Origin of the sequence: Nocardiopsis sp. TSRI0078 (genome assembly GCF_001905145.1) — a bacterium.
In the GTDB taxonomy this organism is placed as follows: domain Bacteria; phylum Actinomycetota; class Actinomycetes; order Streptosporangiales; family Streptosporangiaceae; genus Nocardiopsis.
The window spans coordinates 36622-94035 of the sequence record NZ_LWLB01000032.1 but is presented as its reverse complement, the minus strand read 5'-3'; the positions used below and the strand labels follow the sequence as shown (position 1 = coordinate 94035).

48 protein-coding genes, 3 tRNA genes and 1 pseudogene (1 of these 52 only partly in view) are annotated in these 57414 nt (G+C 69.7%); 24 read left to right on the top strand and 28 right to left on the bottom strand.

What is annotated here, in order from left to right:
* On the bottom strand, positions 1-190 hold the beginning of the coding sequence (locus tag A6A08_RS17480) for an AAA family ATPase (protein WP_073703687.1). It extends 2294 nt beyond the left edge of the window; the window shows 190 of its 2484 coding nt (coding positions 1-190); it begins with the start codon at positions 188-190; its stop codon lies off the left edge, out of view.
* A 258-nt stretch (positions 191-448) separates the two neighbouring features.
* Positions 449-1147, bottom strand: coding sequence for a ribonuclease HII (locus A6A08_RS17475; RefSeq protein WP_073703686.1), 699 nt, complete (start codon positions 1145-1147; stop codon positions 449-451).
* A 206-nt stretch (positions 1148-1353) separates the two neighbouring features.
* Between A6A08_RS17475 and A6A08_RS17470 the strand changes: the two genes are divergently transcribed.
* The 3 genes from A6A08_RS17470 to A6A08_RS17460 all read left to right on the top strand — a co-directional run bounded on the left by A6A08_RS17470 (position 1354) and on the right by A6A08_RS17460 (position 3115).
* Positions 1354-1926: a hypothetical protein gene (locus tag A6A08_RS17470; RefSeq protein ID WP_073703984.1), complete on the top strand. Its 573-nt coding sequence runs from the start codon at positions 1354-1356 to the stop codon at positions 1924-1926.
* Between the two features lie 77 nt (positions 1927-2003).
* On the top strand, positions 2004-2660 hold the full coding sequence (locus A6A08_RS17465; RefSeq protein WP_073703685.1) for a hypothetical protein: 657 nt from the start codon (positions 2004-2006) through the stop codon (positions 2658-2660).
* Between the two features lie 263 nt (positions 2661-2923).
* On the top strand, positions 2924-3115 hold the full coding sequence (locus A6A08_RS17460; protein WP_073703684.1) for a hypothetical protein: 192 nt from the start codon (positions 2924-2926) through the stop codon (positions 3113-3115).
* Positions 3116-3247: 132 nt separating this feature from the next.
* On the opposite strand, the gene A6A08_RS17455 is transcribed toward A6A08_RS17460, so the two are convergent.
* Both A6A08_RS17455 and A6A08_RS17450 read right to left on the bottom strand, forming a co-directional pair.
* Entirely contained in the window at positions 3248-4711 is a 1464-nt protein-coding gene (locus A6A08_RS17455) for an SPFH domain-containing protein (protein WP_073703683.1), read from the bottom strand.
* On the bottom strand, positions 4712-6532 hold the full coding sequence (locus A6A08_RS17450) for an SPFH domain-containing protein (RefSeq protein ID WP_073703682.1): 1821 nt from the start codon (positions 6530-6532) through the stop codon (positions 4712-4714). It abuts the gene before it with no gap.
* Positions 6533-6835: 303 nt separating this feature from the next.
* Here A6A08_RS17450 and A6A08_RS17445 point away from each other — a divergent pair, with 303 nt between their 5' ends.
* Positions 6836-7141 (top strand): hypothetical protein, encoded by a 306-nt coding sequence (locus tag A6A08_RS17445; protein ID WP_073703681.1) that lies wholly within the window; start codon positions 6836-6838, stop codon positions 7139-7141.
* A 119-nt stretch (positions 7142-7260) separates the two neighbouring features.
* On the opposite strand, the gene A6A08_RS17440 is transcribed toward A6A08_RS17445, so the two are convergent.
* Complete coding sequence (locus tag A6A08_RS17440; protein WP_073703680.1) at positions 7261-11181, bottom strand: vitamin B12-dependent ribonucleotide reductase; 3921 nt, start codon at positions 11179-11181, stop codon at positions 7261-7263.
* 147 nt (positions 11182-11328) lie between these two features.
* Entirely contained in the window at positions 11329-11811 is a 483-nt protein-coding gene (gene nrdR, locus A6A08_RS17435; RefSeq protein WP_073703679.1) for a transcriptional regulator NrdR, read from the bottom strand.
* A 653-nt stretch (positions 11812-12464) separates the two neighbouring features.
* Between nrdR and lexA the strand changes: the two genes are divergently transcribed.
* Both lexA and A6A08_RS17425 read left to right on the top strand, forming a co-directional pair.
* Entirely contained in the window at positions 12465-13184 is a 720-nt protein-coding gene (gene lexA, locus A6A08_RS17430) for a transcriptional repressor LexA (RefSeq protein WP_073703678.1), read from the top strand.
* Positions 13185-13340: 156 nt separating this feature from the next.
* Positions 13341-14435: a S9 family peptidase gene (locus A6A08_RS17425; protein ID WP_073703677.1), complete on the top strand. Its 1095-nt coding sequence runs from the start codon at positions 13341-13343 to the stop codon at positions 14433-14435.
* Positions 14436-14481: 46 nt separating this feature from the next.
* On the opposite strand, the gene A6A08_RS29395 is transcribed toward A6A08_RS17425, so the two are convergent.
* The 3 genes from A6A08_RS29395 to leuS form a co-directional block, all read right to left on the bottom strand.
* On the bottom strand, positions 14482-15507 hold the full coding sequence (locus A6A08_RS29395) for a hypothetical protein (RefSeq protein ID WP_378698626.1): 1026 nt from the start codon (positions 15505-15507) through the stop codon (positions 14482-14484).
* Complete coding sequence (locus tag A6A08_RS17415; protein WP_073703675.1) at positions 15504-16094, bottom strand: hypothetical protein; 591 nt, start codon at positions 16092-16094, stop codon at positions 15504-15506. The genes A6A08_RS29395 and A6A08_RS17415 overlap by 4 nt, the downstream gene beginning before the upstream one ends.
* 83 nt (positions 16095-16177) lie before the next feature.
* Positions 16178-18673, bottom strand: coding sequence for a leucine--tRNA ligase (gene leuS, locus A6A08_RS17410; protein ID WP_073703674.1), 2496 nt, complete (start codon positions 18671-18673; stop codon positions 16178-16180).
* Positions 18674-18979: 306 nt separating this feature from the next.
* On the opposite strand from leuS, the gene A6A08_RS17405 reads away from it, so the two are divergent.
* On the top strand, positions 18980-20539 hold the full coding sequence (locus A6A08_RS17405; RefSeq protein WP_073703673.1) for a long-chain fatty acid--CoA ligase: 1560 nt from the start codon (positions 18980-18982) through the stop codon (positions 20537-20539).
* Between the two features lie 73 nt (positions 20540-20612).
* On the opposite strand, the gene A6A08_RS17400 is transcribed toward A6A08_RS17405, so the two are convergent.
* Positions 20613-21512, bottom strand: coding sequence for a carbohydrate ABC transporter permease (locus A6A08_RS17400; protein WP_073703672.1), 900 nt, complete (start codon positions 21510-21512; stop codon positions 20613-20615).
* A 171-nt stretch (positions 21513-21683) separates the two neighbouring features.
* Between A6A08_RS17400 and A6A08_RS17395 the strand changes: the two genes are divergently transcribed.
* Positions 21684-21983, top strand: coding sequence for a hypothetical protein (locus tag A6A08_RS17395; protein WP_073703671.1), 300 nt, complete (start codon positions 21684-21686; stop codon positions 21981-21983).
* A gap of 26 nt (positions 21984-22009) precedes the next feature.
* On the opposite strand, the gene A6A08_RS17390 is transcribed toward A6A08_RS17395, so the two are convergent.
* The 5 genes from A6A08_RS17390 to A6A08_RS17370 all read right to left on the bottom strand — a co-directional run bounded on the left by A6A08_RS17390 (position 22010) and on the right by A6A08_RS17370 (position 28105).
* The gene (locus A6A08_RS17390) at positions 22010-22909 is read right to left on the bottom strand and encodes a carbohydrate ABC transporter permease (RefSeq protein ID WP_073703983.1); all 900 of its coding nucleotides are present in this window, start codon (positions 22907-22909) and stop codon (positions 22010-22012) included.
* A 118-nt stretch (positions 22910-23027) separates the two neighbouring features.
* The gene (locus A6A08_RS17385; protein WP_073703670.1) at positions 23028-24317 is read right to left on the bottom strand and encodes a sugar ABC transporter substrate-binding protein; all 1290 of its coding nucleotides are present in this window, start codon (positions 24315-24317) and stop codon (positions 23028-23030) included.
* Positions 24318-24561: 244 nt separating this feature from the next.
* Positions 24562-25047, bottom strand: a complete 486-nt coding sequence (locus A6A08_RS17380; RefSeq protein WP_073703669.1) for a hypothetical protein — start codon at positions 25045-25047, stop codon at positions 24562-24564.
* Positions 25048-25302: 255 nt separating this feature from the next.
* Complete coding sequence (locus tag A6A08_RS17375) at positions 25303-26589, bottom strand: cyclopropane-fatty-acyl-phospholipid synthase family protein (RefSeq protein WP_073703668.1); 1287 nt, start codon at positions 26587-26589, stop codon at positions 25303-25305.
* 64 nt (positions 26590-26653) lie between these two features.
* Entirely contained in the window at positions 26654-28105 is a 1452-nt protein-coding gene (locus tag A6A08_RS17370; protein ID WP_073703667.1) for an FAD-binding oxidoreductase, read from the bottom strand.
* Between the two features lie 251 nt (positions 28106-28356).
* Between A6A08_RS17370 and A6A08_RS17365 the strand changes: the two genes are divergently transcribed.
* Complete coding sequence (locus A6A08_RS17365; protein ID WP_242422706.1) at positions 28357-29148, top strand: glutamate racemase; 792 nt, start codon at positions 28357-28359, stop codon at positions 29146-29148.
* A 255-nt stretch (positions 29149-29403) separates the two neighbouring features.
* Here A6A08_RS17365 and A6A08_RS17360 read toward each other — a convergent pair whose 3' ends face one another.
* Entirely contained in the window at positions 29404-30939 is a 1536-nt protein-coding gene (locus A6A08_RS17360; protein ID WP_073703665.1) for a hypothetical protein, read from the bottom strand.
* Between the two features lie 238 nt (positions 30940-31177).
* Here A6A08_RS17360 and A6A08_RS17355 point away from each other — a divergent pair, with 238 nt between their 5' ends.
* Both A6A08_RS17355 and A6A08_RS17350 read left to right on the top strand, forming a co-directional pair.
* On the top strand, positions 31178-31525 hold the full coding sequence (locus tag A6A08_RS17355) for a hypothetical protein (protein WP_073703664.1): 348 nt from the start codon (positions 31178-31180) through the stop codon (positions 31523-31525).
* Positions 31526-31710: 185 nt separating this feature from the next.
* Positions 31711-32238 carry a DUF6315 family protein gene (locus A6A08_RS17350; RefSeq protein WP_073703663.1) on the top strand — a complete coding sequence of 176 codons (528 nt, stop codon included), beginning with the start codon at positions 31711-31713 and terminating at the stop codon, positions 32236-32238.
* 156 nt (positions 32239-32394) lie between these two features.
* On the opposite strand, the gene A6A08_RS17345 is transcribed toward A6A08_RS17350, so the two are convergent.
* From A6A08_RS17345 to A6A08_RS17335, 3 genes and pseudogenes are all read right to left on the bottom strand, one after another.
* A complete protein-coding gene (locus tag A6A08_RS17345) occupies positions 32395-34530 on the bottom strand; it encodes an ATP-dependent DNA helicase (RefSeq protein ID WP_073703662.1) in 2136 nt (711 codons plus the stop codon).
* Between the two features lie 97 nt (positions 34531-34627).
* Positions 34628-34819, bottom strand: a pseudogene (locus A6A08_RS17340) (ATPase); the annotation flags it as partial.
* Between the two features lie 81 nt (positions 34820-34900).
* A tRNA-Ala gene (locus A6A08_RS17335) sits at positions 34901-34973 on the bottom strand.
* 118 nt (positions 34974-35091) lie between these two features.
* Here A6A08_RS17335 and A6A08_RS17330 point away from each other — a divergent pair.
* Complete coding sequence (locus A6A08_RS17330) at positions 35092-35298, top strand: hypothetical protein (protein WP_073703661.1); 207 nt, start codon at positions 35092-35094, stop codon at positions 35296-35298.
* A gap of 17 nt (positions 35299-35315) precedes the next feature.
* Here the strand turns inward: A6A08_RS17330 and A6A08_RS17325 are convergent, their stop codons facing one another.
* The 3 genes from A6A08_RS17325 to A6A08_RS17310 all read right to left on the bottom strand — a co-directional run bounded on the left by A6A08_RS17325 (position 35316) and on the right by A6A08_RS17310 (position 38756).
* The gene (locus tag A6A08_RS17325) at positions 35316-35750 is read right to left on the bottom strand and encodes an ATPase (RefSeq protein WP_199866965.1); all 435 of its coding nucleotides are present in this window, start codon (positions 35748-35750) and stop codon (positions 35316-35318) included.
* A gap of 497 nt (positions 35751-36247) precedes the next feature.
* A complete protein-coding gene (locus A6A08_RS17315) occupies positions 36248-37732 on the bottom strand; it encodes a polysaccharide lyase family 1 protein (protein ID WP_242422722.1) in 1485 nt (494 codons plus the stop codon).
* 951 nt (positions 37733-38683) lie between these two features.
* A tRNA-Ala gene (locus tag A6A08_RS17310) sits at positions 38684-38756 on the bottom strand.
* Positions 38757-38909: 153 nt separating this feature from the next.
* Between A6A08_RS17310 and A6A08_RS17305 the strand changes: the two genes are divergently transcribed.
* Positions 38910-39209, top strand: coding sequence for a co-chaperone GroES (locus tag A6A08_RS17305; protein WP_073703657.1), 300 nt, complete (start codon positions 38910-38912; stop codon positions 39207-39209).
* A gap of 56 nt (positions 39210-39265) precedes the next feature.
* On the opposite strand, the gene A6A08_RS17300 is transcribed toward A6A08_RS17305, so the two are convergent.
* On the bottom strand, positions 39266-39865 hold the full coding sequence (locus tag A6A08_RS17300; protein WP_073703656.1) for a TetR/AcrR family transcriptional regulator: 600 nt from the start codon (positions 39863-39865) through the stop codon (positions 39266-39268).
* A gap of 138 nt (positions 39866-40003) precedes the next feature.
* Between A6A08_RS17300 and A6A08_RS17295 the strand changes: the two genes are divergently transcribed.
* On the top strand, positions 40004-41806 hold the full coding sequence (locus A6A08_RS17295; protein ID WP_073703655.1) for an ABC transporter ATP-binding protein: 1803 nt from the start codon (positions 40004-40006) through the stop codon (positions 41804-41806).
* A 165-nt stretch (positions 41807-41971) separates the two neighbouring features.
* The gene (locus A6A08_RS17290; RefSeq protein ID WP_073703654.1) at positions 41972-43141 is read left to right on the top strand and encodes an alpha-hydroxy-acid oxidizing protein; all 1170 of its coding nucleotides are present in this window, start codon (positions 41972-41974) and stop codon (positions 43139-43141) included.
* Between the two features lie 104 nt (positions 43142-43245).
* On the opposite strand, the gene A6A08_RS17285 is transcribed toward A6A08_RS17290, so the two are convergent.
* A complete protein-coding gene (locus tag A6A08_RS17285) occupies positions 43246-44286 on the bottom strand; it encodes an FAD-dependent monooxygenase (RefSeq protein ID WP_073703653.1) in 1041 nt (346 codons plus the stop codon).
* Between the two features lie 53 nt (positions 44287-44339).
* On the opposite strand from A6A08_RS17285, the gene A6A08_RS17280 reads away from it, so the two are divergent.
* The 3 genes from A6A08_RS17280 (at position 44340) to A6A08_RS17270 (ending at position 46782) form a co-directional block, all read left to right on the top strand.
* On the top strand, positions 44340-44888 hold the full coding sequence (locus tag A6A08_RS17280; RefSeq protein ID WP_073703652.1) for a TetR/AcrR family transcriptional regulator: 549 nt from the start codon (positions 44340-44342) through the stop codon (positions 44886-44888).
* A gap of 402 nt (positions 44889-45290) precedes the next feature.
* Positions 45291-46139: a hypothetical protein gene (locus A6A08_RS17275; RefSeq protein WP_073703651.1), complete on the top strand. Its 849-nt coding sequence runs from the start codon at positions 45291-45293 to the stop codon at positions 46137-46139.
* Positions 46132-46782: a metalloregulator ArsR/SmtB family transcription factor gene (locus A6A08_RS17270; protein WP_073703650.1), complete on the top strand. Its 651-nt coding sequence runs from the start codon at positions 46132-46134 to the stop codon at positions 46780-46782. Before A6A08_RS17275 ends, A6A08_RS17270 begins: the two co-directional genes overlap by 8 nt.
* Before the next feature lie 137 nt (positions 46783-46919).
* Here the strand turns inward: A6A08_RS17270 and A6A08_RS17265 are convergent.
* The 4 genes from A6A08_RS17265 to nadD form a co-directional block, all read right to left on the bottom strand.
* Positions 46920-46992, bottom strand: a tRNA-Ala gene (locus A6A08_RS17265).
* Between the two features lie 78 nt (positions 46993-47070).
* Positions 47071-47694 (bottom strand): histidine phosphatase family protein, encoded by a 624-nt coding sequence (locus tag A6A08_RS17260; protein ID WP_073703649.1) that lies wholly within the window; start codon positions 47692-47694, stop codon positions 47071-47073.
* A gap of 45 nt (positions 47695-47739) precedes the next feature.
* Complete coding sequence (gene rsfS / locus A6A08_RS17255) at positions 47740-48138, bottom strand: ribosome silencing factor (RefSeq protein WP_073703648.1); 399 nt, start codon at positions 48136-48138, stop codon at positions 47740-47742.
* A gap of 17 nt (positions 48139-48155) precedes the next feature.
* Positions 48156-48806 (bottom strand): nicotinate-nucleotide adenylyltransferase, encoded by a 651-nt coding sequence (gene nadD, locus A6A08_RS17250; protein ID WP_274534048.1) that lies wholly within the window; start codon positions 48804-48806, stop codon positions 48156-48158.
* Between the two features lie 309 nt (positions 48807-49115).
* Here nadD and A6A08_RS17245 point away from each other — a divergent pair, with 309 nt between their 5' ends.
* From A6A08_RS17245 to A6A08_RS17240, 6 genes are all read left to right on the top strand, one after another.
* Positions 49116-50027, top strand: coding sequence for a tyrosine-type recombinase/integrase (locus A6A08_RS17245; RefSeq protein WP_073703646.1), 912 nt, complete (start codon positions 49116-49118; stop codon positions 50025-50027).
* A gap of 2050 nt (positions 50028-52077) precedes the next feature.
* The gene (locus tag A6A08_RS27710; protein ID WP_143181803.1) at positions 52078-52371 is read left to right on the top strand and encodes a hypothetical protein; all 294 of its coding nucleotides are present in this window, start codon (positions 52078-52080) and stop codon (positions 52369-52371) included.
* Positions 52368-52781 (top strand): hypothetical protein, encoded by a 414-nt coding sequence (locus A6A08_RS27705; protein ID WP_143181802.1) that lies wholly within the window; start codon positions 52368-52370, stop codon positions 52779-52781. Before A6A08_RS27710 ends, A6A08_RS27705 begins: the two co-directional genes overlap by 4 nt.
* An 806-nt stretch (positions 52782-53587) precedes the next feature.
* Positions 53588-53824 (top strand): hypothetical protein, encoded by a 237-nt coding sequence (locus tag A6A08_RS27700; protein ID WP_143181801.1) that lies wholly within the window; start codon positions 53588-53590, stop codon positions 53822-53824.
* A gap of 247 nt (positions 53825-54071) precedes the next feature.
* Entirely contained in the window at positions 54072-54584 is a 513-nt protein-coding gene (locus A6A08_RS27690) for a hypothetical protein (protein WP_143181799.1), read from the top strand.
* Positions 54585-55225: 641 nt separating this feature from the next.
* Positions 55226-57382 carry a bifunctional DNA primase/polymerase gene (locus A6A08_RS17240; RefSeq protein ID WP_073703645.1) on the top strand — a complete coding sequence of 719 codons (2157 nt, stop codon included), beginning with the start codon at positions 55226-55228 and terminating at the stop codon, positions 57380-57382.
* Positions 57383-57414 lie beyond the last annotated feature (32 nt).

Sequence of the window (57414 nt, the reverse complement as noted above, 5' to 3'; positions counted from 1 at the left end):
GGGTCCCGGCGACCGCCCCCAGGAGGGAGAGGCCCGCGACGAGGGCGGTGACGGCGGCCACGGTGGTCAGGACCAGGGCGGACACGAGCCGTCTGCCGAGGGGGATCCGGTGGTAGCGGGCGCGCAGGCGGTCGAGTCCCGAGGCGCGTTCGGGCTCCGCTGCGGTGGTGGAGCGCGTCTCACGCGTCATCCGTGCCCCTTCCTGCGTGGGGGTCCGTGGGCGGTCGGTTCTCCTGACCGGCGGGGGTCGGGGTGGAGGGGCGCCGGGGGCCGACGTCCACAGCCAAAGCCTTGTCCCAAGTGGGGCCGATGTCCAGTGCGGGGCGGCGTGTCGTGCCCCGGTGGCCCGGACGGCGGGGGCGGGCCGGCGCCGCTCCGGGGATCTCCCGGGTCGCCCGCACGCGTACCGGCCGGACGGCGGGGACGCCCGGACGGCGGCTCCGGCGGGTCAGAGGAGGGGGATCTGTCCGCCGGGACCGGGGCGGACCTTGCGCAGGTGCTTCCATCGGGGGAGGTCGTCGAGGTAGGCCCAGCTCATGCGGTGGTGCGGGGTGGGGCCGGACTCGGCGAGGGCCGCCCGGTGCACGGGCGAGGGGTATCCGGCCGCCCGCTCGAAACCGTAGCCGGGGTGGTCGGCGGCCAGCTCGGCCATGTGGGCGTCGCGGTGGACCTTGGCCAGGATCGCGGCGGCGGCGACGCTGACGCACGCCAGGTCGCCCTTGACCTGGGTGCGCACACGCCAGGGGCGGCCGATGAAGTCGTGCCTGCCGTCGAGGATGACGGCGTCGGGGCACGGGGCGAGCGCGTCCAGGGCGCGGCGGGAGGCACGGTGCAGGGCCTCGGTCATGCCGACCTCGTCGATCTCCTCGGGCGGGGACCAGCCGAAGGCGTGGTCGGCGACCCAGGGACGGAGCTGGTCGGCGAGTTCGCGGCGGCGTCTGGGGGTCAGTCGCTTGGAGTCGGTCAGCCCGGTGGGCGGGTCGCCCTCTCCGGGGACGGCGGCGCAGACCAGCAGGGGTCCGGCCCAGGCACCGCGTCCCACCTCGTCCACCCCGGCGACCACCCGCGCTCCGGAGGCACGGAGTTCGTCCTCCAGCGCGTAGGTGGGGGCGGCGGGCTGCACTGCGGGTGTGGGAGTGGTCGGCACACCCCCAGCCTAGAACGGCCGGGTCACCGTCCGGGCCGGTTCCGCCGAGGGCCGGGGCGGCAGGTGGCGCCGGCCGCCCCGAGGGCCCCGCGCCGACCGGAGGATCCCGCGCGACTCACCGTACGCGGCAGTGGGTCACAGGCCGTTGCTTTGGGTAGTTTCCGCTTGTCAGAACCTTCACTCCGGGCCGCCCGGGAGGAATGGACATGCAGCGCGCCAGGCCGCGTCCCCGGCCACGGATCCGCCGGGGACACCTCTACGACGCCGTCGCCGCCCTCATCCGGGCGGGGACCGGATGGGTGTTCGCCGGACACGGCCTGGCACTGCGCGGCCGGGAGGCGCCGGTGGCCGAGCACCTCTCCGTCCTGGGACCGGGCACGGCGGCCCTCGTCGCGGCCGTGGTCCCCGTCCTGCTCGTGTGGTTCTCGCTCGCCTTCGCAGTGGGTCTGCTCACATGGCTGACCGGGCCCGTACTCGGTGCCGGTGCCGTGCTCGGCGCCCTCGCGACGGACGCGCCGGGCCTGGCGCCCTTCTCCTCATGGGCGACGACGATGCTGGTCACGGCGGTGTGCGTGCTGATGGCCGTGCACAGTGGCCGGTGGTCCTGGGACCATCTCGCGCTGTCCCCGAGGGGAAGGGGATGGCGCCGGAGACGGGGAGGCGGGCCCCTCGGGACGGAGGAGAAAGATCCCGCCGTTTCGCCCCGTCTCCCCGAACACGCCCCTCCACTGCTCTATCCTGTGGGTCAGGCCGCACTACGGCGGCCGTATCGACTGTGACGCGGCCCTGTGGCCCCTCTGCCACACCTGTATTCGGGCCGGCGTCCCCATGACACGGATTCGGTGGGGGGAACACCATGTCCGCCGCAGCTTCTGGCCCGAACCCTGACGGGTCCGTGGCCAAACTGATCGAGATCGCGGAGAAGCCGACGTTCGGCCAACGCCTGATCAGCTGGGCCTCGCGCCCGCCCGGGCGGCTCTACATCCCCGCGTGCGGCGTGGTGGGGCTGGTGCTGCTCTTCGAGGACAGCGTGCCCGGCGGGCACCTGCCCACGTTCGTCATCGGCCTGGCCGGCGGCCTGCTGCTGGCCGGAATGGGCGCCCTGCGCCTGGGGATCGCGCTGGCCGTGGCCCGGCCGATGATCCGCTACTACTGGCTGCGCTGGTTGTCCGCTCCGCTGATCGCCGCCGCGGCGCTCGGACTGGCCGTGGCCGACGTCCCCCTCCAGAGCCGGGTGCAGGCCTCCGCCGACGACCTGATGGCCCTGCGCGAGGACGCCGACGAGCTCACCACCATCCCGCTCAACGGCCAGCGGGCGGGGCTGTACTCGCTGCGCAGCATCTCCGTGTCGGGGGACGTCACGCACTACGCCGTCGAGGGCTCCGGGCTGTTCGCCCCGGCCGGGCTTGCCTACAGCACCGAGGAGATCCCCGAGGGCGTGTTCGTCCCCGGGCAGGGCTCGAAGATCTACGAGCGCGTGTCGGACGACTGGTACGTCTGGGTGGACCACTAGGGCCTCCGGCGTCCCCGGCGGACGGCCCGCGGCCACACCCCCACCCTGGTCCGCCACGCTCCGCGCGCAGCACCACCCTCCTCGTCACCCTCCACCACCCTCAACGGACGGCCTTCGGCCGCGGTCCTTACCCTCTCCTTGCCGGTGGCTGTCCCGTTCCAACGTTCCTCTCACCTTCGGGCTGTAGAGATGGACGCGCCCCCGGGAGAGGCCCCGCGGTCTCCCCCCTTCCGGCAGCGCCGCCAACCCTGAGGAGAGGCTCCATGCGCGAGTTCGTGCTCACCCTTCACCTGCGGCTCCACGACTCGATCACCGCGCTGCGCCGCGCCCACGCACTCGGTGACGACGACCTGGCCAGCGCCCAGGCCGGAGAGGTGGAGGACCTGGTGGAGATCGCGGCCCGACACGGGATCGACATCGAAGCGGGCTACACCGCCCTCTCCCCCGTCGGCTGACACCGCCCGGGGAGCCCTCCCCGCACGCCCCCCACGACGGCGGGAGGGGCCCGCGACCGTTTCCGGCCGCGGGCCCCTCGTCCTCTCGACGCCGGACGGTCCGGTCACGGACCCCGGCGGCGGGCAGCCGGGCTACCGGCGGCGTTCCTGCCCGCCGTAGCCCTCACCGCGCTCGAACTGCTGGCGCATCGCGCTGTCCTGCTGGCGCCGGTACTCCTCGGCCATCTGCTGCTGGCGCTCGGCCGCGGCGGCGACCGCGCCCTGCGCGGAGTCCATCATCTCCTGCGCACCGCTTCCCCCGGTACCCAGCGACGCCCGCGCGGAGCTGTCGTTCATCACCTGCGGCAGCAGCTGCGCGGTCAGCAGCGTCGACAGCGTCGAGCCGTCCCCGGAACCGGCCTCGGTCTGCACGACCACCGGGCGCGGGGCGCGCTCGGCCAGCACGGCGCCCACGTCCAGGCGGCGGCGGGCCAGCTCGTACTCCAGCACCGCACGGTTGTCCCGGTAGGCGGTGGCCAGGCGCCGCTGCGCCTTCGCCTCGTTCTCGGCGGCGACCAGGTCGGCCCGGCCGCGCGTCTCGATCTCGTAGCGCACCCGCTGCGCCTCGGTCTCCTGCTCCTCCAGCATCTGCGCCACGTCCTTGCGCGCCTTGTTGAGGGAGGCGTTGACCTCGACGATCTTCGCGTCACGGGTCTTCTTGGACCGCTCGATGTCCATCAGAAGAGTGTCGATGCGGCGCTTGCGCGTCAGCTCCCACTCCTGCTCGTAGGCCACCAGCTCCTTGGCGACCCGCTCCCGGGTGGACAGGTGCTGCTGGTACTGGTTGGGCAGCTGCACGTCGGGGATGTTGCAGCCGGTGATCCGGACCCCGTACTTCTCCAGCTGGCCGTTGAGCAGGCGGCGCATGTCCTCCACGTTGGAGCCGCGCAGGTCGTAGGCGGACTCGGTGTTGACCTGGCGGCTGCGCTGGCGGATGGCGTCCTGCACCGCGCTGGACAGCACCAGGTCGAAGTTGCTGGCACCGATGATCGTCACGAACCGGATGGGGTCGGTGATCTGGAACTTGAGGAAGAACTCGATCGACTTCAGCGGCACGTTCTCACGCGTGGGGCAGGCCAGGACCGGCGCCGTGTAGGGGATCTCCGTGCGGGTGTCCACCACGAAGTCCACCCGCGACCACGGGTGCCACAGGTAGTGGCGGCCCGGACCGATCGGCTTCACGATCGCGCCGTACTTGGTGAGGATGCCGTGCGTGCCCTCCTCGATCTCGATGATCGAGCCGCGCCACCACCACAGGCCCGCCGCGACGATGCTGAGCACACCGACGATCAGGGTCGGAACGGCCAGGGCGGTGTAGGCGAACCCCGCGAGGAACCCGCCCATCATGGCGTTGAGGGACATCATCAGCGCCGAGCACAGGGCGAACAGGCCGAACCAGACCAGGACCATCCACCGCAGGCCGCGGTTGTCGCGCGGGATGACCACGGGGACGATCGCGCCCTGGTCGCCGCCGCGCAGCAGACCGGCCAGGTCACCCCAGGAGGCGAGGGACTCCTTGATGCTGGAGCCGCCGCCGGCGTTCACGGGCTGACTCATCTACTGACCTCCCTGGTTCGGGCCGGGACCCTCGGGGCCGCGCTGTGACCACGGCGGCAGGGGCGGGTCCTCGGGTGACTGGTGGGGCGCGCCCGAGGGCGGCGGGGCGTCGGCCGGCGGCTGCGCGCCCGCGGGCGGCCCGTCCTCCCGCGGAGCCCCGTGCCTCCCGTAGGCCTCGGAGGACTCACCGGGCTCCTGGGAGGTGTCGGCCAGACGCTCGTCGATGGACTGTTCGGAGACGGACTGGCGAATCTCCTCCACCCGGTCCTCCCCCGGGTCCTCGCCGCTCTCCGGCGTGGCCTTCTTGGGGCTCTCGGCGTCCTGGATCAGCTCGTTGATCTCCTGCTCGCGCTCGGCGATACGGCCCTGGATGTCGCTCAGGCGGGAACGGATGGCGTCCATGTCCTCCTGGGAGAACAGGGCGGTGTCGGCCTGGCCGATGATCTCCTGGGCGATACGCAGGTAGTCGACGCTGGCGGAGTCGCCCGACCCGATCCGCAGGACCTGCGGCAGGCTGTCGGCGACCGACTCCAGCTTCTCCAGGAGGTTCTCGCGGAAGCGGTAGTTGAGGATCTCGGGCGCCTCGGCGGCACTGACCGCGCGGATGTCCAGGGCCTGGGCCTGCAGGAGGGCGGCGTTCGCGTTGGCCTCGGACTCGGCCTCGACGAAGCGCTGGTGGGCCAGGGAGCGGGCCCGGTTGGTCTCGCGCTCCAGCGCGGTGTCCATCTGCGCCTGGTACTGGGCGATGTCGGCCTGGATCGCGGACAGGGTCTCGTTGAGGGTCGCCAGCTCCTTGTTCAGGTCACCCTCGTTCTGCTCCTTGCGCAGCTGGAGCTCGTACTCGAAGGTGTAGGCGTCCTTGGCCACGCGCACCATCTCCGGCGCCGCCAGGTCCATCCGGTACTCCTGGTTGGAGGGCTCGGCGTGGGTGATGTTGGCGCTGGTCAGCTCCACGATCCCGCTGAACTGGCGGTTGAGCTGCTCCACCAGGCTCTGGGTGTTGTCGCCGACCATGTCGTAGATCGCCGAGGCCTCCTGCTCGTAGATGAGGCTCCGGGTGGTCTCGCTGATCGCGTTGTTGAGCTTCTCCTGGAAGCCGTTCACACCGCCCAGCGTGTAGACGAAGTCGGTGGAGTTGACGATCCGGAACTGCACGAACAGGTCTATGGAGGCCTGCACGCCGCTCTTGGTGGGCGCCGAGCGGATCGGGGCGTTGAACGGGTACTCGCGGGTGGTGTTGACGATGTAGGAGACGCGCTTCCAGGGGTTGAAGAGCGTGACCCGGCCGGGCTGGTAGATGTTCTCCATCTTGCCGAAGCGGGTGACGATCGCCTCGCAGCCCTCGGGCACCATCACCATGCCCTGGCGCCACCACATGAACACGGCGACCGCGAGGGTGATGAGCCAGTAGTGGATGCCGAAGAACGGGTTGAGCAGGACGCTTCCGCCCGTCACCGCCTGCGAGGCCATGACGGTGGAGGTACCGAACACACCGAGCACGACCAGCGCGATGGCCGGAAGCATCGTCACGAAGGTACGGCCGCGGGGGATCACCATGGGGCAGATGACGTGGAGCGGGCCGCTGCCGCCGCGCTCGTAGTAGCTGCGGTTGAGCGCCTCCCCCGCGTTGTTGAGGGAGGTGCTCTTCTGCTCGATGCGGGTTCCGACGGAGTCACCCTGCTCACGGGCGGCGACGAAGTCCCGTGGGTCGAGTCCACCGCCCTCGGTGGCTTGTTGCAGTGCGTCGGACGCCGCCTGGCGCGGGTCGCCGCCCTGGGCGACAGCACCAGCCGCGCCGCGCACGGTCTGCGCGAACGACATAGGCATGAACTCCTTGCTGGAGACGGGAACTACCTGCTTCGACGCCGCGTACCGCGGTCCGGTTCCGGACGGGGGCCGGTTGCGCGACCGGGCGAACCATAGTGGACAGCGCCAACCTTGGCACGGGAGACATCCGAAACCCAGGGTCTGTGTCCGGAGCGTGACGGAGCACAGTTCCGGGGCCGACCGCGGACCACGGCCGCACACGTCCGGAGGCCCGCGTGCGGTCGCTCACCGACCGGGATAACGTCGTTCCCGCACGTACCACACCGGTTTCGGCCATGACCAGAGGGGGAGCCGACCATGCCCGCAGTACCCAGTGCCGTCCTCACCAGCGCAGGCCTGCTCGGCGGCTACACGGTGGCCCGCACGACCGGCAACCGACCGCTGGGCGGGGCCGTGCTGGCGGCGTTCGGCGCCGCGGCCTTCGAGACGTGGCGGCGCCGTTCGGGGGTGGGCACCGCGGTCGCGCTCACCGGCGTGTACGCGGGCGCGTTCGGACTGGCCCACCCGCTGGCGAGGAAGGTCGGCTCCTGGCCCGCCGTGCTGGGGGTGACCGCGGCGACCGCCGCGGTCGCGGCCGCCTCGGGGGACCGCGGCCGCGACTGAGGCGTCCCCGCCCGGCTCCGCGCCGAGACGGCACGCAGCCCACCCGCGCGACACGGGAAGGGGGAGGGGCACGGCGCCGGGCGCCGTACCCCTCCCCCGAACGATCCGAGCCCGGCGGATCAGCTGCAGCCGCTGGTGGCGCCGCAGCCCTCACAGGCGTAGCAGCTGCCCGACGGGCGCATCTTGGTGCCGCAGGTGACGCACAGCGGCGCGTCCGCGACGAAGCCCTTGCCCTCCACCAGCTCCGCGGTGGAGTGCGCCGCGCCGGGCGCCTCCGCCGCCGCGGGCTCCTCCTCCCGGGAGGCGGCCGGGGCCTCGGCGGCCCCCGACCCGTGGGTGGCCGCGGACTGGGCGTAGGACTCCACCTGCGCGGCGACCTGGGCCGGGTCCTCACCCGCCAGCTGCGCCTGGCGCTCGGCGGCCGACAGCACCCCCAGGGCGGCGCGCTCGTCGTAGGGCAGGTGGTCCAGCGCCAGGCGGCGGAAGATGTAGTCCACCACCGACTGGGCCATGCGGATGTCCGGGTCGTCGGTCATGCCCGCCGGGTCGAACCGCATGTTCGTGAACTTCTCCACGTAGGTCTCCAGCGGGACCCCGTACTGCAGGGCGATGGAGATCGCGATGGAGAAGGCGTCCATCACCCCGGCCAGGGTCGACCCCTGCTTGCCGAGCTTCATGAACACCTCGCCCAGGCCGTCGTCGGGGTAGGAGCCCGCGGTGATGTAGCCCTCGGCCCCGCCCACGGAGAACGACGTGGTCTCGCTCGGGCGCTTCTTGGGCAGGCGGCGCCGGACCGGTCGGGCCGCCTCGACGGCCACCGTCTCGGGCTCGGCCCTCTCCTTCTCCTTCGACTGGCCGGTGGACAGCGGCTGGCCGACCTTGCAGTTGTCCCGGTAGACCGCGAGCGCCTTCAGGCCCATCTTCCAGCCCTGGAAGTAGATGTGCTCGAAGTCCTCGACCGCGGCCTCCTCCGGCACGTTCACCGTCTTGGAGATCGCACCGGACAGGAAGGGCTGCACCGCGCCCATCATCCGCACGTGCCCCATGGGCTGGATGTAGCGGCGGCCCATCGCGCAGTCGAACACCTCGTAGTGCTCGGGGCGCAGGCCGGGCGCGTCCACGACGTGGCCGTTCTCGGACACGTACTCGACGATCGCCTCGACCTGCTCGTCCTGGTAGCCCAGGTTCCGGAGCGCGCGCGGGATGGCCTGGTTGACGATCTGCATGGAGCCGCCGCCGACCAGCTTCTTGAACTTGACCAGCGAGAAGTCCGGCTCGATGCCCGTTGTGTCGCAATCGAGCATGAATCCGATGGTTCCGGTGGGCGCGAGCAGGCTCGCCTGGGCGTTGCGCCAACCGTTGCGCTCGCCGATCTTGAGGCACTCGGCCCACTCTCGGGTGGCCGCGGTGTGGATCGGCTCCTCCAGGGTGCCGATGGTGCGCAGGTCGTCGTTGGCGGCGGCGTGCTTGCGCATGACCCGCTTGTGGGCCTGCTCGTTGCGCTTGTAGCCGTCGTAGGGGCCGACCACCCCGGCCAGCTCGGCACTGCGCCGGTAGGCGGTACCGGTCATCAGCGAGGTGACGGCGGCGGCGACGGCGCGTCCGCCGTCGGAGTCATAGGCGTGGCCGGTCGCCATCAGCAGGGCGCCCAGGTTGGCGTAGCCGATGCCGAGCTGGCGGTAGGCGCGGGTGGTCTCGCCGATCTTCTCGGTCGGGAAGTCGGCGAAGGTGATGGAGATGTCCATCGCCGTGATGACCAGCTCGGTGAGTCTGGTGAAGTTCTCCACGTCGAAGGTGTCGTCCCCGCGCAGGAACTTCAGCAGGTTGATCGAGGCCAGGTTGCAGGACGAGTCGTCCAGATGGAGGTATTCCGAACACGGGTTACTTGCACTGATACGTCCGCTTTCGGGCGTGGTGTGCCAGTCCTGGATCGTGCCGTCGTACTGGAGGCCCGGGTCGGCGCACTCCCACGCGGCCCTGGCCATGCGGTGGAACAGGTCCTTGGCGTCGACGGTGGCGACGACCTCGCCGGTGGTCCGGGAGGTCAGGCCGAACTCGGAGCCGGTCTCCACGGCGCGCATGAACGCGTCGGAGACCCGGACGGAGTTGTTGGCGTTCTGGTACTGAACGCTGAACATGTCGTCGCCGCCCAGGTCGACGTCGAAGCCGGCGTCGCGCAGGGCACGGATCTTGTGCTCCTCGCGGGCCTTGGTCTCGACGAAGTCCTCGATGTCGGGGTGGTCGACGTCCAGAACGACCATCTTGGCCGCCCGGCGGGTGGCGCCGCCGGACTTGATGGTCCCGGCCGAGGCGTCGGCGCCGCGCATGAAGGAGACCGGCCCCGAGGCGGTGCCGCCGGAGGAGAGCAGCTCCTTGCTGGAGCGGATGCGCGACAGGTTCACACCCGCGCCGGACCCGCCCTTGAAGATGATCCCCTCCTCCTTGTACCAGTCCAGGATCGACTCCATGGTGTCGTCCACGGACAGGATGAAGCAGTTGTGCACACGGAGGTTCCCCGAGAGGTACTCGCCGCTCTCGGTCTGGATGTCATAGACCTCCATCGCACCGAGGTTCTCGATACGGGCGATCTCCAGGCGCTTGGTCTCCCTGGCCGCGAGTCCCGGCCTTTCCAGGCTCTGCTCCAGTTTGAGCGCCTTGCGTTCGTCCACGAAACCGATCCTGGCGTGGAACGCGTCCCGTTCTCCCAGAGCCTGGATCCCCAACGACCAGAGATCGTGGCGGTTCTCCCTGCGCTCCACCTTCCGGCGCACCCGGGAGAAGATCCCGAACCGGAGGAGCAACTGCTGGACTCCCCTGACCAGCTTCTCGGAGATCATGTCCAGGCCGAGGAAGGTCGAGCTCTCCCGGTCGGAGACATAGCCCTCCGTCTGGAAGAGGCTGCGCAGATATCCGCGCACAACCGGCAGCGGGGCGGTGAACAGGAAGTCAGGGACCTCCATGTCCGTGCCGCGCACACGCAGTCCCCAGCGCTCGACGAAGTCGCTGAGACGGTTCCCGTAGAGTCTGGTCCGTCGGCAGTCCAGGGTGTCGTCCTGGGTCCTGACGCGGGTCTCCTTGCGGTGCACTCCGGGAAGCACCTCGTCCAACGCGGAGGTGACCCACTCCAGTTCCGCTGGCGTAACGGTCATCGCCTCGATGGTCAAGGATTTGTTCGTGCCCTCGTACTGCCCGACGAATCCGTCGGCCTGGAGCCATCCCGCGAGTGCCGCCTCCGCGACGTCCCGTGAGCGGATCTCGGACTCACCGAATGCCTCACGCCGGTGCCACTGCACCGTGTCTCCAGGGCGGAGTTCCCCCGCAGGAAGGAATCGTCCATGGTGGAGTGCGTTCCCCGTCGCCCTCCACACCAGGTGGTCTGACGTGACGTCAAGGGTGTACCCGGCCTTGGTGTGGAGGCGCAGCACATCCTTGACGCCGTTCGCCTTGGTCGCCACGACACGGGTCAGGCCGTGCGCGTCATAGACCTTGGTGCCGACCGCGTCGTTCTCCACGAGTTCGCCGATGGGCACGAGACCGGCCGGGGTGCTGACCAGCGCGTCATAGGGCTGGCACGCGCTGACCTGTTGGGCGGAGGCGGTGCCGACGTTGAACCACACCGGGGAGTTGAAGCTGAACAGCTGGTTGACCAGGGCGTACTTGAGTTCGTGGTCGAAGACCTCGGCGTCCTCGTCGGAGGCGAAGTAGCCGTGCTCGCGGCCGGTGTCGGTGTAGACGCCGACGACGCGGTCGACGAGCTGTTTGAGGCTCCACTCGCGCTCGGGGGTGCCCACGGCGCCGCGGAAGTACTTGCTCGCCACGATCTGGGTGGCGTTCATCGACCAGGAGGCGGGGAACTCCACACCGCGCTGTTCGAAGTTGACCGTGCCGTCGCGCCAGTTGGTCATGACGACGTCGCGGCGCTCCCACTCCAGGGAGTCGTAGGGGTGCACGCCCGGGGAGGTGAAGACGCGCCTCATCTTCATCCCCTTGCGGCTCCCCTTGCCCTTGCGTCCTGTCGGACCGCTGGCGGTCTCCGTCATCGCGGAATCTCCCCTACCTCTTCGGCACGGCTGCCGGCCGTGCGCGGCGTCTTGTCGTGGGGCGGCGCGGGACCGGACGTGCTCCTCCTCCGTGCCCGCCCCGGGGCGGCGCCCCGCTCGCGGTCGCCTCCCGGCCGCGGGAGGGCGCTACCCGGTGGTGCTGGTCTGGGTGTCGGGCTCGGGCTCGCGGTCCCGGCGCAGGCTGGCGATCTCGGCCTCGAAGTCGGCGAGGCTCTCGAAGCCGCGGTAGACGCTGGCGAAGTGCAGGTAGGCGACCTCGTCGAGTTCGCGCATCGGGCCGAGGATGGCCAGGCCGATCTCGTGGGCCGGGACCTCGGCCAGACCGCGGCCGCGGATCTCCTCCTCGACCTGCTGGCCGAGTTTGGCGAGGGCGTCCTCGGAGACCGGGCGGCCCTGGCAGGCCCGGCGCACCCCGGCGATGATCTTGGCCCTGCTGAAGGGCTCGGTGACCCCGGAGCGCTTGGCGACCATCAGCAGGACGGTCTCCTGGGTGGTGAACCTGCGCTCGCAGGCGGGGCAGGACCGGCGTCGCCGGATGGCCGCGCCGTCGTCGGTGGACCTGCTGTCGATCACCCTGGTGTCCGGATGACGGCAGAACGGACAGTGCACCCTGGTTCACCTGCTTCTCTCACCGAACGACAACCCTTGGATACCACTAAACCACAACTTCTGGGCGATCGCCTCTTTTCGCAACACCAGATGTTGTGGTCGAACCTAGATGCCTGCGCCGCGCGACGCAACTCTGGCAGGGGCGTGTTCCGACACGGTGAACGGTCACGCGGTCCGCGGGGCGGATGGCGGCGAGGGGGCGGGGATACGGTGCCCGCCGCCTCGCTGGGGGCGCCCGGCACGGGGGTCCAGGATAACGCCGGCGACCGCGCCCGCAGCGAACCACGAGGGCCCGCCGCACCCGGGACCACCCCGCCACCGGGATTTCGGCCGGACCGGCAGGAGAGAAGGTGCCTTCCGCATCACACCGAAACAGGCCCCGCGGACACCTGTCCGCGCATTCGGGGGACAACGCGGCGTGAACACGTGTACACACATAAGCACGAGCCGGAAATTGGCCGCGAAAAGCGCGGGAGCAATTACCCCGGCCTCGAACGCTTGTTTGATATCACCGTGCGCAACGACTAAAGTTGACCGTGATTTCACGCTGGTTTCGCCATCACGCAGACCCCCAGGTCGGCGCGGTCGCGGGCCGGCGGTGGCCAGTCACACAAGCAGGCCCTGACCGAACCGAATGCCGAGGAGGCCCGGCCGTGCCGGAGGAGAATCCCGGGACCGCGGACACCGCCACCGTTCCTGCGCCAGTGGAGAACGCGGGCGGGTCCACGCCCGAAGCCCCCAAACTCACCGCGCGCCAGCAGAGCGTGCTGAACTGCATCCAGCGCTATGTGCGTGAGAGGGGCTTCCCCCCGTCCATAAGGGAAATCGGGGAGGTGGTCGGCCTGTCCAGCCCGTCCAGCGTGGCGCACCAGCTCAAGGTGCTCCAGCGCAAGGGCTACCTGTACCGCGACCAGAACCGGCCGCGCGCCGTGGAACTGCGCACTCCCGGCCGCGCCAACGGGCAGACCGTGGCCCCCGCGGACATCGACCCCTCGCGCGCCGCGGCCGTGCCGCTGGTCGGCCGGATCGCCGCCGGCGGGCCGATCCTGGCCGAGGAGTCGGTGGAGGACGTGCTCGCCCTGCCCCGCCAGCTGGTCGGCGAGGGGCGCCTGTTCATGCTCACCGTCGTCGGCGACTCGATGACCGACGCCGCGATCACCGACGGCGACATGGTGGTGGTCCGCCAGCAGCCGGACGCCGAGAGCGGCGACATCGTGGCGGCGCTGCTGGACGAGGAGGCGACCGTCAAGGTGCTGCGCCGCGAGGAGGACGGCCACGTGTGGCTGATGCCCCGCAACGAGGCCTACGAGCCCATCAACGGTGACGCCGCCACCATCCTCGGCAAGGTCGTCGCAGTCATGCGGCGCGTCTGACCCCTCGGTTCCCGCGTCCCCGGCCCGTCCCCCCTCGGACGGACCGGGGGCCTCCCGCCTTCGCCCGGTGCCCTTCCGGCCGTGGGCGGTGCGGTGGAGGGCCTCACGCCTGTGGACGGCAGCGGGGACGCCGATGCGGGCCGCTAGGCTGGGTGGGTGCTCACACCTGCCTCCTCCCCCGCCGCCCGCCGGCGCGCCGCGCTGGTCTGCGGGGCCGCCGCCGTCCTGTTGTCCGCCGCCTGCGCGCCCGCGCCGCAGGACCGGGCCGTCGAGGCGCCGGGGGTCGGCGGCACCGAGCGCGAGCTGGCCTTCGAGGGCGGCGGGCACGAGGTGTCCGCGAGCTTCCGTACGCCGGAGGGTGTCTCCGGTACCGTCCCGGGCGCGCTCATCATCTCCGGCAGCGGCCCCACCGACCGCGACGGCAACAGCGACATGCGCCCCGACGCCGACACCAACCTGAACCTGTCCCGGGTGCTCGCCGACGCCGGGGTCGCCTCGCTGCGCTATGACAAGTACGGCAGCGGCCCCGACTTCGAGCCCCCGGAGTCCTCGGGCGGGGTCGCACCGGTGGACCCGCTGATCTTCGACGAGCAGGTCGCCGCGGCCTACGACGAACTCGTCTCCCAGCCGGAGGTGGATCCCGAGCGGGTGGTCGTCGTCGGGCACAGCGAGGGCGCCCTCTACGCGCTGCGCGCCCACGAGCTCGTCGGCGGGGACCGGCCCTCCCCCGCCCTGGTGCTGGCCGCCCCTCCCGGCACCCGCTACCTGGACCTGATCGACCGGCAGCTCACCGAACAGGTGCGCGTGGCCGAGGCCCTGGGGCAGGTCGAGGAGGGGCGGGCCGTCGGGATGCTCTCCGACGCGCGCGCCGCACGGGCGGCGGTCAGGGCGGGCCGCCCCCTCAGGTCGGCGGACATCGGGGCGACGCCCCTCCAGAGCGTCTACTCGCCCGCGAACGAGGACTTCCTGGCCTACATGGACTCCTTCGACCCGGTCGAGCTGGGCGAGGACCTGCCCGAGGGCACACCCGTGCTGGTGCTGTGGGGCGAGGAGGACGCCCAGGTCTCCCGCGAGGACGTGGACCGGCTGATGACCGGCCTGGAGGACGCCGAGCGCGTCGACGTCCCCGGCGCCGACCACATCCTCCGCCGCTACGAGGACCAGCCCGGCGCCACCGTCCTGGACTCCCAGCGCCCCTTCGCCGAGGAGGTCTCCCCGGCGTTGGAGGAGTTCCTGGAGAGCGCCTGGTAGCCCGCGGCGGCGTCCGCCGCCGGGCACCGGGCTCCCGCCCCGCCGGTCACTCCGGTACGGACTCCGGCAGCGCCTCCACCACGGACACCGCGAGCTCCTCGGCGCCCGCGACGATCCGCTCCTCCTCGCCCGGCACCACCGCGTCGTATCCGGCCGCCACGCTGTAGCAGGTCTCCAGGTACAGGTTGGACACCCGGGCGCCCACGCAGGAGACCGTGTACGGCTCGCCCTGGATCCAGGTCACCGCCTCGTCGCCGACCCCCTCCAGCTTCCGGGTCTCGTGCTGGGAGGTGGTGGTGCGCAGGTTGTCGACGGCCGTCGTGACGCCACCCGGGTTCGGGGCGGCCACGATCACCAGCGTCGCGGTGCCCGGGACGACCTCGCCCGGTCCGCCCGGGGTCGCCCACCGGCACTGCCAGCCCGAACCGAAGGGGTCCTGCTCGCCGCCGATCGGCTCCTCGACCTCCAGTTCGTGGTCGGGTACCAGCTCGTCCAGGGTCTCCGTCTCGGCGACGGCGCACTCGGGCGCGGACGCGAAGTCGCCCGTCTCTGGGGCGTCGCGGGTCACCACGTACCAGACCGCTCCCGCCGCGAGCACGACCAGGACCAGCGCGGCGGCGACCACGGCGGCGGTGGCGCACCCCCGGCTCTGCGGTGGGGCGGACGGCACCGTCTCGACGGGTGGTCGCGGCCCCTGCGGTGGAAGGTTCTGCGGTTGCTGCTGTTGCGGGTACTGCCCTTGGGGCCAGGTCGCCTGCTGCGGGTACTGCGCCTGTGGTGGTTGCTGTGGGTACTGGGGTTGCGGGTACTGTCCCGGTGCCTGTCCGGGCCCCTGCTGCGGCTGCGGTGGCCGCTGCTGCCCCGTCGGCTGCGGCGGCTGGCCCTGGCCCTGGCCTTGTTCCTGCCCCTGCGGGGGCTGGGGCCGCTGCTCCCCCGGTGTCTGTGGGAATCCCTGCGGCTGCTGGGGCCGCGAGGGCTGCTGGAAGGGCTGGGCCTCCGAGGGCTGCTGCGGCGGCCCCTGGTCCCGGCCGTTGCCCTGCGGGTCCCGGGGGTCGGGCTGCTGGTCGCTCACAAGGCCTCTCCGAGCTGCTCGGCGAACTCCACGGTCAGGTCCCGGGCGTCATCGAAGCCGACCGGTTGGGCGCCGGAGGTCCCGGCGTAGGACACCCGCACGAGCAGGTTGTCGGTGGTGAAGGCCAGCTCCGCGGTTCCGGGTGCCTGGCCGTGCCATACCTGCCCCTCGCCGGAGGGCAGTTCCACCGCCTCGCCGCGTACGGGCACCAGGGCGGCGTAGGCCTCCTGTGTCCGCTGGTCGCCGCTGAGCGGCTCCTCCCCCGTGGCGTCGGTGAAACGGGCGGACATGTCCACGCGCAGCACCCCCCGCGGGCCGTCGGCCGCCCCCGCGGAGGACCACGCGCACACCGCGTTGTCACCGCCCGCCAGGGGACCGTGCTCGGAGGTCTCCGGGACGGCGCCGGGCACCAGCCCCGTGACGAGTCCGTCGGAGACCATGCCGCACCCGGGGGCGGCCGTGTGGACGTCACCGCTCTCGGGCACGTCCGGGTCGTCCCCGGCCAGCCACAGGCCACCGCCGATCGCGGCCGCGGACAGTACCACCGCGCCCGCGCCGACCACGAGCACCCGCACGAGGGGACCCACCCGGCCACCGCCTCCCTGTCGGCCGCCGCGCCGACCGCACGCGGACGGCGGCCGCCTCCAGCGGCCGCCGTCACCCGTACCGGTCAGCCGACGACGATGTTCACCAGCTTCGGCGCGCGCACGACCACCTTGCGGATCTGCTTGTCGCCGATGAAGCTCTGCGCCTTCTCCGACGCCAGGGCGAGCCGCTCCAGTTCCGCCGGGTCGATGTCGGGCGCGACGGACAGCTTGTCACGGACCTTGCTCTGCACCTGCACCACGCAGGTCACGGACTCCTGCACCAGCAGGGCCGGGTCGGCCTCGGGCCAGTGGCCGGCGGCGACGCTGTCGGTGTGGCCCAGCTTCTCCCAGCCCTCCTCGGCCACGTAGGGCGCGAACAGGGACAGGGAGACGGCCACGAACTCGGCGGCCTCGCGGACCGCCGGGTCGGCGGCGCCGGGGCCGGAGTCGATGGCCTTGCGGGCGGCCGAGACCAGCTCCATGACGCGGGCGATGGCCACGTTGAACCGCCGGGCCTCGATCAGGGCGGTGATCTGGTCGATGGAGCGGTGGGTGACCCGGCGCAGCTCGGTGTCGCCCTTGGCGGGGTCGGTGCCCGGCTCGCTGGCCGCGCCCGCCTCACCCATCACCCGGTAGGCGCGGTTGAGGAACTTCTGCGCGGCCACCACGGAGACGTCGGCCCAATCCACGTCCTCCTCGGGCGGGGAGGCGAACAGCATCGTCAGCCGGACCGCGTCCACGCCGTAGGCGTCGATCTCCCTGCCCAGGTCCACGCCGTTGCCCAGCGACTTGGACATGGCCCGGCCCTGGTTGATGACCTGGCCCTGGTTGGTCAGGCGGCGGAAGGGCTCGGTGAAGGACACCATGCCCATGTCGTGCAGGACCTTGGTGAAGAACCGCGCGTACATCAGGTGCAGGGTGGCGTGCTCCTTGCCCCCGATGTAGTGGTCGACCGGTCCCCACTTCTCGACCGCCTCGGTGTCGAAGGGGGCCGTGTCCAGCCGCGGGGAGCAGTAGCGCAGGAAGTACCAGGACGAGTCCACGAAGGTGTCCATGGTGTCGGTGTCGCGCTCGGCGGGACCGCCGCAGGAGGGGCAGTCCACGTTGACCCACTCCGCGGCCGCGGCCAGCGGGGAGATGCCCTTGGGGGCCAGCTCGGCGCCCTTGAGCTCGGGCAGGGTGACCGGCAGCTGCTCGTCGGGGACGGGCACCTCGCCGCAGGAGGGGCAGTGGATGATCGGGATGGGCGTGCCCCAGTAGCGCTGGCGGGACAGCAGCCAGTCGCGCAGCCGGTAGTTGACCGTGCCGCGGCCGGTGCCGCGCTCGGCCAGGACCTCGATGATGCGCTCGATGGCCTCGGTCTTGGACAGTCCGTCCAGCGGGCCGGAGTCGCGCAGGGTGCCCTCCCCCGTGGTGGCCACGCCGGTCTCGACCGGGTCGGGTTCACCGGTCTCCACCACGACCCTGACGGGCAGGTCGAAGGCCAGGGCGAAGTCCAGGTCGCGCTGGTCGTGCGCGGGCACGGCCATGATGGCGCCGTGGCCGTAGTCGGCCAGGACGTAGTCGGCCGCCCACACGGGCATGCGCTCGCCGTTGACGGGGTTGACGGCGTAGCGGCCCAGGAACACGCCGGTCTTGGGGCGCTCGGTGGCCTGGCGCTCGATGTCGGAGAGCTTGGCGACGTCGGCGCGGTAGGCGTCGAAGGCCTCGCGCTGCTCGGGCGCGCACAGCTCGTCGGCCAGGTCGGCGTCGGCGGCCACGACGAAGAACGTGGCGCCGTACAGGGTGTCGGGCCGGGTGGTGAAGACGGTGACGGGCTCGTCACGGCCCTCGACGGCGAAGTGGACGTCGGCGCCGGTGGAGCGGCCGATCCAGTTGCGCTGCATGGCCAGGATCTCGTCCGGCCAGCGGCCGCCGTCGAGCTGGTCCATGTCGTCCAGCAGGCGCTGGGCGTAGTCGGTGATCTTGAAGTACCACTGGTTCAGGCTGCGCCGGACCACGTCGGAGCCGCAGCGCTCGCACCTGCCCTGCACGACCTGCTCGTTGGCCAGGACGGTCTGGTCCTGGGGGCACCAGTTGACCTGGCCGTCCTTGCGGTAGGCCAGCCCGCGCTCGAAGAAGCGCGTGAACAGCCACTGGTTCCACTTGTAGTACTCGGGGTCGCTGGTGTGCAGGCGGCGCGACCAGTCCACGCTGATGCCGTAGCGCCGGAACGAGGCCGCCTGGGTCTCGATGTTGGCGTAGGTCCACTCGGCGGGGTGGGAGTTGTTCTTGATGGCCGCGTTCTCGGCGGGAAGGCCGAAGGAGTCCCAGCCCACCGGGTGCAGGACGTTGTCGCCGCGCTGGAGGCGGTAGCGGCTGATGACGTCGCCGATGGCGTAGGCCTCGGCGTGGCCCATGTGCAGGTCGCCGGAGGGGTAGGCGAACATGTCGACGATGTAGGAGCGCGGGCGCGTGTCCGAGGGGTCCTCGTCGGCCTGGAACGGAAGCTCCGCGGCCCAGCGCGCCTGCCACTTGTCCTGGAGGGCGCGGGCGTCGTAGGTGTCGCCCGTCTTCTGGTCGCCGTCTACCGCTGTCATCGCCACATGTTCCTTAGCCGGTTCGGGGTGTACACGACTCAGGTTAGCGGCTGGCGGATCCGGTCGCGGACGGGTTCCGCGCACGCGGACGCGTGCGCCGGCCCGGAGGTGCCGGAGCCGGTCCCGCCCGGCGGGCGGTCGGCGGGGCGGGGCGCAGATCGACGGGATTAACACCCCTGGACCCTCCACACCGACCAGCCGGTTTGTTACTCTGCCGTAAAAGTGGCGCAGAACACGCGACCCGGGTCACACCGGGCTCCGCTTCCCTGTTCCGTCTCGGATCCATCTGCCTTGCGGGAGGCCCCCATGCTCAACCTGTCCGTGCTTCTGGAGGACGGCGCCCGATCGGTACCGGAGAAGGAGTGCCTGGTCTTCGGCGACCTGCGCCTCAACTACGCGGTCACGAACATGATCGCCGACCAGGTGGCGAACCTCCTGGTCTCGCGCGGGGTCAGGCCCGGGGACCGGATCGCGCTGGCCAGCCCGAACCTGCCCTACTTCCCCTTCGTGTACTTCGGCGCGCTCAAGGCGGGCGCGGTGGTCGTACCGCTGAACGTCCTGCTGACCCCGCGTGAGATCGCCTACCACCTGGAGGACTCCGGCGCCAAGGCGATCTTCGCCTTCACCGGCTCCCCGGAGCTGCCGCTGGGCGAGCGCGCCTTCGAGGCGTTCAACCAGGTGGACAGCTGCGAGTTCTACGTGGACCTGCCCGCCGCCCCGGGTGCCACCGAGTCCACCATCGAGGGGGCCGAGACCTTCTGGAAGGCCCTGGAGGGCCAGCCCGGCGAGTTCGAGACGGTGCAGGCCAACGCCGACGACACCGCGGTCATCATCTACACCAGCGGCACCACCGGCAAGCCCAAAGGCGCGGAGCTGAGCCACAACAACCTGCTGATGAACGCGGTCGTCTCCGCCGGCATGGTCGAGCGCCACCCCGACGGCCGCGACGTCGCCCTGGTGGTCCTGCCGCTGTTCCACATCTTCGGCCAGACGGTCATGCTCAACGCGGCCCTGTACCGCCACGGGACGATGGTCCTCATGCCGCGCTTCGACGGCGCCGAGGCCCTCAGGATCATGGAGAAGGAGGGCGTCACCGCCTTCGCGGGCGTGCCGACCATGTACTGGGGGCTGCTGGGGGCCGTGCAGGCCGCCGAGCCGGGGACCTACGACCTGGAGAAGATCGCGAGCGACGTGGTGGACGCGGTCTCGGGTGGCTCGGCCCTGCCCGGCCAGCTCGCCGAGGACTTCACCAAGACCTTCGGCGTGGGCATCAAGGAGGGCTACGGCCTGTCCGAGACCTCCCCGGTCGTGTCGTTCAACAATCCCCAGGTCAAGGCCAAGACCGGCTCGATCGGCCTGCCGGCGTGGGGTGTGGAGATGAAGCTCATCGACAACGACTGGAACGACCAGGAGGAGGAGGGCGAGATCGCGGTGCGCGGGCACTGCGTGATGAAGGGGTACCACAACCGCCCCGAGGCCAACGCCGAGGTGATCCGGGACGGCTGGTTCCGCACCGGCGACATCGCCCGCCGCGACGAGGAGGGCTTCTACTTCATCGTCGACCGCTCCAAGGACATGATCATCCGCGGCGGCTACAACGTGTACCCCCGCGAGGTCGAGGAGGTCCTGATGACCCACGAGGCGATCAGCCTGGCCGCGGTCGTGGGCGTCCCCCACGACACCCACGGCGAGGAGATCAAGGCGTTCGTGATCCTCAAGGAGGGCGCCGAGACCACCGCCGAGGAGATCGTCGCGTGGTCCAAGGAGCGCCTGGCCGGCTACAAGTACCCGCGCGAGGTGGAGCTGCGCACCGAACTGCCGATGACCTCCACCGGCAAGATCCTCAAGCGCGAACTGCGCGCCTGACACGCGCCCCCGCGGGGCGCGGCGGGGTCGGTCCCCTCCCTCCGGGACCGGCCCCGGTCCCCCGCCGCGGGGCCTATCCCTTGACGGCCCCCTGGACGAGCCCGGAGACCAGGAAGCGCTGCACGAGGACGAAGAAGACCATGACCGGGATGGTGATGAGCGTGGAGGCGGCCATCACGTGTCCCCAGTCGTTGGCGTACTGGCCGAAGAACTGGCGCAGTCCGACCGCCACCGTGTACTTCTCGCTCTGGGTCATGAAGGTCAGCGCCAGCACGAACTCGTTCCACGCCACGATGAACGAGAAGATGGCCGTGGCGACCAGCCCGGGCGCGACCAGCGGGAAGAGCACCCTCCAGAACATCTGCCCCCACGACGCGCCGTCGATGTAGGCGGCCTCCTCCACCTCCACCGGCACGGCGGCGACGAACCCGCGCATCATCCACACCGCCAGCGGCAGGGACAGCGCCACGTAGACCACGCCCAGGCCCAGCAGGGTGTTGAGCAGCCTCAGGTCGCGCACCTGGAGGAAGAGCGGGATGACCAGTGCCTCCAGCGGCACCATCTGCACGACGAGGACCATCACCAGCACGGCGGTGCGCAGCCGGAAGCGGAAGCGGGCCACCGCCACGGCGGCCAGCAGCGACAGCACGCAGGCGCCCGCCACGGTGATGCAGGCGACCGTGAGCGAGTTGCGCATGTAGGTGCCGAAGTCGGCCTCGGTGAGCACGTAGACGAAGTTGTCGAGGGACACGCCGGTGGGCAGCAGCGCCCCGGCGCCCGAGGTGGCCCGGTCCGAGAACGCGCTGATGAGCATGAAGTAGACGGGGAAGAGGGTGAACACCAGCAGGACGGCCACCCCGACCCCCTTGGCCAGGAGCCGGCCCGTACGCCGGGCGTCCCCCCTGCGCCGGGCTCCGCGGACCCGCGCCTCCCAGGCGGGGTCGGTGGCGGGTGTGTCTGTACGCGTGACCACGGGTACTCCTCCTCAGCGGCGCCCGGAAGATCGAATCCGGTTCCGGTTTCTCCGGGCACGGGCGGGGCGGTTAGACTCCTCCTCTGTCCGGGGGTGGACGTCCTCGCCCCGGTGGCGCAGGAGGAGGTAGGGCCGTGACGACAGGGTCGCCGGAGGCGGTGGCGTAGCGCCGTGTACGATTCCGCCGGTCCCTCCCCCACCGAGGTCGTCATCAGCTGGATCCCGTATGACGCGCGCTTCCGGGAACGCGCGGTCCGGCACGCCCTGGAGGACGCCGGCGGGCGGCTGCTGTACGCCTACGTCGACAACCTGGTCAACCGGGACAACGACGACGGGCGCCCGCTGGACGAGTACGACCTGCGCACCATGGCCGCGGTGCGCGAGGACCTCAACCACCACTCCCTGGCCTCGGTGGACTGGCGCCAGGTGCGCGACAGGCTGGTCGCCGGGGTCCACCGCCCCGTCTCCTGAGCGGGTCCCTCCCCGCGTCGCCGCGCTCATCCGATCTCGTCCTCCCGGAACAGCGCACGCAGGTAGAACACCGTGATGACCAGCAGGAGCAGGGTGAGCAGGACGGCGATGGCCGAGCCGAGGCCGTAGTCGTTGTGGCCGAAGGAGCGCACGTAGGACCACACGCCCAGGTTGAGCATGCGCGACCCTCCCACGTCGCCGCCGGGCATGAGGTAGATCTGCGCGAACACCTTGAAGTCCCAGATGGTGGAGAGCACGGTGACCACGGCGAACACCGGGCGCAGCACCGGGAACGTGACGTGCCAGAAGCGCTTCCAGGCTCCCGCGCCGTCTATGCGCGCCGCCTCGTGCAGCTCCCTGGGGACGGTGAGCAACCCGGCCAGGATGGTGACGGCCACGAACGGGAAGCCGCCGTGCACGATGTTGAGGGTGACGATGGCGTAGAAGAACAACCGGTCGGCGAACCAGTTGTGCCCGGAGGGGTCGACCAGGCCCAGGGAGCCCAGCGCCTGGGCGACGACCCCGTTGTCGACGTCGAAGATCCAGATCCACACGTAGGTGCCGCTGACCGCGGGCATGGCCCAGGCGACCATGATGCAGGAGACCACGATCACCCGTGGCACCGGTCGCAGCGTGGCCAGCAGCAGGGCCACCAGCGTGCCCACGACGATGGTGGTGAGCACCGCGACCGCGGCGAAGACCACCGTGTTGACCATGGCGATCCGCCACAGGTAGGGATCGGTCAGCAGGGCGGTGTAGTTGGCGAACCCGATGAACTCGGACTCGCCCGAGACCAGGTTGCGCAGCCGGTACTCGCGGAAGGACAGCCACACGATCCGGCCGAGCGGGAACAGCAGCAGCAGTCCGATGACCGTCAGCGCGGGGGCGAGCAGCACCCACGGCAGGAGCGCCCTGCGTCCGCGCATGCCCAGGAGCGGTGCCCGCCGCCGCGGCCCGGACCGCCCCGCGGGCGGCTCGGACGGGCGGCGGATGTCCTGCTCCGGTCCGCTGCTGGAGCCCAGCCCGACCGGTGTTCGCACGTGTCTACCCCCCGTTGAGGATGCGTTCGATCTCGTTGGCCGCCTCCTCGGTGGCCTCGTCCACCGTGGCCTCGCCGTTGAGGATGGACTGCTGCATGCCGACCAGGACCTTCTCGGCCTCCACCTGGGTCCAGGCGGGGGTGACGGGCACGCCCCGGCTGGCCTCCTGGAGTTGGACGGCGAAGGGCTCCAGGACGGGGTCGGCGGAGGCGGAGAACTCGTCGACCCCGCTGGCCACGCCCGGGAAGAACCCGGTCTCCTCGGCCCAGCGCATGGCGAACTCGTCGCCGGTCAGGTGCTGGACGTACTGCCAGGCCGCCTCCTCGTCGCCCGTGCCCTCGAAGACCGACAGCAGCGAGCCGCCCGCGAAGGAGGGCATGTACCCGCCCTCCCGCCCGGGCAGGGTGAAGGAGCCGAGCCTGCCCTCCAGGTCGGGGTTGGCCTCCAGGATGGCCTTGGGGTTGGCGCTGCCGAGGATGGCCATGGCGGCCTCCTCCTCGGCGACGGCCTCCATGACGGCGATCTCGTTCCAGTTGACGGCGCCGGTGGTGGAGGTGCCGTCCTCCAGGGCGAGGTCGGTGAAGAACCCGATCCCGGCACGGGACCCCTCGCTGTCGACCTGCGAGGTCCAGGTCCCGTCGGGGCCCTCGACGGCGATCTCGCCCCCGCCGCCCCAGATCCAGGGCATGACCGAGTACTGGGCGTCGCCGGGGACGGGGAAGGCGATCATGTCCTCCTCCGCCTCGGACAGGGCCAGGGCGGTCTCGCGCAGCCCGTCCCAGTCCTCGGGGACCTCCAGACCGTGTTCCTCGAACAGGTCGCTGCGGTAGACGACGGAGCGGATGGAGGCGTACCAGGGGACGCCGTAGACGCCCTCGCCGATCTGGCCCATCTCCATCAGGCCGGGGATGTACTGGGAGGTGTCGACGCCGTAGCCGGACAGGTCGTGCAGGGCCCCGGCGTCGGCGAAGCCGGGGGTGAAGGTGTTGCCGAGCTCGGCGACGTCGGGCGTGGTGCCGCCCGCGATGGCGGTGGAGATCTTGTTCTGGGCGTCCTGCCAGGGCACGAACTCGACCTCGACCTCGACGCCGGTCTCGTCGGTGAACGCCGTGTTGGCGGCCTCGAAGAAGCCCGTCTCGTCGGGGTTGGTGCCCTGCATGATCCAGACGAGGAGGCTGTCGGTGTCGGAGGTGTCGCCCCCTCCGGTACCGCACGCCGTCGCGGTCAGGACCAGTGCCGCGGCCGCGGCCGCGGCGGGGAGCGGAACGTACTCGTGTGTTCGTCTGCGGGCCATGGCTCGCCTCCCGTTCCTTTCGAGGGTCCCCTCGGGGTTGGTAGGAAACCTACGTAAGGAACCGCCTGGAGTGAAGTAAACCACTCTTTTTCGTGTCTGACCCGTTAGGCGAAGGGGAGCCGCCCGGAGTGTCGCGGCCACCGCCGGGCCCCGGCCGGCGAGGCAGGGGCCGGCGGACGCTGTGAGGCGCTGCGCGCACAGCCGCGAGGCTGGGGGAGTCCCCGGGGCTCAGCCCGGGGAGGACTCAGTCGGACAGTCCGGTGACCTGGCGCAGGATGGAGAGGAGCTCGGCACGCTTGTACACCGCCAGGCCGATGGCGGCGCCGAAGGCGGCGAGCATGTGCACGTAGACCATGGGATCGCCCTGGGTGAAGCGCTCGGCGGCCTCCTCCTCACCCACCGAGTGGGCCTCCCATGCGGTGGAGACGGCGAACTCCAGCTCGGGCGGGAGCATCTCGGCGACCATGCGGGCCACGGCCTCGCGCGAGTCGGCGGGCTTCCACACCACGCCGGTCTGCTGTACGCGGCGGCTGAGGAAGGCGGCGATGACCTTCAGCTCGGACATGACGGCGTCCGCGTCGTCGGAGGCGCGCGGGACGACCCCGTCGAGCTCCTCCCGGTCGCGGTCGGCGTAGGCGGCGATCAGGTCGATGGCGGTGCGCTTGACGTGGTCGGGCACGTCGGAGGCGGGTGTGTGCCCGTCGGTGCTGCCGTCGAAGGACTCGGACACGGTGTGGTCCCTTCCGGTGGGTGTGCGGCCGGGGCGTCGCGGCGAAGGCGTGCTGCCCGCCGCGCCCCGGGTCCATGATGCCGCCAAACCGTCCCGCGGGGTCCGTGGACAGGCCGCGCTCCCCCGTCGGCGAACAGGCGGGCGCCGCCCCGCCGGGACGGCGCCGCCCGCGCGGGGGCGGGCCCGGCGGGGCACCGCCCGGCCGGGTGTGTCCGGCGGCCCGGGCGGACCGCGGAGGGTCCGCCCGGAGTGCGCTCAGAACCAGGGGCGCAGCGGCACGTGGGCCTCGGTGCCGTCCAGCTTCACGCCGAGGATCTGGTGCAGCTGCACCACGTCGCGCTCGAAGCCGAGCACGCACCCGGCCATGTAGAGGCGCCAGACGCGCGCGGTGCCCTCGCCGACCTCGGCGACGGCCTCGTCCCAGTGGCGGTCCAGGTTGGCGCCCCAGTGCCGGAGGGTGAGGGCGTAGTGCTCACGCAGGTTCTCCTGGTGGCGGATCTCGAACCCGGCGTCGTTCATCTCGGTCTGGATCCTGCCGGGGCCCTCCAGCTCGCCGTCGGGGAACACGTACCGGTTGATGACGCCCTTCGGGTTCATGGGCGGCAGGTCGTTGCGCGGCCGGGTGATGCAGTGGTTGAGCAGCCGCCCCCCGGGCACGAGCTTGTCGTTGAGCGAGGCGAAGTAGGAGGCCAGGTTCCTGGCTCCCACGTGCTCGGTCAGGCCGATGGAGCTGATCCGGTCGTAGCTGCCGTCGGGCACGTCCCGGTAGTCCATGTGGCGGACCTCGGCCAGCTCCGACAGCCCCTCCTGGGCGATCCTCTTGGCCGCCCACTCGGCCTGCTCCTTGGACAGGGTGACGCCGAGCGCGCGGACCCCGTGCTCCCGGGCGGCGTGCATGACCATGCCTCCCCAGCCGCAGCCCACGTCGAGCAGGCGCATGCCCGGCTCCAGTCCGAGCTTGCGCGAGACCAGCTCGTACTTGCGGAACTGGGCGCTCTCCAGGGCGCCGTCGAAGCGCCGCACCCGGTCGGGGGAACCGTCCTCATCGTCGAAGACGGCGCAGGTGTAGGTCATGGACGGGCCCAGGACCATCTCGTAGAAGGCGTTGGAGACGTCGTAGTGGTGGTGGATGACCTCGGCGTCGCGCTGCTTGGAGTGGCGCCAACCCAGGCCGGTGAGGCGGCCCCTGGACACCTCCTGCGGCGGCGGGGCGACGCGGTTGACGAGCTTGACCCAGCCCACGGACCGCAGGATCGCGGCGGCGTCGCGCACGGAGACGTTGACCCCGTCGGTGAGCACGAAGTCCGCGATGCGTCTGAGGGCGGTGTACATGTCCCCCTCCAGCTCCAGGTGGCCGGAGACGTAGGCGCGGGCCAGGCCGACGGTGTTCGGGGACTGGACCAGGTAGTTGACGGCGACCGGTGTGCGCACGTGCAGCGCCACGTCGCTGTTGGGATCCCCGGCCCTGCTGCCGTCGTAGGCGGTGAATCGGATGGGCGCGTCGGGTCCCACGACGCGCTCGAAGATCTCCGCAAGCCGCATGCTCTGTCCTTCCTGTCTCGGATGCGGCCCATCCCCTCGGGTCGCGTCCCGGTGATGTGGTGCCTCAGCGGTTGCGTACGCACTTGGCGTACAGGTCGAGCAACCGCCCGTCGGGGTCGTAGGCCTCCTTGAGGCCGGTGTAGGCCCGGCCGTTGTAGAGGCGCCAGAACTCCTCCTCGGTGTAGAAGGAGTCCGAGTACAGGGACTTGTGGCCGCCCAGCTCCGCGACCCTCTCCTCGACCAGGCGGTTGTGGTGGGCACGGCGCTGGCCCGGCTTCATGTCGACCAGGCCCCAGAAGCCGAAGTTCACGTAGAGGCGGTCCCCGTCCAGCGGGTAGAGCGGCCACACGTACTCGTCGTCGCCCAGTCCGGGCCGCCGGGGCTCGCGCAGCCGCAGGGGGCACATCCAGACGGGGGTCATGCCGATCTCGGCGTGGTAGAAGTCCAGGAACTCCGCGCCGCGCTCGACGTCCACCTCGATGTCCTGGATGAGCGGCTCCTGGGGCCGCCTGCCCCGGTAGTGGGTGAGGAGCCGGAAGAAGTCGGTGCGCCGGTCCCAGGCGACGAGCCTGCGGTAGACGTCGGAGCGCTTGAGGGAGCGCGGCCACAGGGGGCGCACCAGCGGGTGCTGGGTGCCGAAGGCCCGGGAGCACCAGAACCAGTCGGTGTCCCAGCGCCACAGGTAGTCGTTGACGGTGAGGTAGTCGCCGGGGCCCGTGCCCGCGTAGCGCTGGATGGACCGGTAGTAGATGTCCCTGCCGGTGTAGTCGCTGGTCCAGGGGGCCTGGTCGGTGAATCGGGCCAGGGTCAGGTACAGCTCGTCGCGGGCGAAGGCCACCCCGTCCACGAAGTCGACCGGCTGGCCGTCGTGCTCGCGGTCGGCGCAGATGCGGGCGAGGGCGTCCATGGTCTCGGCCGCGTCGTGGAAGCGCAGGTGGCGCAGGTGCACGTAGGGGGAGACCGGTTCGAGGTCGATGCGCAGGCGCAGGCTGTATCCCAGGGTCCCGTAGGAGTTGGGGAAGCCGTAGAAGAGGTCGCTGTGCTCGTTGTCCCGGGTGGCGGTGACGATGTCTCCGTCGCCGGTGAGGATCTCCATCTCCTGGACGGCCTCGTGCGGCAGGCCGTTGCGGAAGGAGGAGGACTCGATGCCCATGCCGGTGACGGCGCCGCCGAGGGTGATGGTGCGCAGCTGCGGGACGACGGTCGGCATGAGCCCGTGCGGGAGGGTGGCCGCGACGAGGTCCTCGTAGGTGGTCATACCGCCCACGTCGGCGAGGCGCTCGACCGGGTCGATGGCGATGACGCCGGTGAACCCGGACACGTCCAAGGCGGGGGCGCTGGTGGGTTCGCGGAACCGGAAGAGGTTGGAGGTGGGCTTGGCCAGGCGTACCGGCGCGCCCTGTGGCAGCGCGCGGTAGTCACGGCGCAGCTTCTGGACCGCCGCTATGTGCTCGGCGAAGCCCGTCCGCCCTCCGGTGGAGGTGCCGCTGCTCGTTCCCTGGTGTTGAGGAGCCATTGCCGGTTCTTCCGTTCCTCGGTGACGCACAGCGTGGGTCGGATCCGGCCGCGCGAAGCCGCGCGGTCGGACCGATCCACTCAGTTCTACCTATCGGTAACGCTCTTGTGCCACCCCATTTGCTACGTGTCTTCCTCACAGATCCTCCTACCTGGGGCCGTGTCCGGACCGCGTCCCCGACGGGTCGCGCGTGTCCTCGTCGCGCGCCGGTTCGCCGGGGTGGTGGCAGGCGGGCCGTAGGATCGGGATTCGTGCGAATCGCTCTCGTTGACTCCGGTATCGGCATGCTCTCGACCGCGTCGGCCCTGCGCGCGGCGCGGCCGGACGCGGACCTGTTCCTGTCCATGGACCCGGACCACATGCCGTGGGGTCCGCGCACACCCGACGAGGTGATCGCACGCTTGCTGGCAGGGGCCCGTGCCGCCCGCGACGCCGCCGGCGCACGGGGGCTGGACGCCGTGGTCGTACCGTGCAACACCGCCTCGGTGCACGGGCTCGCCGAGTTGCGCGCCGAGTTCGAGCCGGGGGTCCCGGTGGTCGGGACGGTTCCCGCGATCAAGCCCGCGGCCGCCGCCGGAGGGCCGATCGCGGTGTGGTCCACCGTCGCGACCACGCGCAGCGACTACCAGCGCCGGCTCGTCGAGACCTTCGCACGCGACGTGGAGGTGACCCCGGTGGCCTGCGCCGGACTGGCCGAGGCGGTGGAGTCGGCCGATCCCCGGCTGATCGACGACGCCGTCGCCTACGCCGCCGGGCTGACCCCCGCCGACGTGCGCGGTGTGGTGCTGGGGTGCACCCACTACGACCTGGTGGGCGAGCGGATCTCGGCCGCCCTCGGCGGACGGGCCGCGCTGTTCACCGCCGCCGACGCGGTCGCCGCGCAGACCCTGCGCCGGACCGGCGGGGCCGGGGTCCCCGCCGGAGGGCGGAACGGCCGGGTGCGGGTGCTCGCCAGCGGCAGGCCCACCCCGCTGCCCTCCGCCGCGCTGGCCTACCCGGCCGGGCGCTCGCTGACGGACGGGGTGCGCGCCGCCACCGCGTAGCCGTACGGCCGGGCCGCGGTTCGCCGGCCGCCGGGCCCGGTAGGCGCCGGTCGGCGCGGCGCGCGGCCCCGGTCATGGAGAAGCGGCCTCCGCCGGGGCGGGGCGGAGGCCGGAGCAGTACGGACGCCGGGCGCGCCGGACGTGTCGCCGGGCACCGACGGGGTCAGGGACGGCGGGCCGGGTGGGAACCGCGGAGGGAGGCCGCCGGTCGAGGAGGGTGGCGGTCGGGCCGGTGCCCGCCGCGGGGCACCGACCTCAGGGGTTCGGGGCGAGCGCGCCCGGCCGCGCGGTCTCCATGTGCACGTACTCGGCCCGGGCGGCCTCGCCGCCCAGCGCGCCGGCGGCGAGAGTGCTCACCAGGTTGCGCACCCCGATGGTGTCGTTGTCGTGGAGGAGGGTCTCCAGCAGCGACAGCGCCGCGCGCTGGTCGCCCGGCCGCTCGCGCACGTGCCGCCACTGGGGTTCGGTCGCCGCGTCCGACAGCATCAGCGTCCGGCCGACCTGGCCGAGCGCGGTCAGCAGCGGGGTGTCGTGCGGCATGCGCTCCAGGGCGGCGTTGACCTGCTCGGCCTGCTGTTCGGGGTCGACCTCCTCCGCGGACTGCGCCCTGAGGAAGTCCAGCACGTTCTCGGCCGGGGCGAGCGGCTGCACCGGCGGCATCCCCTCGATCATGGCGCGCACCTCCGCCAGGTCCCCCGTGATCTCCTCGGTGCGCCCCAACTCCCCGACGAGCCGCTCCGCCCGCAGCGCGGAACAGCCCGCCACCCAGCGCGCTCCGCGGCCCGCGGCCAGGCGCGCTGCGGACAGGGCGAGCTCCGCGCCGCGCCGGGGGGCGCCCACCCGCTCGAAGTAGCGCGACCAGGTGGTCACGCGCACGCCCAGCCGCCAGTCGTTGCGGACGGCGCCCTGGCACACCAGGTTCTCCACCGCCTCCACCCACGCGGGCCGCAGGTTCGGACACATCTCGGCCTCCTCCACGGTGGGCAGCGGAGCGATGGCCTCCTGGGGCCGGCACTGGCCGAGCCGGGCCAGCCAGGACAGCAGCCGTGCCCGCTCGAAGCGGATACGGCGGTGCAGGGCGGCCCGTCGGGGGTTGGCCTCGTCCAGGGCCAGTTCCGCCTCCAGCCGGTCCAGCGCCTCCAGGGCCTCGGCGTGCTTGTCCTGGTAGCGCAGAGCCCTGACGAGGGTGAACACCCCGTCGGCCCCGAGCAGGGCCGGACCGGTGGCGGTGTGCTCGTAGCGCCGCAGCTCGGCCTCGGCGCGGTCGGCCAGGTCCTCGTCGATGAGGAGGTTCACCCGGGCGAGGGTGAACGCGGGCCAGGCGGGGGTGCGCTCCCAGCCGGCCAGGCGTCGGGTGGACAGCAGCTCGCGCCGCAGACCGGTGGTGCCCCGGGCGTCGACGTTGGCGTGGCAGCGCACCAGGGTCTCCAGGAGGGAGACCGGCAAGGGGCCGTGGGTGTGCGGATCGGGTTCATCCTCGGCGGCCGCGCTGACCTGGGCGAGCGCCCGCCCGCCCTCGGCCAGGGCCCCCACCCGCACGGCCGGCGGCCAGTGCGCGAGGAAGAACAGGGTCGGCGGCCCGAAGAGCCCCGGCACCCCGGGGCCTGTTCCCCCCGTCTCGGCGACCAGTCGGCGCGCGGTGCGCAGGGCCGAGCGGGCCACGGCCTCCACGCGTACCGCGTCCCCGGCCTCGCAGAGCACCGGCAGGCCCGCCACCGCCTCGGCCAGTTCGGCCTGCCCCGCCGCCCTGAGTTGGCGCGCGGTCTCCCCCGCCCATGTCCACATCGGCATGATCACTCCCCCTGTAAGTGCCGCGTGAAAACAGAACGTAGCAGCGTGGTGACAGAGCTGTACGCGAAACGAGGAAAAACCGTGCAGCGTGGGTTTACGCATTCGATGGGTGTGGATTTGGGTCGATACACTCGGGGCACCGCGGTCTCCCGAGGGAGGCCGCCCCGCCCCCGGCGCAGACAGCGCACCGAGCCTCACCGGGCTCACACGATCCACACCTGAGGAGACATGAGCCCCGATGGGATGGCGAGACCGTTTCGGACTCCGCAAGGCCAACCGCAAAGGCAAGGCCCGTTTTGACCGCGCCTCCGAGGATTCGGACATCAAGGCGCTGATCGACTTCGCCAAGAGCAGGGTCGGGGTGGAGTTCTTCGTCGAGCCCGAGACCTTCGCCACCCGGACCACGGCCGTCGCGGTCGCCACGGACGGCGAGTGGATCCGCCGGCGGTGCGGCTCGCCCGAGGTGATCCGCAAGGTGGCGAGCAAGCTGGCCGTTCCCGCCTACGACGTGCAGATCGTCGGCTACCCGCAGCGGATGCGCGACTGGAGCGCTCGCAACAAGCGCGGCCTGTCGCTGGACGAGTAGCGGTGTGCGGCGGCCTGCCGGCCGGTGTCGGACCGGCCACACCGACACGCCGCCGAGGTCGCGTCCAAAACCCTCTACCGGGCCATTTTGGGCATTGATGACGAGTCCTTGCCGCGACTTCCTCACCGAACGGGTTCCCTAACGGGCTCCGTTCGTCGCATACTCGCCTGGGAGGGGGGACTCTGATGAAGCAGGATCTCACGGCCCTGTGCTGCGACTGCGGCACGATTCGCGAGGTGAGCGACTACCAGAGTGTGGGCGAGGCACAGTCCGCCTACGGGCTGGCCCGCTGCGTCGTCTGGCGCAAGTGCCGCACCTGCGGCTACCGCACCTATCACGCCTACCTGCGCGAGGACGAGGACCGCGACGAGCTGGAGGACGCCCTCCGACTGGACGGCGCCCTGGCGGCCGAGGCCCTCGACGAGGAGGTGGAGCAGCTGCGGCTGTGCGGGGTCGAGGTCGGGCACGCCCCCGTCCCGGCCATCTGGGACGGACAGTCCGTGGGCATGGTGACCCAGCGGCTGTCCGACCGCGCCTACTCGATCGTGCTGGACCCCGAGTCGTCCGTGGTCTCCCGGCTCAAACTCATCGACATGATGTGGAACGAGCTGCTGGTCGGCGACCACGACGACCGCTGGTTCATCCAGGAGGCCGAGGACGACGACTCCCCCGCGTACGCGGTCCGGCTGTTCGGCTACCGCACCCGGGGCTGAGCCGCACACGGCGGAGACGGGGTACGGCGAAGAGCCGCCTGGGACGGCCCCTCCCCCCGCGGCACACGACTCCACGGCACACGGCCGGGGCCCTTTCCGGGCGCCCGGCCGCCGTGTTCTCCAGGGCCCCTCGCCTCCGGCCCCGGGCCCCGCCGCCTACCCGGCGGCGTGTTCGGGTTCGGCCCGGCCGGACAGCCGGCGCAGCGCCGACCGGGCCACGGCCGGGTCGGTGGTCCCCCAGTAGGGCGGCAGGGAGGCCCGCAGGAAACCGCCGTAGCGCGCGGTGGCCAGGCGCGGGTCCAGGACGGCGATGACGCCCCGGTCCTCGGTGGAGCGCAGCAGGCGCCCGGTGCCCTGGGCGAGCAGGAGGGCGGCGTGGGTGGCGGCCACCGAGAGGAAGCCGTTGCCGCCGTGCGCCGCGACGGCGCGCTGGCGGGCCGAGGCCAGCGGGTCGTCGGGCCGGGGGAAGGGGATGCGGTCCACGACCACCAGGGACAGCGAGGGTCCGGGCACGTCCACGCCCTGCCACAGCGACAGGGTGCCGAACAGGCAGGACCGCTCGTCCTCGGCGAACCGGCGGACCAGCTGGCCGGTGGAGTCCTCTCCCTGGCACAGGATCGGATGGTCCAGGCGCTCGCGGAGCTCCTCGGAGGCCTGCTGGGCGGCGCGCATGGAGGAGAACAGGCACAGCGCGCGGCCGTCGGCGGCCTCGATGAGCTCGGCGATCTCGTCCAGGTAGGCGGGCGCGAGCCCGTCGCGGCCGGGCGGCGGCAGGTGGGTGGCCACGTAGAGGATGCCTCTGCGGGCGTGCTCGAAGGGCGATCCGACGTCCAGCGCGCGCCAGCGGGGCTCCCCGGCCGCGCGGTGGGGGCCGTCATCGTCGTCGTCCGCACCCGGGTCCTCGTCGGAACCGTCCGCGCCGGCGTCCCCGGGGTCCGCCGTGTCCCGGCGGCCCGGGTCCGGATCGGTGCGGCCCGCGGCGGCGCGTTCGGCCGCCTCCTGGGTGACCTCGCGGCCCAGCCCCCACTGGCCGGCCAGGGCGGTGAAGGAACCGCCCAGAGTGAGGGTGGCCGAGGTCAGGACCACGGTGCGGTCTCCGAAGAGCTTGTCCCGCAGCAGTCCGCCGACGCCGAGCGGGGCGACGCTGAGCACGGGCTGGCGGCCCGGTGTCCGGGTCAGCCACACGACCTCGGTGCGGTCGCGCAGGGCGGGTTCGAAGGACTCCAGGATCCGCACGGCGGTGTCGTGCACCTCGCCGAGGGCGGCCAGGGCCAGGCGGCGGTCGCTGGCTCCGTCCGGGTCGAGCTCGCCCGGTGAGGGGCCGATGGCGGTGACGCAGGCCGAGGCGGCGTCGCGGGTGGCGGCGACCGCGTTGGCGAGGGCGTCGTCGATGTGGTCCAGGCGCCCCTCCGGGGAGTCGGTGAACATCAGGGCCAGGCCGTCGGCGCACTCGGTCAGGCGCTCGCTGATGCCGGGTTCGACCAGGCGGGCGGCGCGTTTGGCGGCGGCGTTGACGGCGCGCTCGCTCAGGCTGCCGGTGGCCACGGAGGTGGCGCGGTCCACGAGCTCGTGGGCCTCGTCGATCATGATCGTGTTGTGCTCGGGCAGGATGTGGTGGCCCTGGGACATGTCGATGGAGAGCATGGCGTGGTTGGTGACCACCACGTCCACGCCCTGGGTGGCCTCGCGGGCGAACTCGGCGAAGCACTCCTGGCCGAAGGGGCAGATCCGCGCGCCCATGCACTCGTTGGCGCCCACCGAGACCTGGCGCCATGCCAGGTCGCTGACCCCGGGGGTGAGCTCGTCGCGGTCACCGGTGACGGTGTCCTCGGCCCACTCGTGCAGGCGGGCCACCTGGCGGCCCAGCGAGGAGAGCTGGCGCGGGTCGAACAGCTCGGTGTCCTCGGCCTCCTCGCCCGCGGTCTGCAGGCGGTTGCGGCACAGGTAGTTGCGGCGGCCCTTGAGCACGGCGAACGTGGGCTCGCGGGGCAGCAGCGGTGTGAGGGCCCCGGCCAGGCGCGGCAGGTCGCGCTCGATGAGCTGGTTCTGCAGGGCGATGGTGGCGGTGGAGACCACCACGGTGCCCTTGCTGGCCATCGCGTGTCTGATGGCGGGTATCAGGTAGGCCAGGGACTTGCCGGTGCCGGTACCGGCCTGGACCACCAGGTGTTCGCGCTTGTCGACCGCCTCGGCCACGGCGGCGGCCATGGTCGCCTGGCCCTCGCGGCGGCTGCCGCCCAGGGCGGCGACGGCCGCGTCGAGCAGGACGGGGATGTCGGGGAGATCTGCCACGGATCGACAGTACCGGCCGCGAAGGACAGGAGCGGCGTTGTCCACAGGACGGCCGGCCGGACCGCCGTGGGCCAGGCCGACCGTCCGCCCGGCCTTCTCAGGCCATCGTGGCCGGCAGCTCGTCCAAGGCGTCCATGGACTGCCTCAGGCCGTACTCCATACCGGACCCGACCATGCCGTCGCGGTCCTCGACCGTGGGGAAGACCGTGACCGACGTGCAGAGGGTGCGGCCGTCCTTCTCCTCCAGCGTGGTGGTCTCCATGCACACGTGCCCGGGCATGCCCTCGTAGGGGTCTGGGGGTCGCCCCCAAAAAACAAACAGGCCCGCGGGGAAGGCGGACGAAGTCCACCGACCACGCGGGCCTCAACGTGGAGCTATGGGGATTCGAACCCCAGACCTCCTCCATGCCATGGAGGCGCGCTACCAACTGCGCCATAGCCCCGTGTGCCTCGCGGCAACGGTTAGATCCTATCGGACGTGGAGGGGTGGGATGACCGGTCGCGGTGTAGGGCACCCCACATTGCCGTTCCACCAGCCCCGGACCGGGGCACAGGGAGGGCATGAGCGACAGACCACAGCAGGACCCCGTCCAGGTCCTGGTCCGCTGGGAGGACCACGGCGCCGTGTGGCGGGTGGTGGAGCGGTCTCCGTCCCGGGTGGCGGTGGCCCTGTGCCGGTGCGACGGAGGCGAGGAGGTCGAGCGCCTGGTCTCCGACGACCCGGCGCTCCTCGCCTTCGTGGACGGGCGGGACGCCTCCACGGAGTGACGGTCCGGTCGGGGACCTCACCGGGACGCCTCCACGTGGGCCGCGGCGAGCGAGAGCCCCATCTCCCAGACGACGGCGTCCCCCTCGACGCGCATGCGCCGCTCCTCCTCCGACTCCTCCAGCGAGGCGAATCCGCTCTCCGCCACCCGCAGGGTCACTCCGTCCGCGCCGCGTTCCTCGATCCAGAACTCCACCAGCGTGGAGGCCTCCCCGTCCCCGGCGAACCAGCGGAAGGCCGCGTAGCCGGGAGGTTCGAGTTTCTCGGTGCGGATCCGGAAGGCACCGCGGACCGGGTCGTGCACGATGTCCGCGTCCCCGTCCCGCGTGGTCCGGTGGTCGAGGATCTCCCCGTCGCTGACGAACCATCCCGGCCGCCTCACCAGGTCCCAGACCCGCTGCGCGGACGCGGCGATGTCCACCTGCCGCTCGATCCGGTCCAGGGTCTCGTCCACGGCCCTCCCCGTTCTCCCCGACGTGCGGACCAAGGGTCGCGCGAAGGGCGGACGTGGCGCAAGGCACGGGGAGTGGAACACGGTCCGGCACCGGCGGCCATCGACGCGGGCCGCGCCTGGCTCCGGGGCGGACTTCCACCCGCAGGAGTCCCGGCGCGGGCGCAAAGCCCCTGCCGGGCCACCGCTGACCGGGACCGTGTATGAGAAGAGCCCTGGCGGCTCGACCCGCCAGGGCTCTTCCCACGTGGGAGCTCGGTCCCGGTCCCGGTGCCGGCCGGTCAGGCCTTGCCGGACGGGGGTTCCAGGTGGTCGGTGTCGGACAGGCCCTCGGGGCCGGTGGCCACGGGCCGGACGGTGGTGCTGTCCACCTGCACCGGGATCGTCGCTGTCACCCGGCTCTCCCATGCACCCGTGGCCGCGAACGGGGTCGACTCCGCGGTGGAGCCGTTCACCACCACCTCGCCATCACCGTCACCGTTGCCGCCGTCGTCCGGCGGCTAACCGGCGTAGGTCTCGAACTCGGCGACGCGCGGTGTGCCGTTCGAGCTGGTGATCTCGAAGTTGACCTTTCGCAGCGACGTCGGGGCGAAGGTGATGACACCCGCTCCGCTACCGGTGGTCAGGACGGCTCCGGTGTCGTGGTCGACGACCTTCCAGGAGCCGATGTTGCCTTCGGCTCCGGCCGCCTCGCGGATGTTGATCGCGGACACCGTGGCGTCGGAGCCCCACTTGACCGAGATGCGACCGGTCGAGCCGCTCGGCGACCAGTAGGTGCTCATGTCACCGTCGATGACGTTCCCGTAGCTGGTCCCGCTGGCCTTGCTGGAGCCGTCGGCACCGGCCCCGATGCTGAGGTTGGTCCCGCCGGGAGGGTCGGTCGGGTCGGTCGGGTCCGGGTCGGTCGGGTCCGGGTCGGTCGGGCCCGGGTCGGTCGGGCCCGGGTCGGTCGGCTCCTCGGCTTCGCAGTTGCCGTCCGAGGTCCGGTTGCCCTTGCCCGCGCCCGCGGTCTGCTCCAGCACCTCCAGCACGCAGCCGGCGTCGTCGAGCTCGTAGGAGTACGGGATGCTCACCGACGTGGTGGACCGCGGGTCGGGTCCGGCGGGGTAGTTCTCGTCGCCCTCGCTGGACCAGGTCACGTTGTCGAAGATGTTTCCGCTGACCTCCCAGGAGCCCCTCTCGTCGGTGTAGAAGGTGCCCAGGACGTCCTTGGAGTCCTTGAAGTAGTTGTTCTCCACCTTCGCGCGGGCGCCGGCCCGGGAGTTGATGCCGGACTTGTGAAGCCCCACATAGTGGTTGTTGTACATGTGCCCTATGCCGCCGCGCAGCAGGGGCGCGCGCGAGTCGATGTCCTCGTACCGGTTGTGGTGGTACGTGACGTAGCCGTTCGAGCGGTCGCTCTCGCTGGACCCGACCAGGCCGCCACGGCCGGAGTTGCGCAGGATGCTGTAGGAGAGGGTGACGTACTGGGTGTTGTTCTTCATGTCGAAGAGGCCGTCGTAGCCCTCCGACTCCCCGCCCGACGCCTCCAGGGTGACGTGGTCGACCCAGACGTTGCGGACGTCGCTCTCCATCCCGATGGCGTCACCGCCGTTGGACGTGGGCGAGCCGGACTTCTTGACGTTCCGGACGGTCACGTTCTGGATGATGATGTTGCGGGACTCACGGATGTGGATGCCCAGCTGGTCGAACACGGCTCCGCCGCCGACGCCGACGATCGTGACGTTGCTGATCCTCTTGAGCTCGATCACGTCGTCGGCGGTGTCGCAGCTGTCACCCGACACCTTGGAGGTGTTGCCGTGGTTGATGGTTCCTTCCACCTCGATGATGACCGGAGTGCTGGTGCTGGGCCGGTCGCACAGGGCCTGGTGGATCTGGGTTCCGGTCGTGGCCCGTACCGTCTGTCCGCCCGCGCCGCCGGTGGTCCCGCCGTTCTGAGTCGCGTAACCCGTGGCTTCGCCGGTCTGCGCCGATGCCTGGGACATCGGCAGGGACAGACCAGCCGCCACCACGGCCGCAGTAGCCAGCGTCGACACGAGTCGACGCGCTTTTGATCGTCTCACTGCTCACCCTTCGTAGTAGAGCACGAGCATTGACGTGCTTTCCTCGAGAGTAGAGAAAGCGCTTTCCGTGTCAAGGGGGGTTAATGCAACCGTTTGTAAGAAGGCCGGACATCCTGACTGCCCCTCACCCCGACTGTCCTGCGATTTCATCGGCATCCGACGTGGATTTCGGGATCGAGTACCTCAAAAAATGCAACCGATTGGGCTGCTTCATCGACGACGCGGCGGGCCGGACAGAGGCGCCCGGTCGCGGTCGGGGGAGCGCCGCGGTGGGGCAAGGGGGTCTTCCCGGCCACCGGTGTCCCGTGCCATACTCGCCGTTCCACGACCCGGCCGACGTCGGCGCGCGCACGCCGCTCCCGCCCCCACGCGGACACTCGAAACCACGGCGGGACGGAACGGCCGTGCCCTCACGAACGATCGGGAAAGGCGTTCTCGGTGGGTGGTGCGCCTTGGGAGGAAAGGGAGCTTCTCTGGCCGGCGCCCAGACCTTCCGGCGAGCCCGGAAACGACGCGATCCCACCCGGTCGGAAAGGTCGGACGTGATCTCGTGGACCGCCTACGAGCTGACTCGCGAACAGTCCCGAGATGGGCCCTGGGCAAGCCGGGTACGACCCGCGGGGCGGAGCCCCGCATCGGGGGCCGTCCCCCAAAAGAAACAGGCCCGCGGGGAAGGTGGGCAAAGTCCACTAACCACGCGAGCCTCGAAGTCCGGCACAGCAGATCGCGGCCAAGAACGTGCCGTGAGGCGAGGCGGCCGAAGGCCCCCGAAAGCCGAACGGCGCATCGGGGGGGCCTGGGGGGTCGTCCCCCCAAAACAAACAGGCCCGCGGGGAAGGTGGGCAAAGTCCACCGACCACGCGAGCCTCAACGTGGAGCTATGGGGATTCGAACCCCAGACCTCCTCCATGCCATGGAGGCGCGCTACCAACTGCGCCATAGCCCCTGGTGTGCCGGGCGGTTCCCCCGCTCGGCGATGGAATCACTGTACCGGAGATCGGGAGTGGGTTGCGACTTCGGGGCCGGTGGGTGGACGTGCGGTGGCCGGTTTTCGACTGCATACCCTGGAGTGGTGCCCGAATCAAAGCTTGAAATCCAGATGCTCCACGACCGCCTGCTGGTGAAGGCGGTCCCCGACAAGGGCGAACGACGCAGTAACGCCGGCCTGGTCATCCCGGACACGGTCAGACTGGCGACCAGACTCGCATGGGGCGAGGTCGTCGGCGCCGGGACGGGTGCCCGCCACGTCAAGGCCGGAGACCGCGTGCTCTTCGACCCCGAGGAGCAGGGCGAGGTCGAACTGCACGGCGAGCGCTACGTGATCCTGCGCGAGCGCGACGTGCACGCCGTCGCGAACGAGGTCCCCGAACAGGGCCGGGGCACAGGCCTGTACCTGTAGTCCCCTCCGGCCCGCCCGGCCCCCTGCCCGGCGGGCCCTTACGCTCCGCTCCCGGATCAGGCGCGCCCGCCGCTCCGGTCGGGGTTCTCCATCATCTTGACCAGCGAGTACACGCACATGTTGAGGGCCTCGTAGGCGGGTGTGCGACTGATGCCGACGTGGGTCCACGCGGCGTAGAGCCCGGCCCACAGGAGCTGCTGCGCCCAGGCCGGGGTGATCCTGGGATCGATGCTGCCGTCGGCGTGGCCGCGTTCGACGAGGGCGTACAGGGCGAGGTCGGCCGCGCCCCACTCCTCCTGGGACGTCTCGTTCCAGGAGTCCTCGTTCCCGAACGCCAGCATGATCACCTTCTGGAGCCCGAAGTACTCGGGGACGAGCCTCCGGAAGGCCTCCAGACCCGTGCCCTCGGTGGTGCACGCCCGCTCGGTGGCCTCGTTGATGAGTTCCTCGGCGTACTCACCGAGGGCGCAGACCAGGTCGGCGCGTTCTGCGAAGTAGCGCTGGAGCGTGCTGCGTGCCACACCCGCGGCCTCGGCCACCTGGGACAGGGGGGCTGAGGAGTTCTCCCCGAGCACCGCCACCGCCGCTTCGAGGATCGCGCGGCGGGTCCTGGCCCGGGTCCTCGTCTCTTCCTCTGAGGGAGCGCTCTTCACCATGCCCTCATTCTAGGGTTGTCGGTATTTGGTTGACATTAATCGGTCACCTGTGACCTACTTTGAAGCATGAGCGATCCATCAAGATCAGACACTGACCCTTCATCGGACACCTCGGTCCCCCGTTTCGCCCAGCTCCGGGTGCTGTGGTCGTTCGTGCGCCCGCACCGGCGCAAGCTGGCGCTGGGCCTGCTCCTGGCACTGGCCGGATCGGCGCTCGAACTCGCCAACCCGATGGTGATCAAGCTGGTCCTGGACACCGTTTCCGACGGGGGCGGCCTTCGCGGACCGATCACACTGCTGCTGGTCCTGTTCTTGTCGGGCACGGTGTTCGGCCTGTGGCACTGGGTCCTCCTAGGCACCGTCGCCGAGAAGGTGGTGCTGGACGCGCGCACCTCCCTCGTGCACCGCTACTTCCGCGCCGCGCTCATCCCGCTGTCGCGCCGCTCCTCCGGTGAGCTGGTCACCCGGGCCACCTCCGACACGGTGCTCCTGCGCGAGGCCGCCTCCAGCAGCGTCATCAGCCTCGTCAACGGCGGCGTGCTGCTGGTGGGGACGCTGGTCATGATGGGCGTGCTGGACCTGTTCCTGCTCGCTGTCACCTTCGTCGGGGTGCTCGTCGTCACCCTCCTGTTCCTGACCCTGATGCCCTCCCTGGCCAAGGCGCAGGAGCGGGCCCAGAACTCCCTCGGTCTGATGGGCGGCGTGCTCGACGGGGCGCTGCGCGCGATCCGCACGGTCAAGGTCAGCCGGGCCGAGGAGCGGCTGGGCGACCAGATCCTGGAGCACGCCCAGGAGTCCGCGCGGCACGGCGTGCGCTCGGTGCGCCGCCAGGCGGTCGCCTGGACGGTGGCCTTCAGCGGTGTCCAGCTCGCCATCATCGCCATCCTGGGCGTGGGAGCGCTGCGGGTGGCCTCCGGCGCCATCGAGGTCTCCACCCTCGTCGCGTTCCTGCTCTACGCCTTCACCCTCATGGGCCCCGTGACGGAGCTCTCCCAGAGCGTCACCACGCTCCAGTCGGGCATCGCCGCGGCCAGGCGCATCCGCGAGGTGGAGGCCCTCCCCCTCGAGCCCTCCTCCGGCGGACCCGACACCTCCGTTCCGTCCGCCACCGGAGAAAGCGGGCCGGGCAGCGGACGCGGGGACACGCTGCTGGAGCTGCGCGGGGTCACCGCCCGGTACGCGCCCGGCGCCGAGTCCGCGCTGGAGCAGGTGGACCTGGTCGTCCCCCGCCGCGGCCACACCGCTATCGTGGGGCCCTCCGGCGCGGGCAAGACCACCGTGTTCTCGCTGCTGCTGCGCTTCCTCGAACCAGAGGAGGGGCTGCTGCTCATGGACGGGACCCCCTACCGGGAGCTCACGCCGGGGCAGGTGCGCGGCCGTTTCGCCTACGTCGAGCAGGACGCCCCGGTCGTCCCCGGCACCATCCGGGAGAACCTGCTGTTCAGCCGACCGGAGGCCACCGAGGAGGAGGTGCGCCGGATCCTGGGGCAGGTCCGGCTGACCGAGAAGGTCGACGCCCTGGAGGAGGGGCTGGACACCCCTCTGGACGCCACGTCCCTCTCCGGGGGCCAGCGCCAGCGGATCGCCCTGGCCCGCGCCCTGCTGCGTTCGCCCGACGTGCTGCTGCTGGACGAGGCCACCTCGCAGGTGGACGCGATCACCGAGGCCGCCATCACCGAGAGCGTGCGCGACCAGGCCGGTCGGGCGGCCGTGGTGACCATCGCGCACCGGCTGTCCACGGTGATCCACGCCGACACCATCGTGTTGATGGAGGACGGGCGTGTGCGGGCCCGCGGCACGCACCGGGAGCTGATGGCACGCGACAACCTGTACCGGGAACTGGTCGCGGCACTGCACATCGCCGAGTCCGGGGACCGGGCTCCGGGGGCGGACGGGCGGGACGGCCGCACGGAGCAGGACCGGGTGACCTCGGTCACGTGAGCTCGCGGTAGCATCCGGCCAGAGCCGGTCGGCGCGAACGGCTCGACGGCCGCGGACCGTCCCGGAGGGGCCCGTCCCTCCCCGCCCGCGGCCCCGCCCGCCCTGCCGTTCCCGCGCCGTGCCCTCGGCGCCCGTACCCGGCGCTCCGGCGCCTGTGAGGGACCCATGACCGACTTCGCCCAGTACCAGGACGGCGTCTACGCCGACGCGACCAACGGCGTGCTGCCGGGGCTGCCCTACCACCACGACGACCTGCGCGACCTGGCGGAGAAGGCCATGGAGCCGGGGCCGTTCGGCTACGTGGAGGGCAGCGCCGGGCGGGAGCGCACCGCGCGGGCCAACGTGGACGCGTTCGCCCGCTACGCGCTGCGCCCGCGCACCCTGCGGCCGGGCGCCGAGGGGTCCGGCGGCCTGGGGGTCACCCTGTTCGGGGAGCACTACCCCACCCCGCTGCTGACCGCGCCGATCGGGGTGCTGGAGCAGGTGCACGAGGAGGCGGAGCTGGCCGTGGCCGGGGGCGCCAACGCGGTGGGGGTGCCGATGGTGCTGTCCACGGCCGCGTCCACGCCGATGGAGGAGGTCGCCGAGGCGGTCGACTCGTGGTGGTACCAGCTGTACTGGCCCAGCGACGACGCCCTGGCCGAGTCGTTCGTGCGGCGGGCGACGGCGGCCGGGGCCAAGGCGATCGTCGTCACCTCCGACACCAAGCGGCTGGGCTGGCGGCCGCGCGACCTGGCTCTGGGCCACCTGCCGTTCCTGCGCAGCCAGGGCATGGCGAACTACGTCAGCGACCCGGAGTTCCGGTCCCGGCTCAAGGCCGATCCGGAGCCGGGCGGGGTCTTCACCGAGGCGGTGTTCCACTTCCTGGGCGCGTTCGCCAGCAAGTCGCTGAGTACCGACAACATCTCCCGTATCCGCCGGTGGACGGACCTGCCGGTGCTGGTCAAGGGCGTCGTGCGCGGGGACGAGGCCGCCGACCTGGTGGACGCGGGCGTGGACGGGATCGTGGTCAGCAACCACGGCGGTCGGCAGGTCGACAACGCGGTGGCGGCCCTGGACGCGCTGCCCGAGGTGGTGGAGGCGGTCGGCGACCGGGCCACGGTGCTGTTCGACTCGGGTGTGCGCTCGGGCGCGGACGTGGCCGTGGCGATGGCACTGGGGGCGAGGGCGGTGATGCTGGGACGGCCGTGGGTGTACGGGCTGGCCGTGGACGGCGCCGCGGGCGTGGAGCACGTGCTGCGCGCGACGCTGGCGGAGCTGCAGATCACCGCCGAGCTGATGGGCAAGGACGCGGCCGACCTGGACGGGAGCGACGTCACGCGCCGCTGGCCGTGACGGCCGCGCGGCTCACCAGCCAGTGGGTGACGCGTGGGGCCACTGGTCCCGGATGAGTCGGAAGAGACGGAACCTGTCTTCGGTCACCAGAGGGGCCGCCCCACTCAGACGAGGTGGCCGAGGGTGCGCGCCAGGAGGTCCCTCGGCCCGTCGAGGCGGACGCCGGTGCTCACCCGGTTGACCGCGCGGGAGGCGCGGACGACACGGCGGGTGGGCCCGTGCCTTCGGCGGTCGTAGCGGGCCAGCGCGCCCCCGACGGTGGGTCCGGCGCCGAGGGCGTCGGCGAGCACCGCCGCGTCCACCAGCGACTCGCAGGCGCCGCGCCCCAGGTTGGGGGCCATGGCGTGGGCGGCGTCGCCGATGAGGACGTGGCGGCCGTGGACGTAGCTCCCCAGGGCGGGGAGGTCGTACAGCTCGCGCCGGTCCACCCCGGTTCCGGGCAGGGCGTCCAGGACTCGGGCGACCACGGGATGCCAGCCGCCGTACAGCTCGCGCAGCAGGTCCGCGTGGTCCCGGCCCTCCCGGCCCCGCAGGAGTTCCGTGCGCAGGGAGGCGAACCAGTTGGTGGTGCGTGCGTCCATCGGGGTGACCCCGAAGAGCATCCCCCTCCCCCACGTCTCGCTGGCCATCCCCGCCGGCCCGGGGACGGTGCCCCGGTAGGCGACCGTGCCGAGCGGGCGGGGAGCGCGCGCCCGGGGGAACGCGGTGCGCCGGACGATGCTGTGGATGCCGTCGGCGCCCACCACCGCGTCGAAGCCCCCGGCACCGCGAACGTCCGCCTCGGTGACGGGTGTGTTCCAGAGGACGAGGCCGTCGGGGAGCCCCTCCACGAGCACGGCCAGCAGGGACGAGCGGGAGACGAGGTGGACGTCCGTCCGCTGGGGGCCGGCCGACACGAGGGCGCGTCCGGAGGGGTCGGCGATCACTCCCCTGAGGGGGCGCTCGGCGCGTTCGCGGACGCGCTCCCCGAGGCCGAGCCGGTCGAGCGCGGCCATGCCCCCGCGCCACAGGCTCAGCGCCCCGCCGATGTCGGGCGGCGAGCCCCGGCGTTCGCGGACCTCCACCTCCCAACCCGCGCGCAGCAGTCCGCGGGCCGCCGCGAGTCCGGCGACGCCCCCTCCGACGACCAGTGCTCTTCCGTGCATACGGACACGATACTACGATCGTAGTATCGTGTCACTACGAATATAGTGGCCCCATGTCGCAGAACAGGATCCGTGCCCTCGACGCCGCGCTCCACCTGCTGGGCACCCGCGGACTGCACGCCCTCACGCACGGGAAGGTGGACGCCGCCGCGGAGCTGCCCCGGGGATCGACCTCCAACCACTTCCGCACCCGGGCGGCGCTGGTGCGCGGGGTCGTCGAGCGGCTGGAGGAGAGGGACAGGGAGATCTGGGCGGGCCTCTACGACGCCTCCCTGGGAGACGTCGAGCACCTGGCCGACGCCGCGATCGGCTTCGTGACCGCCGCGACCACGACCGACCGCGCCCTGACCGTCGCCCGCTACACCCTGGCCATGGAGGGCGCGCACAATCCCGAGGTGCGCGCCTCGCTGGCCCGTGGCTCCGAACTCGTCCACCGCTGGACGTCGCGGATACTCGCCGACCTGGGAGCGGCCGATCCGGACACGGCCTCACGCACCCTGACGGCCTACGCCGACGGGCTCATCATGCGCGGCATCACCCGCCCGGAGATCACCGAGCCGCGCGAGCAGGTGCTCCGGGTGGTCCGGTCCTGCCTGGACTGAGGCGGCCCGGACGCGGGCCGGGCCCCGGGGCACGCACCCCCGGCGCCGCCACCCTCGCGAGGGCCTGGAACGGGGCGGCCCCGTCCCCCTTCGCCGACTCCTCGGCCTCCCGGGGGATGCCCGCGAGCGCGGCCACCGGAATGCAGGCCGACGTGGCCGCCAGGGCCACGACCAGCGGGGTGCGCAGCGCGAGCCGGGAGCCCTGACCGAGGACCTCCCGGTGGCCGCCGAGACCGAACGGCCCCTGAACACGGGGAAGGAGGCCGTGGGCCGCCCTCCCGGAGAGGTGCTGGCGGCCGGCGCGGAACCGGACGAAGGGCCGCCGGGGATTGCGCGGGCGCGGCCACCCCCATATTCTACTAATCAATAGATTAATAGAACTACCAAGAGGCGAGGAACCCCATGACCGCCCGATCCCCCGCGTCCGTGGAGATCTCCGACTACTGGATCTGCCGCACCTGCGGCGCCAACCGGGAGCCCTCCGGGACCGCCCCCGCCGACTGCCCGGTCTGCGAGGACGACCGTCAGTGGGTTCCCCGCGACGGCCACCACTGGGCCACCCGCGAACAGCTGGAGGCCGAGGGCCTGCGAACCGTGTTCCGGCCGGTGGAGGAGTCCGTCGTGGGCATCGGCGTCGAACCCGGCCTCGGCGTGGGCCACCGGGGCGTCCTGGTGCGCACCGGCGCGGGCAACCTTCTGTGGGATCCGCCCGGCTTCCTCGATCGGGACGCCGTGGCCGAGGTCGAGCGGCTCGGCGGCGTCGCCGTGGTCGCGTCGAGCCACCCGCACATGTACGGCTCGGCCGTGGAGTGGGCCGACCTGTTCGACGCCGGGATCGCCCTGCCCGAGGCGGACGCGCACTGGCTCCAGCGGCCGAGCGGCCGGGTGCGCACCTGGAGCGGGGAGCACCGCCCCCTGCCGGGGGTGACGATCGTCCAGACCGGCGGCCACTTCCCGGGCAGCGCGGTCCTGCACCTGGACGAGGGACCGGGGGTGCTGTTCACCGGCGACACGATCATGGTCACCCCCGGCGGGCACCACGTCACCTTCCTCTACAGCGCGCCGAACCGCCTCCCGCTGCCCGAGCGCCTGGTGCGCCGGGTGGTGGCCTCCGTGGACCACCTGGACTTCGACCGGATCCACGGTGGATGGTGGGAGCCCAGCATCGGGAGCGGGGCCAAGGAGCTCCTCGCGCGCGACGCCGAACGCTACGTCCGCTTCCTCAACGGAGACCTGCCCGCATATGACTGACTTTCCCGAGGCCCCGGTCTACGAGCACCTGGCCCGTCTGGGCAAGGCGCTGTCCGCCCCGGTGCGGCTGCGGCTGCTCGACCTGCTCGACCAGGGCGGGTGCACCGTCGAGGAACTGGCCCAGCGGGGCGGACTCCCGCTGAAGAACACCTCCGCGCACCTGCAGCAGCTGCGCGCGGCGGGGCTGGTGTCCACCCGCCGGGAGGGCACGCGGATCCACTACTCCCTGCACGACCGGGGGGTGTCCCGCTTCCTGGGGAGGTTCCAGGAGTTCGCCGAGGAGCGCATGGGCGACCTGCGCGCGGAGATCGAGGAGCACCTGGGCAGGGAGGAGGCGGTCAGCGCGGTCACCGGAACCGAACTGGAGGGGCTGCTCCGGAACCGGGAGGTCGTGCTGGTGGACCTGCGCTCGGCGGAGGAGTACGAGGAGGACCACGTGCCCGGCGCGGTGTCGATCCCCTCGCGCCAGCTGGAGGAGCGTCTGGACGAGCTGCCGTGGGACGTGACGATCGTGGCCTACTGCCAGGGGCCGTACTGCGTGGTCTCGCCCCGCGCCGTGCGCATGCTCAACGCCACGGGCCGTCGGGCGCGCAGCCTTGAGGGCGGTTACGTCCGCTGGAAGCGCCGGCGCGACGCCGACTGAGGCGTCCAAGGGAGCGCCGCCAAGCACGACGGCCGAAGGCCGAGCGGCGCACCGGGGGTCTGGGGGGTCGTCCCCCCCAAAACAAACAGGCCCGCGGGGAAGATGGACGAAGTCCACCGACCACGCGGGCCTCAACGTGGAGCTATGGGGATTCGAACCCCAGACCTCCTCCATGCCATGGAGGCGCGCTACCAACTGCGCCATAGCCCCGTGAGGGAGTCGATCGGACCGGTGCGGTCCTGCCGACTCCCTGAACCATAGCGGAATCCGGCGCGAACGTCGAAACGGTTACGCGTCGTCGCTGAGCACCACCGGCTCGGGCAGGCTGGCCGCGTTGTGCTCCATCAGCCGCCAGTGGTCCCGGCGCCGCTGGATCACCGACCAGCAGCAGTTGCTGAGAGGGCCCAGGACCTCGCGCTGCTCGTCCGCGATCCCGAGCATCCGGGCGATCCCCACCCGCAGGGCGGCACCGTGGCTGACCACCACGAGCAGTCCCCCGGGCGGGGTCTTGCCCAGCCCGCGCTCGATGGCGGCGTGCATCCGGTCACCGACCTCGGCGATGCGCTCGCCGTCGGGGATGTCCATCCGGGCGTGCTCGACCGGCCAGCGCTCGGACAGCTCCACCCCGGTCAGCCCCTCCCAGGATCCGCCGAAGCGCTCGCGCAGCCCCTTGTCGAATCCCACCCGCACGCCCGAGGCGCGGGACAGGTACCCGGCGGTGTCGGCGGCCCTGCGCAGGTCGGAGGCGACGATGACGTCCGGGTTCATGGAGGCGAGCAGTTCCCCCGCCCGTCTGGCCTGGGCGTGGCCGATCGCGTCGAGTTCGATGTCGGTCTGCCCCTGGAAACGGTTCTCCACGTTCCAGGCCGTACGTCCGTGCCGCCAGAACAGCACACGGGGCGTGTCACTCACGTGGTGTGTCTCTCCGCTCGGGGTGTCGTCGAAGTGGCGCCGGTGTTACTGCTCGTCCAGCGGAGTGCGCTCGGCGCCGCGCGCGCTCTCGGGGAGGTCGATCTCGGGGCAGTCCTTCCACAGCCGCTCGAGGCCGTAGTACCCGCGCTCCTCCTCGTGCTGGATGTGCACGACGATGTCGGCGTAGTCCAGCAGCACCCAGCGCCCGTCGCGCTCGCCCTCCCGGCGGACCGGCTTGGCGCCGGCCTGGATGCGGAGCTGGTCCTCGATCTCGTCGACGATCGCGCGGACCTGCCGGTCGTTGGGCGCCGAACACAGCACGAAGGCCTCGGTGATGACCAGCTGCTCGCTGACGTCGTAGGCGATGATCTCCTGGGCGAGCTTGTCGGATGCGGCCTCTGCCGCGACCCTGACCAGTTCCTGCGCCCTGTCGGTGGCTGTCACGTTGTGCTTGCTGCCTTTCAGCTCTCTAGGTAGAGCCCGGTCTTGTTGATGTAGCGGACGATGCCGTCGGGAACCAGGTACCAGATGGGCTCCCCCTTGCGGACCCGCTCCCGGCACTCGGTCGAGGAGATGGCCAGCGCGGGGACCTCCAGCAGGGAGACCTTGCCCTCGGGCAGTCCGGGATCACTGAGGTGGTGACCGGGACGGTTACAGCCTACGAAATGCGCGAGCTCGAACAGTTCGTCGACGTTGTGCCAGCTCAAAATGGCGCCCAGTGCGTCCGCCCCGGTGATGAAGTACAGCTCCACCCCCGGCCCGTACTTGGAGCGCATCTCGCGCAGGGTGTCGAGGGTGTAGGTGGGCCCGGAGCGGTCGATCTCCATGCGGTCCACCCTGAACTGGGGGTTCTCCGCGGTCGCGATGACCGTCATCAGGTAGCGGTCCTCGGAGGGGGTGACCTTGGCCAGGTCCTTCTGCCAGGGCTGGCCGGTGGGGACGAACACCACCTCGTCGAGCTCGAAGAAGTGCGCGACCTCGCTGGCCGCCACGAGGTGCCCGTGGTGGATGGGGTCGAAGGTACCGCCCATGATGCCGACCTTGGTCGGGGCGGTTCCTCTCCGCGCGGGGGACCCTCCGCTCCGGGGGGCGTCGGAAGCTTCGTGCGCCACTGTGCGCTCCGTTTCGCCTTGGACGTTGCCGTTGCCGGGACCGGCCAACCGAGAGTAGCCGACACCGGGCACCACCACTGTCCCCTTCCTCCCCGTTCGCCCCTTGCCCTGGGGAAACGGGCACCGCGCGGGATTGCTTCCCCGGGCGTGTTCCCAGCACTCGGGAATCGCGTCATATCTCGTTCTTGGAAACCGTGGCCAAGCACCATCCCGACGCATAGCATGCCGATATGGCCGACTCGATGTACTCCGTCCATCGAGTCTTTGCACACCAGACCGCGTCCGCGTCCGGCTCGGGGAAGCTCTGTTATGCAGAACGGAGACACCCCCGTGAACCTCTCTCAGCTTGCGGATGACTACCTCGCGGAGTTGGCCGCTGAGGGTCGGTCGAAGCACACCGTCGCGACCTACCGTCAGACCCTCCGACACTTCCTCGCGTGGTCCGGTGCCGACACCGACCCGTCAGGCGTCACCCGGCGCGACATCAAAGCGTTCCTCGCGCACCGACGCGACGAAGCGGGAGACTCTCCCGCGTCGCTGTCGTCCCGACACTCCGCGCTCTCCGTCTTCTGGGAATGGTTGGTCACGGAGGAGGAAGCGACGGAGAACCCCGTCAAGAAGGTGACACGCCCCAAGGTTGCGGTGAAGCCCGTTCCCCTGATTACCCCGGAACAGATGCGTTCCCTTCTGGAACTGGAAGGAGCGACACCGTTCCTGACCTATCGCAACCGCGCGATTCTCCTTGTCATGTGGGACACGGGGGTTCGTGTCGGGGAAGTGTGCTCCCTCACCCTGGACAACGTCGACCTTGACCGGATGACCCTCACCGTGAACGGAAAGACGGGAGTCCGTACGGTCCCGTTCGGAAAGGCAACGGGGGTCGCGCTTCGTCGCTACCTTCGTCGTCGGGAGTACCACCCGGGGAAGGAAAGGGCGTCACTGTGGGTCGGCAACCGTGGTGGACTCTCTGAGGGAATGGTTCAGAAGATGTTTTCCGATTACGGGAAGCGCGTAGGACTCGCGAAGTTCCACCCGCACATGACGCGACACAGCTTCGTTCACAACATGCTCAATGCTGGTGCGACGATCACGGACGTCGTGTGCATCGGGGGTTGGGAGAACGCTACCCAGGTCATCACGCGGTACGGTCTCGCAGGACGTCAGGAGCGTGCCTTTGCGGCTCACCGTCGCCTGAGTCCTGGTGACCGACTCGGGAAGTAGCAGGGAAGGGGGTCGATAGTATCGACCCCCTTTGAGAACCGGGAAGGGTGCGGATACTGTCCGCACCCTTCCTTTTTGCTTGGATCGAGAACTAATCCCCGAGTCGGAGACTCAAATTTCCACGATCGAGAGCAAATAACCCCGCAAGAGCAATGTTTCATACACACGTACGAAGTACGGGTATTGTGCCTAGTTCCCTGGTCAGGACTTCCCCAGTCACCCCGGGGCAGGTGAGGGCAGGACGCAATCCGACTACCCGTTGCATACCGACCGGTCGGTACGTCATTCCGTGCGCGTCTAACCGTTCCGGTGATCTGGTGCTCAACCGCCTAGGTTTCGCTATGCCTGGAAACCGTCTAGCCGCTGCCCTGGTTTCGTAGCGAACCGTCCAGCCTTGCGAGTACCGCGCACGTCCTAGATCCCCGGGATTGCTCTCACACCCTTGCGCGTCGCCCTGGTGACCCTGGTTGGACGGTTTGCTACGCACACCCGGGAGTGCGCTGAACACGGTGTCTAGCTACCCCCGGGGTGTTGGTATACACGTTGCTACGCACACCCCAGACTGCGGGACGGATCCGTCCAACCAGGGACGCGCCACCTGGTGACCCTGTCCCCCGAATGTGACCCCGGTCACCATACCTATCCAGCCCTGTAGCCCCAGCTCAAAGCGTTGTGTGTGAGTGAGTGTGAGTACTCCCCTACTTCCACATATAGAAGAATTTTTTTATTTGAGAGGACAGAAAAAAGTTTTTCTCTATAGGGACGCTGGGGGTTCGCGTACTCACACCCACTCACGCCCCGGTCACGCCCTGGTGCTCAACCTATGTCCTAGTAAACCGGTGGGGTTATGGTTCACCACCAGGGCGACAGGAATACCGGTAGCTCCCCCGGTGTTGCGGGTCACCATGACCCCCGTTGCCCTACTCGCCGTTGCCCTGGTGCTCTGCATCCGTCCCGCTCCCACTCCCCCGCGCAAGCGTGTGAGGGCAGCACGTGCCCCCATGACGTTGATGCTGGGGGACTCTGTCGCCCCAGTGGGCGTGGCCTGTGTCGGCACACCGTCGCCCCAGTGGAAGCACGTACCGACCCCCAACGGTAGGAACCGCGTCGTCTCCGCTTAGACGCTCTGTATCGCACGCTGACGCCCTAACAGTCACGTCCCGGTGTCCTTGCATGGGTACCGGGGTCTGTCGCGTCTGCGTTGATCCTGTGGCCTAGCGGCTACATGCAGGGGTACCCGCGTCGCCCTGGTGACACATAATGCAGGGTTATGCCCCATCCAGCGCTACTTTAGGTAGTTGCATCGTCACTCTCCGTGCTGCCGGCTTCCCTGGTGACCTGTAACCGTGTGAACACACCGGGTAGCTACTTTCACCCCAGGTGGCAGGGGGGTCAGGCTGAAACAACAATCGCGACCGTCACAGAAGTCCAATGGCGTTTCCGCTGGTCAGTGACTTGTGATTCCTCCCGTGCTTGCGAGCGCACTTAGAACGATTCATAGAAGCCTTAGTCTTGCGCTCCGCTCAAGCCTTATCAGTCAATCCGCGGAGTGTTCTCCGTTCGTTTCGCAATCCATTCTTGCAGGTCATCAATATGATACAATTAGTAGGGACGAAAGGAGTTTCTATGTCCGACACATGGATCCCTCGAAGCCGTTTCATTCGTAAGGGTTGCGTGGAAGCCGCGCGTCTCTACGAAGCAGGTATGACGTACCAGGAAGTCGCTTCCTTTATGGGTATCGCAACGAGCACCGCATTCAAGTACGTAGGCGCTGGTCGTGTTCTCATCGCAGCGGAAGCGGTCAGCCCAGGTCTTGCTTTCCCCCAGGATTCGGGATGCTGACCGTCAGGGACCTTCCCCTCAATCCCACTCCCAGTGAACTGCAAGTGGGTCACGGTCTAGCGATTCAGAACTACCGGTCGTGGCTACGCGGTCAGGTAGCCGTGTGGATCTCCGAGGGTATGGATCCGGACGCAGCGCACAGGATGGCAGAATCCAAGCTAGCGCGGTTCGTTCACGAGACCGTTGCAGAGATCCTGGGAAGGGCAGCATGAACTTCGAAGAACTAGCAGCGAAGACCAAGATTCCCGAGCAGCTTCTACGCGCTGCACAGGAGATGTCCCGCAAGGGTCGACCTTGGAGCGAAATCGGTAGCCTCTTCGGCACCGACGACATGGAAGCTATCCAGAGGCTTCTAGCGCTTACAGGACGCGCCGAAGCGGTCGAAGCACGGGATAGGTACAACGAAGACCGTCGCGCGTCTGAGAGCGCAAACCACAATCACCTATCCCGTCTCCGTCAGGCGGAACAGGACCGACTAGCCAACAAGGAGAACCAGGTATGAGTGCAGCAGATTTGATCAGGGCACGACTACGCGGCGAGAGCGTAGACGTTCCCGGGTACAACAAGCAGACCCGCGACGCGAACGTCAAGCAGAACCGCGACGATGAGCAGTGGGTAAGGACTCGCGCTGAAGAACTCCGTGAGAACGGCCTCAGCCTCCATGCAGCGCACGAGCGCGCACAGCGAGAGCTTCGAGCACGTAAGAATGACGAAGCCGCACAGCGCGAGCGCGAGCGCGTGGACGGAATGGTCCGTGCAAATGCGAAGCGCGACCGCGAGGATCTAAGCGACGAAAACCTTCAGAAGAAGTTGCGAGACGTTGCGACCCCTGTCGAGTTGCGAAAGATGAAGGCGGAAGAGCTTCTTCGAAGGCGCGCTATTGCTGAGCTTGAAGCTGAGCAGCAGGACTAGCGTCTCCTTCCCAGGACACCGGATGGTGCCTAGTAAGCCCGTACGACTTGCTGTAGAGCCCCGGATAGGGCACACAGCCCCGAGATCCCCCACAGGTTGAGCGCCACCCGGACGGGTTAGAGCAGCTCCCTACCTAGAACCACAAACGCGCGGTTCTCCCTGTCCGCGTGTCCCTTCGAGCAACGGTGAGACTGACACCGGTTGCTCCCCGGGGGTCGGTGTCTAGCCGGAACCGACCCCCAAGACTTCCGCCTCGCTTTGTCGTTGTCGAGGCGGATGCCCGCCACCCGGGATCCTGGTTCCCCGGGTGGCGGGTCCCCCGTTCTTCCGCTGCCCCCCGGGGTTCCCGTTCTTAGTTTCAGCAGTCCGGGGGTAGCGGAATCCCGTAATCATGCAGATCACAGGGCTATAACGACCGATCCAGATTTTCTGAGACCCGTGTGAGATACTGGATGTATCAGGTCGAGCACCACACGAAGAAGGATCCTCGAAGAAGCGATCCGGTTTCGTCAGAGGCCGCTTGGTACCGTAGAAGCAGCAGGAGAGATTCTCGGGAAACCGGGGTTCGGTGAAGGAAGCAGTAACGCACAGGTCGACTGCGAGTAGCCGGATGAGTCCAGAGGTAGTCGCAGGCTTCGAGTGAAGACGTGTAACGGGCAAAGGCCGACACAGTAGCTCAGCAGGAAGCCCCGCAGCGACGAGAGCAACACCCCTTTTCGTAGACACAGGAACTGCCCGTGCATCATGCGCGGGTGTTTCTTACACCTTTGCTCGTTCTGTCAGAACGAAAACCATTAGGAGACACCTTGAAGTACAACTGCTCAGTAGCTACACACACGGCACTTCGCGCCGCTGTCGCTTCCCTTTCGATCGCTACGCGCCGCTGGGGCGTGGACGATTCCCGCACCGTTGGGGCTCGCAAGGAATGGGAGAGGCTTCGTGCTCTCGCCCTGCTTGAGACCGCAGAGGAGTTCTTTCCCGCTCTTTCCGACGACGACCGTCAGCGGTTCACTGACAAGCTGAACAACAACCAGGAGAACTAGCTATGACGAAGAACTATCGAGCAACCACGATTGACCCCCGCGCGGTACACATTGCCGACACGGTAGGGGAAGACGAGAACAGTCCGTACTTCGGTACGGTCCGACCTGTCGAGGTTATCGAGCTTAACGAAGCCGAAGAGCACGCGGACAATCGAACACCTTCCCCTGGTGGTGAGCGACCATGAACCGGTGGGCACGCTGGGGGCTGCTCGCCGTAATCATCGCTATCTGTGTGGCGTGTCTGTCTGTGAGCTTCACCCTGATGACCGGTCACCTTCTGGTCTGGACTCCGCTTTCACCGTTCTTCGCGAAGGTGGTCGCCCTGGTGGTTGACGCAGCGATGGTTACCGGTTTGGTCGCTCGGTTGGTAGACAACTCGCTGTGGCCGAACGTGGCTTTCGCGGTTGGTCTGACCGGTACCGCTATCGCTAGTGCTTCGGTTGGTTGGGCTTTCTCTGGTATTCCGGGTGCTCTGTGGTTGGTCGTACCGATCATCATCTTGGTTGTGGTTGAGCAGGTCTTTATCAGGATGACCACCAAGCGACCAGAACCGGTTACCACCAAGCCGACCAGGAACCAGCGACCAACCACCACCCGACCAGAACCGATTACCGATTCTCGGTTGGTCGGTATCGCTGACGAGATCCGCGCGGCCGGTGGTAAGCGACCAGGACGCACCAAGATTCAGAACCAATACCAGATTAACCAGGGTGAAGCGCGGCGCGTGGTTGCCCTTCTCGAAGGGACCAACCATGACTGAACCAAACCAGGTGACGTGTCCGGTATGCGGTTCACCGAAGAACCAGCCGTGTACCACGGTGATTGTTGGCGGTAGCGAGTACCACGCAAGGCGGTACGAGAAGGCGCGACTGTATGAGACCACGGTAGCGCGGTTGGAGCGCGAAAGGGCCACGGCGGTATCCGAAACCAACCGTGTACGTGGGATGCACCGGGTAACGCCTATCGGCGGCACGGATTTGGATTCCTACACTTTGGCCGTGTCTTGCTACTCCTGCAAGTCGAAGCGGGGTACTGAATGCACATGGCGACGACCAACCAAGCTTCGCTTCCATAAGGCACGTACCAAGCGCGGTAAGGAAGCGATGCGTCGCAGCGAAGAACTGGACAGCGAGTAACTACGGGGATGGTTCCCCGGATACGAGAACCATCCCCGTGACAACCGCAGGACATACCAGCGCCGATAGTTTCGGAGAATAGTCGAAACTGTTTCGCCGGATGTGCAACGCGATAGAATGGTAATGGTGCCCCTAAAGCAAACAAGCCCCCGGTTAAGGAGGCTTGTTTGGGCACCAACCACGGTATGAAGTTGTTGATCAGCTTCGAGGAAAGGAACCGCCATGTACGTTTCAACCAGAAAGACTAACCACAATGAATTCTATCATGGATGCAGCACAGCAGTACATTGACGCGGGGTGGCAGGTTGTAGGTATCAGCGGTAAGAAGCCCGCTCGCAAGGGTTTCACCGGTCGTACCGACAACACCACTCCCGACATCCCGCGTAAGGGCGAGAACGTAGCTCTAAGGCTTCCCAAGGGTGTTCTTGCCCTTGACGTAGACGCCTACGACGGAAAGGTCGGAGGGGACACACTCGCGCGTCTTGAGCGCAAGCTTGGTCCGCTTCCTGCTACCGACCGTTCCGGGTCGCGCGACGGCATCTCCGGAATCTACCTGTTCTCCGTACCCGAGGATTACGAAGCCGTAGGAGAGCTTCCCGGTATTGAAACCGTCCAGTGGTTTCACCGGACGGTTGTATGCGAACCCAGCATTCACGAGAAGACCGGTGCCACCTACAGGTGGCACCCGGTAGGCGACTCCCCTATGTGGCTCAACGGTCCTGAGTCGCTTCCTAAGCTCCCCGATGCTTGGTTGGAACACCTGCGCAAGGACAGGGTGAACGTCGCTCAGAAGCGCACTGAAGGATGCGAAGGCGGGTTTCTCACGGATGGTGCCCCGTGCGACGCGGTCACTGCTGTTCTTGACCGGTACAACAACCGTGTTGAGAACGGTGAATCGCGTTACGGGTCGATGATCACTGGTCAGTACAACCTGATGAAGCTCGGTGAAGCAGGTCACCCCGGAGTGGCAACCGTCATGGACACCTTGGAATCCCTCTACCTTGCTCATGTAGAGGGAGAGCGCGACGCCCAGGGTGAATGGAACCGTGGTCTCAATGGGTTGTATCTGATCGCTGATCTTCCGTTGGCAGACGGTGATCCGTGCGAGGACAACAACCTCAACCTTCCGGATTCCTTCTGGGAGTCCAGGAAGAGTCTGAAGCACATTCGGCAGGCTGCCCATTCCCGGGTAGCAAGTGCTGATGCGGTGCTGTACACAACGCTTGCCCGTATGGCTGCAATGGTTGACCACCGCACCCGTATTGAGACCGGCATCAAGTCGCCTGCTTCGCTGAACTTGTTCGTAGCCGTGGTGGGTAAGTCAGGTGCGGGTAAGAGTTCATCGGTATCTGTCGGTAAGAAGCTCATGCCCGCACCGGTAGACCTCGAAGGATTCCGTGACGGTCTTCCCATTGGTTCGGGAGAAGGCTTCTCCGCTGCTTACTGGGGCACGGTCTGGGAGGAAGACCCGACTAACCTGAAGAAGGACGGTAGTCCCGTCAAGGTTCGGGTGACCAAGCAGGTTCGGCACAACGTGTTTTTCACGTTGGACGAAGGACGCGCGCTGAACAAGATGGTGGAGCGCAGCGGGACCACGATCAACCCGACTCTGTGCAGTGCGTTTATCGGTGACTTGATTGGACAGTCCAACGCTTCCGTTGACACGACTCGTATCGTCCCCGATGGAAGCTACAGCGCTGGTTTTGTCGTTGGTTACCAGTACGACGCTGCCGGTGTGCTCCTGTCGGAGGAAGACAGCGGACTTCCACAGAGGTTTTTGTGGGTGAACGCGACTGACCCGAGTATTCCGGACGAGCGCACCGGGCACCCCGGGGAACTGAAGGGGTACAAGTTGCGTGGTGAATGGACTTCGGTAGACGGGACTCACTTCGAGCCGGTTATGGCGCTCCCTGAAGACTTGCAGGAGATGTTGTACAAGCGGTTCACGGGTATTGCGAAGGGCAAGATCGACCCTCCTGCGGAACTCGACTCGCACGCGCCGTTGATTCGCGCGAAGATTTCCGCGCTTCTGTGCTTGCTGGACGGTCGGACAACGGTCACTCACGAGGACTGGGAACTGTCCGGTGTGATGTGGGAAACATCCTGCGCGGTTCGTAGCAACGTCCTTGAGCGCAACGCCGAAGCACAGGCGGAACGGGAAGAGATGGCTACTCGCAAGGCTGTTGAGCGTGAGCGTCGTTTGCAGCTTGCGCGCAATCGCGCTGAGCCCAACTTGAAGAAGGCAGCGGAAGCCATTGCACGACAGGTCCACAAGTCGGGACGGTTCACCCCGGGGAAGCTGAAGAATGCTCTCAACAGCGGACACCGCGAGGTCTTTGACGAAGCCCTTGAATACGCGAGTGATGAAGGCTGGATCATCAGCGATGACGGCGCATTCTTCCCTGGTCCCGAGAAGCCCTAGCAGGTAGGCAGGTAGGCGGTTTCGCCTACCTG

What these genes read in the sequence shown, in the direction of transcription:
- A6A08_RS17245 (WP_073703646.1), top strand. Translation starts at nt 49,116, where the DNA reads ATGCAGAACGGAGACACCCCCGTGAACCTCTCTCAGCTTGCGGATGAC.
- A6A08_RS17450 (WP_073703682.1), bottom strand. Translation starts at nt 6,532, where the DNA reads ATGTCGTTCGCGCAGACCGTGCGCGGCGCGGCTGGTGCTGTCGCCCAG.
- A6A08_RS17445 (WP_073703681.1), top strand. Translation starts at nt 6,836, where the DNA reads ATGCCCGCAGTACCCAGTGCCGTCCTCACCAGCGCAGGCCTGCTCGGC.
- A6A08_RS17285 (WP_073703653.1), bottom strand. Translation starts at nt 44,286, where the DNA reads ATGCACGGAAGAGCACTGGTCGTCGGAGGGGGCGTCGCCGGACTCGCG.
- A6A08_RS17455 (WP_073703683.1), bottom strand. Translation starts at nt 4,711, where the DNA reads ATGAGTCAGCCCGTGAACGCCGGCGGCGGCTCCAGCATCAAGGAGTCC.
- A6A08_RS17300 (WP_073703656.1), bottom strand. Translation starts at nt 39,865, where the DNA reads ATGGTGAAGAGCGCTCCCTCAGAGGAAGAGACGAGGACCCGGGCCAGG.
- A6A08_RS17405 (WP_073703673.1), top strand. Translation starts at nt 18,980, where the DNA reads ATGCTCAACCTGTCCGTGCTTCTGGAGGACGGCGCCCGATCGGTACCG.
- A6A08_RS17270 (WP_073703650.1), top strand. Translation starts at nt 46,132, where the DNA reads ATGACTGACTTTCCCGAGGCCCCGGTCTACGAGCACCTGGCCCGTCTG.
- A6A08_RS17390 (WP_073703983.1), bottom strand. Translation starts at nt 22,909, where the DNA reads ATGCGCGGACGCAGGGCGCTCCTGCCGTGGGTGCTGCTCGCCCCCGCG.
- A6A08_RS17305 (WP_073703657.1), top strand. Translation starts at nt 38,910, where the DNA reads ATGCTCCACGACCGCCTGCTGGTGAAGGCGGTCCCCGACAAGGGCGAA.
- A6A08_RS17465 (WP_073703685.1), top strand. Translation starts at nt 2,004, where the DNA reads ATGTCCGCCGCAGCTTCTGGCCCGAACCCTGACGGGTCCGTGGCCAAA.
- A6A08_RS17360 (WP_073703665.1), bottom strand. Translation starts at nt 30,939, where the DNA reads ATGCCGATGTGGACATGGGCGGGGGAGACCGCGCGCCAACTCAGGGCG.
- A6A08_RS27710 (WP_143181803.1), top strand. Translation starts at nt 52,078, where the DNA reads ATGAACTTCGAAGAACTAGCAGCGAAGACCAAGATTCCCGAGCAGCTT.
- A6A08_RS17240 (WP_073703645.1), top strand. Translation starts at nt 55,226, where the DNA reads ATGGATGCAGCACAGCAGTACATTGACGCGGGGTGGCAGGTTGTAGGT.
- A6A08_RS17350 (WP_073703663.1), top strand. Translation starts at nt 31,711, where the DNA reads ATGAAGCAGGATCTCACGGCCCTGTGCTGCGACTGCGGCACGATTCGC.
- leuS (WP_073703674.1), bottom strand. Translation starts at nt 18,673, where the DNA reads ATGACAGCGGTAGACGGCGACCAGAAGACGGGCGACACCTACGACGCC.
- A6A08_RS17275 (WP_073703651.1), top strand. Translation starts at nt 45,291, where the DNA reads ATGACCGCCCGATCCCCCGCGTCCGTGGAGATCTCCGACTACTGGATC.
- A6A08_RS17375 (WP_073703668.1), bottom strand. Translation starts at nt 26,589, where the DNA reads ATGCGGCTTGCGGAGATCTTCGAGCGCGTCGTGGGACCCGACGCGCCC.
- A6A08_RS17470 (WP_073703984.1), top strand. Translation starts at nt 1,354, where the DNA reads ATGCAGCGCGCCAGGCCGCGTCCCCGGCCACGGATCCGCCGGGGACAC.
- A6A08_RS17370 (WP_073703667.1), bottom strand. Translation starts at nt 28,105, where the DNA reads ATGGCTCCTCAACACCAGGGAACGAGCAGCGGCACCTCCACCGGAGGG.
- A6A08_RS17460 (WP_073703684.1), top strand. Translation starts at nt 2,924, where the DNA reads ATGCGCGAGTTCGTGCTCACCCTTCACCTGCGGCTCCACGACTCGATC.
- A6A08_RS17290 (WP_073703654.1), top strand. Translation starts at nt 41,972, where the DNA reads ATGACCGACTTCGCCCAGTACCAGGACGGCGTCTACGCCGACGCGACC.
- A6A08_RS17355 (WP_073703664.1), top strand. Translation starts at nt 31,178, where the DNA reads ATGGGATGGCGAGACCGTTTCGGACTCCGCAAGGCCAACCGCAAAGGC.
- A6A08_RS17440 (WP_073703680.1), bottom strand. Translation starts at nt 11,181, where the DNA reads ATGACGGAGACCGCCAGCGGTCCGACAGGACGCAAGGGCAAGGGGAGC.
- A6A08_RS17385 (WP_073703670.1), bottom strand. Translation starts at nt 24,317, where the DNA reads ATGGCCCGCAGACGAACACACGAGTACGTTCCGCTCCCCGCCGCGGCC.
- A6A08_RS17280 (WP_073703652.1), top strand. Translation starts at nt 44,340, where the DNA reads ATGTCGCAGAACAGGATCCGTGCCCTCGACGCCGCGCTCCACCTGCTG.
- A6A08_RS17330 (WP_073703661.1), top strand. Translation starts at nt 35,092, where the DNA reads ATGAGCGACAGACCACAGCAGGACCCCGTCCAGGTCCTGGTCCGCTGG.
- A6A08_RS27705 (WP_143181802.1), top strand. Translation starts at nt 52,368, where the DNA reads ATGAGTGCAGCAGATTTGATCAGGGCACGACTACGCGGCGAGAGCGTA.
- A6A08_RS17315 (WP_242422722.1), bottom strand. Translation starts at nt 37,732, where the DNA reads ATGTCCCAGGCATCGGCGCAGACCGGCGAAGCCACGGGTTACGCGACT.